Consider the following 55,640-nt stretch of genomic DNA (forward strand, 5'->3'; position numbering starts at 1 on the left):
CCCGGCGGAGAAGAACGCGATCTCCCACCGCGGCCAGGCCTTCCGCGCCCTGATCCCGGTGGTCCGAGAGCTCCTGGGCTGACGCCGCCCGAACGGCCGACGGCCCCGTACGCAGCAGGTGCGTACGGGGCCGTCGGCGTGCACGTGCGGTTGGGGGGACTCGAACCCCCACGGGTTTTACCCCACTGGGACCTAAACCCAGCGTGACTGCCAATTCCACCACAACCGCGACATTGAGCCCCATTCAGACATTGAGCCTGTCTGGGCTGCGCTCAGTCTACGGGGGCAGGGGTCGAGGGGGCGACAGGGTCGGGGCGGCTCTTGCGGCACCAGGTCTCCGTCAGGGAGTGGCAGTTGGGGCAGAGGTAGCGGAGGTTCTCGGGACGGTTGTCCAGCCAGTTTCCGCTGATGTGGTCGATCTGGAGAGTGATCGGTTGGCCAAGCCATGCGCCGTCGTTCCCGCACATGACGCAGTGGTACGGGCGGCCGGTCTCCTGCAAGGCCCGATGCAGTCGAGTCCTGTTCGTGCGGGGCGACCCCTCGGGGAGGACGACGAGGGTGCTCGGTGCGGTGGACCTGGGTGGGCGAGCGGGCGTCTTGCTCCAGGGGCGCCGCGTGAAGTGCGAGGTGTCGAGGCCGAGTCGCGCCACGTGGCGTCGAACGCGACGGTGGTTCGTGTCGTTCACTTCCAGCTCCAGGGTCCGCATGACGTCCGCATAGCTCGTTGCCTCCGACACGGCTGAGCGCAGGGCCTCATCGGCGAGGACCGGTCGGGCGTTGCGGAAGTGCGTCGTGTCGATGCCGTGCTCGCGCAGCATGCGGCCGAGCGCCTGTCGAGAGCGGCTGTCGTCCGGCACCCCCAGTGCGCGGGCCGCACCTCTGATGCTGTCTGCGGACATGGCTGCCGCGCGGAGTTCCGCCGTGCCGAAAGGCAGGTCGACCGCGGCCCGGTTCATCCCGGGGAAGTGCCTGACGTCGATACCCAGCGCGGTGATGCGCCTGGCCAGATGGGACAGGGTTCCCGTGGCCGGTGGTGCCCCGAGTTTCTCCGCGACTTCCCGGAGGGTGGTCGACGTGGCGGCCGCTGCGGTGATGGCCTCGTCGGAGTACCTGCGCCAGGGGCTGCGCTGCTTGAAGTGACCGGTGTCGATGGCGCATGCGGCGACCTTCTGCTGGAGCACCCGTCGCTGGCCGCCGCTCTCCCGCAGTCCGAGCCGTCTCATCAGATCCGCCCAGCCGCGAGCCTCGGACGTGGCCGCGGCCAGCGTCGCCCGGTCGTACGGGTCGCCCATGTGCCCCACCCCTCTCGGCCGCGCGTGCGGCTCTCGAATGGAGTAACGGGGCGGCGGCCGCTCGGTTACGGACGGTTTCGTCCGATAAGCGGAGTGACCCGCACCGGGTGGGGTGCGGGTCACGGGGAAGGTGGGGCGGGGTCAGATGCCCAGGTCTTTGATGATCTTGGCTACGTGGCCCGTGGCCTTGACGTTGTAGAAGGCGCGCTCGACCTTGCCCTCCTCGTTGACGACCACCGTGGAGCGGATGACGCCGGTCACCGTCTTGCCGTACAGCTTCTTCTCGCCGTACGCGCCGTAGGCGGTCAGCGTCTCCTTCTCCGGGTCGCTGACCAGCGTGACCTTCAGGTGCTCCTGCTCACGGAACTTCGCCAGCTTCTCCGGCTTGTCCGGCGACACGCCGATGACGTCGTATCCGGCCGTGGCCAGGACGTCCAGGTTGTCCGTGAAATCGCAGGCCTGCTTCGTGCAGCCCGGCGTCAGCGCGGTGGGGTAGAAGTACACGATCACCTTGCGGCCCTTGTGGTCGGCGAGCGAGACCTCGTTGCCGTCCGCGTCGGGCAGGGTGAAGGCGGGGGCGGTGTCGCCCGGCTGAAGTCGCTCGCTCATCTGGACAGTCTCCTCAAGAGGGGATCGGTACGGGTCGAGACTAAGCTGACAGCTGTTCACGGGGGACATCCCCCACCGGACCACGACGACGGAGGCAGCGCGGTGCCCGAAGCCAGGACCCCCGAACAGATCGAAGCGGACATCGTCCGCCGCCGCGAGCAGCTCGCCGAGACGCTCGACGAGATCGGCGTGCGCATGCACCCGAAGACGGTCATGGGGGACGCGAAGGCCAGGGTCGTCTCGACGGTCGACCACACCGCCGGCCGGGCCTTCGCCACGGTGAACCGTCTCGTCACGGACGTGTCGGACGGCCTGCGCCACGAGGACGGGACCCCGCGTCCCGAGCGGATCGTGCCGGTCGTGCTGCTCGCGGTCGGCGTGATCGGCGTGCTCGTCCTGTCGGCGCGGCGCAAGCGCGGGTGACCCTCCGCGAGGCGGGGCGGGCGCGGGCAGGTAGGTTTCTGGCGTGAGCGAGAACACCACCCACGACAAGCTGCCCATCCGCATGCTGCACGACCGCGTGCTCGTGAAGTCCGATCTGCCGGAGGGCGAGCGCCGCTCGGGCGGCGGCATCCTGATTCCGGCGACGGCGGCGGTGGGCAAGCGGCTCGCCTGGGCCGAGGTGGTCGCGGTCGGGCAGAACGTACGGAGCGTCGAGCCCGGTGACCGGGTGCTGTACGACCCCGAGGACCGGGCGGAGGTCGAGGTGCGCGGGGCGACGTACGTGCTGATGCGCGAGCGCGACCTGCACGCCGTGGCCGCCGAGCGGCTGGAGGGGTCGAAGGACTCCACCGGGCTGTACCTGTGACCCTCGGGGGTCGAAGAGCTGAGGGCTGAGAGCGGACGGCGAGGGCTGGTGGCGGAGGTCACCGGCCCTTTTCGCTGCCCTTCGGCCCTCTTCGTCCGCCCCTTGCTACGGTGGAGGCGAACCCCGACGAGACGCGCCGTACCGGGTGAACGACAAGACGACGCACCCCGTACCGCTCGACGTCTCGGAGGTGCCGTCATGGCTTGGGTTCTGCTTCTTCTCGCCGGTCTGCTGGAGATCGGCTGGTCCGTCGGCATGAAGTTCACCGAGGGCTTCACCCGGCTGTGGCCCAGCGTGTTCACGGGCGCCGGGATCGTGGCGAGCATGGTGCTGCTGTCCTACGCCGCGAAGACCCTGCCCATCGGCACGGCGTACGGGGTGTGGGTGGGCATCGGCGCCGCCGGCGCGGCCGTGTTCGGTATGGCGGTGCTGGGGGAGCCCGTCACCGCCGCCCGGATCTTCTTCATCTGCCTGCTGCTGGTCGCCGTGGTGGGGCTGAAGGCGACCTCCGGTCACCGACCCGGTTCAGGGGACGGTCCCACCGGTACCACCCGTCACTCCAGGAACGCGGACGGCGGGCGCGGCCCGTCGGCGGTCCCGCCGTCCGTGCCCCGGGTGCCCGTCGTGCCACCCGTGCCCGTCGTACCGGTGGTCCCCGTCGTGCCCTGCCTGCCCGAGGTGACACCGCCCTGGTCGCCTTCGGTGGTGCCGCCGTTGTCCTGGCCCCCGTTGTCCTGGCCCCCGTTGTCCTGGCCGCCGTTGCCCTGACCGCCGTTCTGCTGGCCGCCGTTGTCCTGCCCGCCCTGGTTCTGGCCGCCGTTGTCCTGTCCCCCTTGGTTCTGGCCGCCCGTCGGCGTCGGCCGCCCGGGCCGGTTCGGTCGTCCCGTCGGCGGGCCGGTGCGCTCGCCGGGGGTTTCCTCGGGGAAGCTGAACTGCGGGGAGGGCGGCGGCGGCGGGGGCTGCCCCGCGCCGGGCTGGAGTTCCAGTTCGAAGTCGACGGGGTCGGTGCCCTCCAGGGCGGTCTTGGTGTAGGCGGCCCAGATCCGGGCCGGGTAGCCGCCCCCGCTGATGCGGCGCTCGCCGAGGGCGCCGTAGAGCGACTGGAGGGTGCCGGTGTCCGGGTCCTGGCCCATCATCGCGACCACGGTGACCAGGTCCGGGGTGTACGCGGCGAACCAGGCCGAGCGGTCCAGTTCCCCGGTGCCGGTCTTGCCCGCCGCCGGGTGGCCGGCGGCGAGCGCCGCCGTACCGGTGCCGTTGTCCACGACGCTGACCAGCATGGACGTGGTGGTGTCGGCGGCCTCGCGGCTGACGGCCTGGGTGGGGGTGCGTTGGGGCAGGCCGATGGTGTCGTCCTCCTTGGTGATCTTCTCCAGGAAGGTGTAGGGGGTGAGGCGGCCGTGGTCGGCGAGGGTCGCGTACGCCTGGGTCATGTCCAGGACGCTGGCCTGCAGGGTGCCGAGCGCCATGGCGGGGACCGGTTCGAAGTTCGGGGTGTTCTCGGGGATGCCGAGGGCGATGGCGGTCTGCTTGACCTTCGCCGTGCCGACGTCGACCGCCATCTGGGCGTAGACGGCGTTGACGGAGAGGTCGGTGGCGGTGTTGACGGTGATGTTCCCGTACGAGACCTGGCCCTCGTTCTCAGGGTTGAAGCGGATCCGGCCGCCGACGACGGGGCGCCTGTTGTCGCCGTTGTAGACCGTGTACGGGGTGATCCGGCGGCCGTCCTGGGTGCGCGCGTCGTTCTCGACGGCGGCCGTGAAGACGAACGGCTTGAAGGTGGAGGCGACCTGGTAGTCGTGGCGGGTGGCGTTGTTGACGTACTGCTTGGTGTAGTCGATGCCGCCGTACATCGCGACGACCTTGCCGGTGAGCGGGTCGATGGAGACGCCGCCGGCGCGTACGAGCCGGTCCGCCGGGCGCGCTTCCGGGTCGAGTTTGCCGACCATCTGGTCGTCGACGGCGCTGACGAGGGCGTTCTGGCGGCGCCTGTCGATGGTGGTGGTGATGCGGTAGCCGCCTTCGGCGAGGGTCTTGTCGTCGAGGATCTCGCGGTCGACGATGTAGTCCTTGATCGCTTCTACGAGGTAACCGCGCTGGCCGGAGAGGCCGGCGGCGGCGCGCACCTTGCCCGGCTCGGGGAAGCGGGTCGTGGCGCGTTCGGCGGCGGGCAGCCAGTCCTTCTTGACCATGCCGTCGAGGACGTAGTTCCAGCGGGCGAGGGCGCGGGCGCGGCTCTGGGGGTGGGAGACGACGTCGAAGGCGCTGGGGGAGTTGAGGAGGGTGGCGAGGTAGGCGCCCTCGGCGGTGGTGAGTTTGCCGACGTCCTTGCCGTAGTAGGCCTGGGAGGCGGCCTGGATGCCGTAGGCGTTGCGGCCGAAGTAGCTGGTGTTGAGGTAGCCCTCGAGGATGTAGTTCTTCGACTTCTCGCGACCGAGTTTGATCGCGATGAAGAACTCCTTGACCTTGCGTTTGATCGTCTGTTCCTGGCCCAGGTAGTAGTTCTTGACGTACTGCTGGGTGATGGTCGAACCGGACTGGGTGCCCTTGCCGGTCGCCGTGTTCCAGGCGGCGCGGACCATCGCCTTGGGGTCCACCGCCCGTTCGGAGTAGAAGTCCCGGTCCTCCGCGGCCAGTACGGCCTCCTGCACGGTCCGGGGGACCTGCGAGAGCGGCACGTTGACGCGGTCGACCTCGCCGTCGCGGGCGAGCTGGGAGCCGTCGGCGTAGAGGTACACGTTGGACTGGGCGGTGGCGGCGGCGTTGGCGGGCGGGATGTCGACCAGCAGGTAGCCGGCGACGAGGCCGCCGCCGATCAGCAGGGCGAGGAGCAGCAGCGCGCCCAGGACCATGCGCCAGGTGGGGAGGGCGCGACGCCAGCCGGTCCGGCGGGGTCTGGGCTTGCGGCCGGCCTTGGCCGGGTCGCCCGGCCGGCCGCCTCGTACCGGCTGCGACGGGCCGGCCGGCGGTCTCGGCGGTTCGTCGGGCGTGTCGGGGTCGCGAGGGGTCCAGCCCGGGGGTGGTGACTGGTCGCTCATCTCCAGGGCTCCTCGGCGCCGTGCGAAATATCCACTTCTGTACCTCATGGTGTCTACCCGATGACCGGTCATTACGCTCTGGACGGGCGTAAATCGTTCGCGTGGCTCGCCCCTCCGCACTAAGCTCGCGCGCTTTGGCCGACGTAGGAACGACGTGGGAAACGGAGGGATACGGTGCGGCAGGAAGTGCGCAGCGGAGCGGGTCTCTACCTGGCGGTCGCGGCCGGGGGATTCCGGCGCTACGCCACCTACGGGACGGCGACCGCGGCCGGGGTGTTCACGAACACCGCGTTCGGATTCATCGTCGCGTACACGTACATCGCGCTGTGGGACGAGCGCCCCGGGCTCGGCGGGTACGACCAGGCGCAGGCCCTGACCTTCGTGTGGGTCAGTCAGTCGCTGCTCGCCGCAGGGGCGTTGATCGGGGGCGGCTTCCAGGAGGAGATGCAAGAGCGCGTCCGCACCGGCGACATCGCCGTCGACCTCTACCGTCCGGCGGACCTCCAGATGTGGTGGCTCGCCGCCGACCTGGGCCGGGCCGCCTTCCAGTTGCTCGGGCGCGGTCTGTTCCCGCTGGTGGCCGGGGCGCTGGCCTTCCGGCTGGCGCTGCCCGGGGATCCGCTGCGCTGGCTGCTGTTCCTGGTGTCCGTGACGCTCGGGCTGGTGGTGAGCTTCGCGGTGCGCTACCTGCTGGGGCTGGCCGCGTTCTGGCTGATGGACGGGGCCGGGATCAACATGATGGCCACCGTCGTCTCGATCTTCTTCTCGGGGATGCTGCTGCCGCTGACCGTCTTCCCGGGCGGCTTCGGTGAGTTCGTACGGGTCCTGCCGTGGGCCGCCATGCTCCAGATCCCGATGGACGTGCTGCTGGGCAAGCACGCGGGGGCCGGGAGCGCGGCCGGGGCGCTGGCGTTCCAGGCCGGGTGGGCGGGCGTACTGCTGGGCGCGGGACGGCTGTTGCAGTCGGCCGCGACGCGCAAGGTGGTGGTCCAGGGTGGCTGAGGTGACGGGGGCGGCTGAGGCCGCTGGGGCCGCTGAGGCGGTCGGGGTGCTGGGGGAGCGGGCCGAGGAGCGGGCCGGTGAGCGCGGTCCCCGGCCTGAGTTCGCGGCGCTGGACGTGCCCCGGCGGCATCGCGCCCGGGAGGGGCTGCGCGGCTACGGGCTCATCGTCGCGATGTGGATCCGGTCGACGATGACGTACCGGACGTCCTTCCTCCTCTCGACCTTCGGGAACGCGGCGATCACCCTCCTCGACTTCGTCGCGATCTCCCTCATGTTCTCCCACGTGGACGTCCTCGGCGGCTTCACGCTGCCCGAGATCGCCCTGCTGTACGGGTCCTGCTCGGCCTCCCTGGGCCTGGCCGACCTGACCCTCGGCAACACCGACAGGATCGGCGCCCGGATCCGCGACGGTTCGCTCGACACGATGCTGGTGCGCCCGGTCCCGGTGCTCGCGCAGGTCGCGGCGGACCGGTTCGCGCTGCGCCGACTGGGGCGGATCGCGCAGGGGCTCGGGGTGCTGGCCTGGGCGATCTCCCGGCTGGACCTTGAGTGGACGGCCGGGAAGGTGCTGCTGGTGCCCGTGATGGTCCTGGCCGGCGCGGGGATCTTCGGGGCGGTGATGGTGGCGGGGGCGGCCTTCCAGTTCCTGGCCGGTGACGCGGCCGAGGTGCAGAACTCCTTCACCTACGGCGGCTGCACGATGCTCCAGTACCCGCCGACCGTCTTCGCGAAGGACCTGCTGCGCGGGGTGACCTTCGTGGTCCCGCTGGCCTTCGTCAACTGGCTGCCCGCGCTGTACGTGCTGGGCCGGCCCGATCCGCTGGGGCTGCCGGGGTGGGCCGCGTTCCTGAGCCCGCTGGTGGCGCTCGCGGTGTTCGTACCCGCGTCGCTGGCGTGGCGCGCGGGAGTCCGTTCGTACCGGAGCACGGGGAGCTGAGGAAAGATGACCGAGCCGCTGATCTCGCTGGACGGGGTCGAGAAGGTCTTCGACGTACGGCGCCGGGTGAGCCTGATGCGCCGCGAGAAACGCCAGGTCAGGGCGGTGGACGGCATCAGCTTCGAGGTCGCGCGGGGCGAGATGGTCGGCTACATCGGGCCCAACGGCGCCGGGAAGTCGACCACGATCAAGATGCTGACCGGCATCCTGACGCCGAGTGGCGGCCGCCTGCGGGTCGCCGGCATCGACCCCGCGCGGGAGCGGATGCGTCTCGCGCACCGGATCGGGGTGGTGTTCGGGCAGCGCACCACGCTGTGGTGGGACCTGCCGCTGAAGGACTCCTACGGGCTGATGCGGCGGATGTACCGCATCCCGGCGGCGCGCTACGCGGAGAACCTGGAGCGGTGCGTGGACCGGCTGGACCTGGCCGAGCTGATGGACGTACCGGTACGGCAGCTGTCGCTGGGGCAGCGGATGCGCGGGGACATCGCGGCGGCGCTGCTGCACGATCCGGACGTGCTGTACCTGGACGAGCCGACGATCGGGCTCGACGTGGTGAGCAAGGCGAAGGTGCGGGGCTTCCTGCGGCAGCTGAACGAGGAGCTCGGCACGACGGTGCTGCTCACCACGCACGACCTCCAGGACATCGAGCAACTGTGCGAGCGGGTGATGGTGATCGACCACGGGCGGCTGATGTACGACGGGCCGCTGGGCGGGCTGCACGCGGCCGGGTCGGCCGGGGAGAGCGAGCGGACCCTGGTCATCGACCTGGAGCGGGAGCTGGCGCCGATCGAGGTGGCGGGCGCGCGGGTGGTGAAGGTGGAGGGGGCGCGCCAGTGGCTGGCGTTCCCGGCGGGGGCTTCGGCGGCGCCGCTGGTGGCCGCGGTGGCGGCGCAGTACCCGCTGCTGGACCTGTCGGTGCGGGAGCCGGACATCGAGGACGTGATCGCGCGGATGTACGCGGGCCGGGGCTGAGGCGGGGGCGGGGGAGGGGGCTGAGGCGGGGCTGAGCCTGGGCTTGGGCGGGGTCGGGCCTGGGCCGAGCCGGGGCTGAGGCACCCCATGGAGGCACCTGAACAGCCCCCCACACGGAGTGCTCCACGGCATGGCGGGAACTCCACGCGCCTCCCGGGAGTCGGATGCTATGCAGGCAGACACCATCAGCGCCCCCTCGGGGAAGGCAGAAGCACGTGGAGAACCCCACCAGCGCCGGAGGCACCGCCCCGCCGGCGCCACCGCCCGTCCGGGGCATGTTCGTGTTCAGCCCCGCGGACGAGGAACGACGCCGCGGCGTCCGCCGGATGAAGACCACCGCGACGGGCCTGCTCCTCCTGGTCGCGGTGGTCTACGTCCTGGCCAAGGTCGCCCAGCACGCGTGGGGCGCCGGCGGTTGGGCCGCGTACGTCGCGGCCGCCGCCGAGGCGGGCATGGTCGGCGCGCTCGCGGACTGGTTCGCCGTGACCGCCCTGTTCAAGCGGCCGCTCGGACTGCCCATCCCGCACACGGCGATCATCCCGACCAAGAAGGACCAGCTCGGCGTCACCCTCGGGGAGTTCGTCGGCGAGAACTTCCTCTCCTCCGACGTCGTCAAGGCCCGCCTCCACGCCCTCGGCATCGGCGGGCGCCTCGGCGCCTGGCTGGCCGAGCCCGCGCACGCCGACCGGGTCACGGCGGAGCTGGCCACCGCGCTGCGCGGAGCCCTGACCGTCCTGCGGGACTCCGATGTGCAGGCCGTCGTAGGGGAGGCCATCACTCGGCGCGCCGAGAGCGCCGAGATCGCGCCGGGCATCGGCAAGACCCTGGAGCGGGTCGTCACGGACGGCGGGCACCACCGGGCCGTCGACCTCGTGCTGGCCAAGGCCCACGACTGGCTGGTCACGCACGAGGAGTCGATCTCGGACGCCGTCCAGGGCGGCGCCCCGGGCTGGACCCCGCGGTTCGTGGACCGCAAGGTGGGCCACCGCGTCTACAAGGAGCTGCTGCGCTTCCTCACGGAGATGCGGGACATGCCGGCGCACCCGGCGCGCGGGGCGGTGGACCGTTTCCTGACGGACTTCGCGGCCGACCTCCAGTCGGACACGCAGACCCGGGCGAAGGTGGAGCGCCTGAAGTCCGAACTGCTCGCGCGGGGCGAGATCCAGGACGTCATCGCCTCGGCCTGGACGGCGATCCGTGCGCTGATCCTCTCGGCGGCGGAGGACGAGCAGAGCGAGCTGCGCCTGCGGGTGCGCGCCTCGCTGGTGTCCCTGGGCGCGCGCCTGGCCGGCGACGGCCGCCTCCAGCAGAAGGTGGAGGGCTGGATCGAGGGCGCCGTCGTCTACGTGGTCACCACCTACCGCACCGAGATCACCTCGCTGATCACGGACACGGTGGCGAGCTGGGACGCCGAGCACACCTCCCGCAAGATCGAGGCACACATCGGCCGCGACCTGCAGTTCATCCGGATCAACGGCACGGTGGTCGGCGCCCTCGCGGGCCTGCTGATCTTCACGGTCTCCCGCGCCCTGGGGGCTTAGAGGGTCGGCGTCGGCAGCTCCAGCTGGGCGTGTCCGCGGGCGATGACGCCCGGCGGGCTGGAGCGCCCCGCGCCCAGCGCGAGCAGTGCACGCAGCGCGCCGATCACGTCGGCCGGCCTGTCCCGCAGGATCGCGGGGGTCGTACTGGCGACCAGGACGCCGTGGGACTCCAGGCGCAGGCGCCGGTGGAGGGTGGCCTGCCAGGAGTCGCGCGTGTAGTGGTACTCCGCCGAGTCGACCTCCAGCGCCACGCCCTCGTCCGGCCAGTACGCGTCCGGGCTGGCCAGGAAGGCGCCGTCCGGGGCGTGGAGGCGCGCGTTCCACAGCGGGGCGGGCAGGTCGGTGAGGGCCAGCGCGTCGCGTGCGCGGCCCTCGGCGATGGAGCGGACCCCGGCGGTCAGCTCGGCGGCCGCCGCCCGGACGGCGGGGCGGGTCACGATCCGGCCGGCCCGCAGTTCGGCGTGCAGGTCGTGCGGGTGGCACCAGCCGCCCTGGACGACGTTCGCCAGGACGGACCGCACCAGGTCCGGATCGTCCGTACGCGCCGCGAAGTCGGCGGCGGCCCGCACCGGCCGCGTACTGGGGACGCCGCAGATGCTGAGGGTGGCGGGCCAGCGGGCGGTCGAGCAGGGCCGGACCGCGCCGACGGCGCGCACCGAGCGCGGGGCGCGCACGAGGACGTCCAGCGGCTCGGGCGGGGCGTCGCGGACGCCCAGGAGCGCGAGGGCCGCGCCGCCCGTGAGCGCGGCGGTGGCGCCGCGGAGCGGGTCGACCGAGGGCTGGGCGGCGTACAGGACGGCGGACAGCGCGCGCTGGCGGTGGTCCGGCGGCCCGGTCTGGAGCAGGTAGACCCGGGGCAGGAGCCGCTGCCAGGGACCTCCCCGGCGACTGCGGCCGCCGATGGTGCCGGACGGGATCCCGGCCTCGCGCAGTTGGTGGTAGGTGGCCAGGTTCTGCTGGCGCCGAGCGATGTGAGTGATCATGCCCGGGGTATGCCCCGGAGGGCCGGGCGGCGACCCTCAGGCCGCGGGACGCGCCGGCGCCGCGGGATGTTCCGGGGCGAGGAAGACGACGACGCCGTTCGCGGTGCCGGGCAGCGGGGTGACCTCGTGCCAGCCGAGCCGGCGGTAGGTGGCGACGGTGTCGGTGGCCATGCGGGCGGTGAGCAGCCAGGCCCGGGCGTCCGGGGCGTCGGCGGTGATCTCGGCGAGCAGGGCGCGCCCGGTGCCGTGCCCGCGCGCGTGCGGGCGTACGGCGAGCTCGTCGATCTCCAGGGCGCCGACGAGGAGTTCGCGTACGCGCGGACGGCCGAGCTGCGCGGCGACCTGACCGTAGCCGCGGTCGCTGGGGAAGGTCTTGGGCGTCAGCCAGCCGGTGGCGAAGCCGTCGATGCCGACGGCCGACTGGGCGAAGGCGGTACGGAAGCCGGCGCGGCGACTGTCGGCCTGGAGCCGGGCCTGGAACTGGCGAATGGTTTCTTCGTCTTCGTTCCACGGCGGAGCGGAGAAGACCTCGCTGTACGCGTCGGCCAGTTCGTCCGACAGGTCCAGGACGGCCGGTCCATAACAGATCACGTTTGCAGCTCCTTGGGCCGGCTTGGGCGGCTTCGGTCGTATCGCCCCTCTCGAAGAGTGAATCTACGCCGGTGGGGTTCCCGTACCGGCATGTCCACGGATCCGGAGGGTGTGCGACAAATCCGACTTCCGTACGCCGCCGGGCGCGACCCGTACCCGCCCCGCCCGCCCCGCCGTTGAACCACTGCACCCCGTGCCCCAGTGCACCCGGTCGCCACCGCATCCCCGTACGACCACCGGAGCCCCGCGTGCCCACCCACCTCCTGAGCAGAGCGTTCACCGCCCTCGGCGGCTGCGCGGTGGCGTTCTTCATCGTCCTCGGGATCATGGCCGCGCTCCCGCCGGCCGTCCAGGAGGCCGTCCCGGACGGCGTGCTCGGCGGGATCGTCATCACCCTGGGCCTGACGGGCGCCCGCCGCCTCACCCGCCGCTCGCGTTAGCCTCGGGGAAAACGCGAACGGCTGAAGGAGTCGACGATGGCGATGGCGCAGATCCCCACCTCGCTGGTGACCGCGGGCGGCCTGGTCGGCGGCTACGCGGCCGCCCGCTGGACCGGCCTGCGCCCCCTGGGCGGCGTGGTCCTCGCGGCCGCCGGCACCGTGGCGGCCCGCGAATGGCACCGCCGCACCTCCCCGACCACCACGGCCGCCCTCACCACGGCCTACCTCGCCGCCTTCGCGGGCTCCCACCCCCTGGCCAAGAAGATCGGCCCCTGGCCTGCGGTCTTCACGGCGGCGGCCACGATGGCCCTGACCGCGTACGCCGCGGCGGACCGGCCTTCCTAGCCCTCGCTCAACTCCCGTGGCACTCCGCGTACGGCTTGCCCGACTGGCACCAGCAGGAGGACGTGGGGGTGGGGGGCCAGGGGGTGGCCTTGCCGCGGGCGGCGAGGGTCGTGGCGTATTCGGCCAGGAGGCTGGGGGAGGCCGGGGAGGTCTTCTCGGAGGCGGCGAAGGCCTCGTACGACGGGACGCTCGCCGTGACGATGCCCAGGTTCGTGGTGCCCGAGGCGGCCAGGGCGCGGAGGGAGGTCTCGATCTCGCGCAGGTGGGCCTCGTGCGAGGGGTATTCCGCGGCCAGGGTCGGGTACGACGTGAGGAGCTCCGAGAGTTCGCGCGCCGGCCAGTGCAGGATCGCCACCGGGAAGGGGCGGGAGAGGGCGGCGCGGCGGTCGCCCAGTTCGGCGCGCAGGCGGGCGATCTCGGCGCGCAGTTCGGCCGGGTCGTCGGAGCCCAGGGCCCAGATGCGCTTCGGGTCGTGGAGCTCGTCGAGGGGGATCGGGCCGACGTGGCGGGTGTCGGCGACCATGTCCCATTCGTCGTGGGGCAGGCCGAGCAGGCGGCGTACCCGGTGGCGGCCCGTCAGGAGGGCGGTGGTGGACCGGGTCAGCGGGGCGTCCTCCGCGATGAGGAGGGTCGCCGCTTCCGTGAAGCAGTCGTGCGCCGCTTCCAACTCGTCGTGTGCTTCGAGGGCTTCCGCGATGACCTCCCAGGGCGCCGGGTCCTTCGGGGACGCGGCGCGGATGCCGGAGATCAGGGCGCGGGCCTCGGGCTCGTGGCCGTACTCCCACAGGTTCGCCGCCTGCAGGGCCTTGATCAGGTGGGGGTCGGCGGGCGAGGAGGAGAGGAGTTGGTCGTACAGCGCGCTGGCGCGGTCCCGGGCGTCGGCGAGTTCGAGGTGGGCCGCTGCCTGGAGCAGCAGCGGTTCCTGGTCCTCGGGGTAACGGGTCGCCGTGCGGATGAGGCGCTCGGCTTCGGCGATGTGCTCAGCAGGCGTGTCAGGGCGCATGGTTCACACCGTACTGCCGCTGGTCAGTTGGCGGGGGAGGACTTAAGGTGCCGCCCGTGCGAGATCGCGTACCCGTGGTGGTGCAGGGGAGCGGCCGGCGGGCGCGCCGGGCCGGTTTCGCGGGGGTGCTGTGGGCTGCCGCAGAGCTGACCGTCACCGTGGGCGTGGTGGTCCTGTTGCTGGTGGTGCACCAGGGGTGGTGGACGAACCGGCAGGCCGCGGCGTCGGCGCAGGACCAGGTCCACGCCCTGGAGAGGGAGTGGGGGGCGGCCGAGCCCGCGGGGGTTCCGGAACCCGGGCCCGTCGTCTCCGGTGCTGCTCCGGCTACGGATCCGGCCGGGGTGGGGGCCGGGGACGGGGACGGGGCCGGTTCCGGAGCGGGTGGCGGGGCCGCGCCTTCCCGGTCCGCCCGGCCCGCCGCCGAGCCGCCGGGCCGGGACCGGGCGTACGCCGTCCTGCGCATCCCGCGCCTCGGGCTCGTCGTGCCCGTCGCGCAGGGGACCGACAAGCGGACCGTGCTCGACAGGGGGTACGTCGGCCAGTACCCGGGGACCGCCGCGCCGGGGGCGGAGGGGAACTTCGCGCTGGCCGGGCACCGCAACACCCACGGCGAGCCGTTCCGGTACATCAACCGGCTGCGGGCGGGCGACGAGCTGATCGTGGACGTGCGGGGGCGGCGCCACGTGTATGTGGTGAGCAAGGTCCTGAACGAGACGACCGAGCGGGACACCGGGGTGATCGCGCCCGTGCCGCGGAGCCTGGTGAAGCCGGACTACGGGTACCGCGAGCCCGGTGCGTACATCACGCTCACGACGTGCACGCCCGAGTACAGCTCCAAGTACCGGTTGGTGGTGTGGGGGACCCTGAGGTCTTGACCCCGATCCCGATCCCCATCCCCGTTGTCGGTGGGCCCCGTTAGTATCGATCGAAGGAACGAACGGTGGGGATGGAGAGGGGGGTCCGCATGGCTCGGCAACGACGTGGTGGGCGCTCGCTGTCCCTTGCCGTACTGCTCTCGCTCCTGCTGCTCGGGGGAGTCCTCGGGCTGCTCCTCGGGGAGGGCGGGCTGGGCGCCGTCGTGGTGGCCCTCGCCGCGACCGCGGCCACCGTCGCCATGGGCGCCGCCGCCCTGGCCGTGTGCCTCGTACGGCCCGTGCCACCCCATCGCATACGCACCGCGATCCGCGATCGCGAGCAGCGCACGGCGTTCCTGCCGCAGCGCGATCCCGACGCCTCCGGCCGTTCGCGGCCCAGGGCGCCCGGCCGTCCGGTCCTGACGGCCGCGTAGGGGCGCGCAGTTCTCGCCCGCTGATCTGCCGATCTGCTGATCTGCTGATCTGCTGGCTCGATGGTCTGCCGGTTCGCTCATCGCTGATCACTGTTGTCGCCCCCTCGTGGGTCGTCACGCCGAAATGCACGTCTGTGCACCTTTTCGACGTTCGACGAGACCCTTCGGAGGGCCCGCGTGTCTGTCTTTTTCACCCGTCTTGTCGTGGAGCTGGGCCGGCTTCTGGAGCCGGTGCTGGCCGAGTCCGCGACCGCTGCCGCGATCGTGCTGTTCACCGTCCTCGTACGGCTCGCGCTGCACCCGCTCAGCCGGGCCGCCTTCCGGGGCGCGACCCCGGTGGCCGGGTGCCTGCCGGTGCTGTTGCAGCTGCCGGTGTTCTTCCTGATGTACCAGGCCTTCTCCTCGGCGCAGGAGCTGCTCGGACACCGGCTGTTCGGCGCTCCGCTGGGGGCCCGGTGGTTCGACGCGCTGGGGGAAGGCGGCCCGTTCGGCGCGCAGGGGCTGGTGTTCCTCGGGCTGTTCGCCGCGATCGCGGTGGTGGCCGCCTGGAGCGCGGTGCGGGGGCGCCGGGCCGCTGCGAGCTCGGCGGCCGCGCCGTCGGCCGTGCCCGCGACCGCCGGGGCGGCGGCCGCGATGAGCGCCGAGCAGCAGGAGGTCATGCGCAAGCTGGGCGGCGTACTGCCCCTGCTGTCGTTCGGGACGCTGATCACCGCCGCCGTGGTGCCGCTGGCCGCGGGGCTGTACCTGCTGACCACCACCGCGTGGTCCGTCGGGGAGCGGGCCTGGCTCCAGCAGCGCGGAGGGCAGCGTTCCACCCTGTGAACAGGGTCTTGCGGATGGGACCGGTTTCTTGGAGGATCAGCCAATCCTCCGATGGCCGCAACCCATCGGCCGGCCCATGGGCACGCCCATGGGCCGACCACCCACGACCACGGGAGAAAGCCCATGAAGCTGCTGCGTGTCGGACCCGTAGGGTCGGAGCGCCCCGCGCTGCTCGACCAGGACGGCACCCTGCGTGACCTGTCCGGCCTGATCACGGATGTGGACGGCGCGCTGCTCGCCGAGGACTCCGTACTCTCCCGGGTGCGGGAAGCGGCACGATCCGGCGAGCTCCCCGTGCTGGACGCCGAGGGGCTGCGGATCGGTGCGCCCGTCGGCCGCATCGGCAAGGTCGTGGGCATCGGGCTGAACTACTTCGGCCACGCGGCGGAGATCGGCGCGGAGCCGCCGGCCGAGCCGATCATGTTCCTGAAGGCCGCGGACACCGTGGGCGGCCCGGACGACACGGTGCTGATCCCGCGCGGCAGCGTGAAGACCGACTGGGAGGCCGAGCTCGGCGTCGTCATCGGCGCCACCGCCCGCTACCTGGCCTCCGCCGAGGAGGGCCTCGCGCACGTCGGCGGTTATGTGCTGGTCAACGACGTCTCGGAGCGCGAGTTCCAGATCGAGCGCGGCGGCACCTGGGACAAGGGCAAGAACTGCGAGACCTTCACTCCGCTCGGCCCCTGGCTCGTCACCGCCGACGAGGTCCCGGACCCGCAGGTCCTGGACGTGAAGCTGTGGGTGAACGGCGAGCTCAAGCAGGACGGCAACACCTCGGACCAGATCTTCCCGGTCGGCGAGGTCGTCCGGTACCTGAGCCAGTTCATGACCCTGTACCCGGGCGACGTCATCGTGACGGGGACACCGGGCGGCGTGGCCATGGGCCAGCCGGACCCGAAGCCGTACCTGCGGGCCGGTGACGTCGTGGAGCTGGAGATCGAGGGGCTCGGCCGTCAGCGCCAAGAGTTCAAGGGCGCGTAGACGAGTCGATGGCTGGAGGGAGGGGGCGGGCTGCCGGTGGGCGGCCCGCCCCCTTTCCTGAGTCGACGACCCCCGCGGGTCGGTTCGCCTGGAGCGTCGGACGTCCTGTCGCCTAGGGCTTCGCGGCGGGGAGCTCCACCACCACGCCGTCGCGCGAGGACGTGCGGGCCGCCTCCAGGACGTCCAGGCAGTGCGCGGCCTCGTACGCCGTGACCGGCGCGGGTCCGCCCTCGCGCAGGGCGGCGGCCACCGCCGCGTAGTACGCCGGGTAGTCGCCCGGCGCGGTCGGGACCGGGGTTCCGCCGCCGGTCAGCGGGGATTCGCCGGAGCCCAGCCGCCCCCACAGGTGCTCGGGCTCCTCGCCCCACGGCGCGTCCGCCGTCGGCCGAAGCCCTTCGCGCAGGGCGCCCTCCTGGGGGTCGAGGCCGTACTTGACGTAGCCGGCCCGGGAGCCCAGGACGCGGAAGCGCGGGCCGAGCTGGGCGGTGGTCGCGCTGACGTACAGGTGCGAGCGGATCCCGTTCGCGTGGGTGAGCGCGATGAAGGTGTCGTCGTCGGTCTGGGCGCCCTGGCGCCGCACGTCGGCCTCGGCGTAGACCCGTACGGCCGGACCGAACAGGACGAGCGCCTGGTCCACCACGTGGCTGCCGAGGTCGTAGAGCAGGCCGCCGATCTCCTCCGGGGCGCCGGACTCGCGCCAGCCGCCCTTGAGCTGGGGGCGCCAGCGCTCGAAGCGGGACTCGAAGCGCTGGACCTCGCCGAGTTCGCCGTCGGCGAGGAGGCGGCGCAGCGTGAGGAAGTCGTTGTCCCAGCGGCGGTTCTGGAAGACGGAGAGGAAGGTTCCGCGACGGTCCGCGAGGTCGGCGAGCGCGCGGGCCTCGGCGGCGGTCGCGGCGAGCGGCTTGTCGACGACCACCGGGATGCCGGCTTCGAGGGCGGCGGTGGCGAGCGGGACGTGCGTCCGGTTGGGGGAGGCGATCACGACGAGGTCGAGCTCCCGGCCCCGGTCCCACAGCTCGGCGGGGGTGGCGGCGATGCGGATGTCGGGGAACTCCGCGCGGGCCTGGGCCTGCCGGGCCGGGTCGGAGGTGACGACCGTGTCGAGGACGAGGCCGGGGGTGGCGGCCACGAGGGGGGCGTGGAAGACGGAGCCGGCGAGTCCGTAGCCGATGACGCCGACGCGCAGGGGGGTGCCGGTGGTGGAGGGCGTGGAGGGGGCGGGGGTGCTCATGCCTTCTACTTTGGCAACAGTGTTGCCGAAGTGCAAGGAGCATGGACAATGGGCAGGTGAACAGGGGTAGCGGGGACAGGATGGGCGGGGCGAACCTGCCGGCGCTGCGCGGGCACAACGAGGCGTTGCTGCTGGATCTTCTGCGCGGCGCCGGCCCGGCGGGTCTGGGCCGCAGCGAGCTCGCGGCCCGTACGGGGCTCACCCCGCAGGCCGTCAGCAAGATCACCGCACGGCTCGGTGCGGAGGGGCTGGTCGCGGAGGCCGGCCGCGCGGCGTCCACCGGCGGCAAGCCGCGCACCCTGCTGCGGCTGGTGCCGGAGGCGCGGTACGCGGTCGGGGTGCACCTGGACCGCGACGAACTGCGCGCGGTACGGGTCGACCTCACGGGCCGGGTCGTCGCCGAGGTCGGCGGTCCGCTGGACTTCGGGGCCGGGCCGGAGGTGGCGGTGCAGGTGGTGGAGGCGGCCGTACGGGAGGTCGCGCGGGGGGCGGGTGCCGGCGCCGGGCCGGTGGCGTTGGTGGGGGTGGGGGTGGCTGCGCCGGGGCCGCTCGATCACTGGGCCGGGGTGATGGGGCGGGTGACGGGGTTCCCGGAGTGGGAGGGGTTCGCGCTGCGGGAGGTGCTGGAGGGGCGGGTGGGGGTGCCGGTGGTGCTGGACAAGGACACGAATGCGGGGGCGGCTGCCGCCGCGGCGGGGTTCGGGGCCGGTGGGTTCGGGGCCGGTTTTGGGAGTGGGTCCGGTGCGGCGGTGTACGTGCACGTGGGTACGGGGCTCGGGGCGGGGCTGTGGCTGGGCGGTGGGGTGTACCGGGGGGCGCGGTCGGCGGCGGGGGAGTTCGGCCACCAGGTGCTGCGACTGGACGGCCCGGCGTGCCGGTGCGGGGGGCGGGGCTGCGCGGAGGTGCTGTGCCTGGGGGCGGTGGCGCGGGGGGATCTGCACGAGGCGGCGCGGATCCTGGGTGAGGGCGTCGCGAACCTGGTCGCGCTGCTGGATGTGGACCGGGTGTGGCTGGGCGGGCGGGTGGTGGCGGCGGCGCCGGATGTGTTCGTGGCGGGGGTTCGGGGGGTGTTGGGCGGGCGCTTGGCTCCGGGGGTGGCTCCGCGGGTGGCTCCGCGGGTGGCTCCGCCGGTCGGGCCGGTGGTTGAGCTGGCGGAGGTCGGGGTGGCGGAGGGGGCGGCGGAGTTGGCGCTGGCGTCGTTGTTCGGGCGAGCGGGCTAGCGGGCCGGTCCCGTGCCGGGTGCTGCGCCGTGCGGTGTCGGGTGAGGCGCCGTTGCCTGGGGCGCTGCCCCCGGGCCCCCGCGCCTCAAACGCCGGCGGGGCTGAGGTAGTGCCGGGCGGGGCTGAGACAGTGCCGACAGGCTGGAACAGTGCCGGCAGGGCTGAAGGGTGCGGGTGCGGCGCCGTTGCCGGGGGCGCTGCCCCCGGGCCCCCGCGCCTCAAACGCCGGCGAGGCTGAGATAGGGCTGAGATGGTGCCGGGCAGAGCGCGAGCGGGCCGGGGGAGTGCGCCAGCGGCGCCGAAAGCGTGCCAGCGGCGCTGAAGGTGGTGCAGCGGGGCTGAAGGTGGGCGCACGGGGCTGGAAAGATGGAAGCCGCCGACCGTTGGCCCTCTGCGCTGTTCGGGCGTAAAGCGGGGCGGGGCGAGGCGTGGTGTTCCGTGTGGGAGGAGGGTGGCGTGGCAGGGTGCGGGCAGGGCCGGGGTGATGGTCACCTGGTCCGACTATCGTCCCCGTCCGGCGAGCAGCGAAGGTCTTCCATGCGACTGCGCAAAGCCCTTGCCCTCACCGCCGTACTGGCCGCCGCCCTGGTCGCGACCGCCCCCACCGCCCTCGCGGACGTCGGCGCGGGCGGCGGCGCACGTCCCGCTCCCGCGTTGCCGTCCCGCGCGCTGGCCACCTGCGGCGACGGGAAGAGCACCGCCTTCCCCATCGGCGCGCGCATCCGGGGCGGCCCGGCCGTGTACCGCACCGGCGCCGACGCGCAGACCTGGTACCTGGACCTGACCAACACCACCGGTTCCCGGTGCACGGCCATCCACCCCGTCGTCGTCTTCACCGACAAGGCGCGCGCCCTGCGCCCCGCGCACCTGCGCATGGAGTTCGACGCCCCCGGCGGCACCTTCCCCGCCAGCCTGGAGCACACCGACCGCGACGAGATCATCGCCGTCTTCGACGGCGGCGACGCCTTCGCCGGATTCACCGTCGGCGCCGGCGCCTCCCTGACCGTCAAGGTCGCCCTCGCCTTCGCCCCCGACGCCCCCACCGGCGAGGTCCTCGCCGACGCCGCCCTCGTCCAGCGCAAGAGCGACGACGGCGACTGGGTCGGGGAGGCGGGCGGCTACCGCTTCACCGTCGAGGGCCCGGAGGATTCCGGCGAAGCGGGCTCCCTCGCCCACACCGGCCGCCGCGCGTGGGGATACGGAGCCGGAGCCGGCGCCGTGGCCGCCGTCGCCGCCGGTGGCGGGCTGCTGCTGGGGGCCCGGCGCCTGCGGACCAGCCCCCGCTGATCCGGACCCCCTCCCCCCCCGCGGTCATCCCCTCCGCCGGGCCCCCACCGCGGCCGGTCATGTCGCGGGCCGTTCATTTCGCCCGCATAGAGTCCCTCCGTGGAAGAACAGATCCCGAGCCACCGCCCCGGCTCACCCGTCCGCTCCGGCATCCCCGAGCACGGCCGCATCCCCAAGTACTACGCCGTCAAGGCCCGCATCGCCGGCCTCCTCGACGAGCTCGGCGAGGGCGGCCTGCTGCCCACCGAGCGGGATCTCGCCGAGCGGTACGAGGTGTCCCGCGAGACCGTCCGCCAGGCGCTGCGCGAACTGCTGCTGGAGGGCCGGCTTCGCCGGTCCGGGCGCGGGACCGTCGTCGCCGGGCCGAAGCTGGAGCAGCCGCTCTCCCTCGCGAGCTACACCGAGGGCGTGCGCCGCCAGGGCCGTACGCCGGGCCGCAACCTGATCGGGCTGGAGCGGTTCCCCTGCCCGCCCGACCTCGCCGCCGGCATCGGCGCCGAGCCCGGCGAGCCCGTCTGGCACCTGGAGCGGGTCCTGCTGGCCGACGACGAGCGCGTGGGGCTGGAGAGCACCTACCTCCGCGTGGCCCTCGCCCCCCGCCTGGACGACGATTTCCAGCCGGACTCCTCCTTCTACGGGTACCTCCGCGACCGCCTCGGCATCTCGTTCGGCGAAGCCGACGAGAAGCTGGAAACGGTTCTCGCGACACCCCGCGAAGCCCTGCTGATCGGCACCCCGCCCGCGCTCCCCATGCTGCTGATCCACCGCTTCTCGCGGGACCAGGAGGGCCGGCCCCTGGAGCGGGTGCGTTCGCTCTACCGTGGTGACCGGTTCAGCTTCACGACCCGCCTGCGCGCCGAATAGGCCCCGCGCAGTCTCCGCGAAAGGGACTTCGCGCGCTGAAAGGGACGTCTCTCCATCACGGTAAGGTAACGGGTCTAGTCCAAGCGTCGAGGGCTGTTCACCGCCGCGTTGCCGCGCGGCTCCTCCCGGGTCACGGGCCGCGCCCACCGTGGAGCGCGTGAGAGTCATAGTCGTCGGAGGCGGCGTGGTCGGCACCATGCACGCCTGGCAAGCAGTAGAACGCGGCCACGAGGTCGTCCAGATCGAGCGAGAAGCGGAGGCCCGCGGCGCGTCACTGCGTAATTTCGGCCAGATCTGGGTCAGCGGGCGGGCCGGAGGCGAGGAACTCGACACCGCCCTGCGGGCCCGCGCGCTCTGGGAGCGCATCGGCGCGCAGGTGCCCGGCCTGGGCTTCCGGGCCATCGGCTCCCTGACCCCCCTGCGCAACCCTCGCGAGTACGCCGTCGCGGAGGCGGCCGTGGCCCGCGAGGACGCCGCCGCCCGCGGCTACCAGCTGGTCACGACCGCGCAGGCCCGCCGGATCAACCCGGCCCTGCGTGGCGCCTTCGAGGCCGCCCTGTGGTGCGAGCGGGACGCGGCCGTCGAGCCGCGCACCGCGCAGCCGCACCTGCGCGAGGCCCTGCGTGCCACCGGCCGCTACACCTTCCTCGCCGGCCGCGAGGTCCGCGAGGTCGTCGGTGCGGCCGCCGTCCGCGACGACCACGGCGACGTCCACCGCGGCGACGCGGTCGTCCTCGCCACCGGCGCGTGGCTGTCCGGCCTGGTCCGCGAACTGGTTCCCGACCTGCCCGTGCGCCGCGTCCGGCTCCAGATGATGCAGACCGCCCCCCTCGGGGAGCGGCTGACCACCTCGGTCGCGGACGCCGACAGCTTCCGCTACTACCCCGCGTACCGGAGCGAAGCCCTCGACGCCCTCAACGCCGGGCAGGAGCAGGCGCCGGTCGCCGCCGCGCACAAGATGCAGCTGCTGATGGTCCAGCGGCAGGACGGTGGCCTGACCATCGGCGACACCCACGAGTACGAGCACCCCTTCGCGTTCGACACCCTCGAAGACCCCTACGAGCACCTCACCGGGGTCGTCGAGGCCTTCCTGGGCCGCCCGCTGCCGAAGGTCCGCCGCCGGTGGGCGGGCGTGTACGCGCAGTGCACCGACACCACCCGCGTCGTCCACCGCCAGCAGGTGGCCGACGGCGTCTGGCTGGTGACCGGGCCCGGCGGGCGCGGCATGACCTGCTCGCCCGCCATAGCCGAGACCACCGCGAACGAACTGGGCTGGTAAGTCAGATGACTGACACGAACGACGTCAAGAAGCTCATCGTCCTCGACATGGCCGGCACCACCGTCGCGGACGGCGGCCTCGTCGAGCGCGCCTTCGAACGCGCCGCCCTGCACCTCGGCGTCGAGCCGGGCACCCCCGACCACGCCGACAAGCTCCGCTACGTCCTCGACACCATGGGCGAATCCAAGATCTCCGTCTTCCGCCACCTCTTCGGTACGGAGGAGCTCGCCCGGCGCGCCAACTCCGCCTTCGAGCAGGCCTACGGGGAACTGGTCGACGGCGGCCTCGTCACCCCGCTCCCGGGAGCCCGCGCCGCCATCGAGAAGCTCCGCGCCGACGGCCGCACCGTCGTCCTGACCACCGGGTTCGCCCGGGTCACCCAGGACGCCATCCTCGACGCCCTCGGCTGGCAGGACCTCGCCGACCTCACCCTGTGCCCCGCCGACGCGGGCGGCCGCGGCCGGCCGTACCCGGACATGGTGCTGACCGCGTTCCTGCGCACCGGCGCCGTGGCCGACGTGCGCGACGTCGTGGTCGCGGGCGACACCGCGTACGACATGCTCAGCGGCCGGCGCGCCGGCGCCGGGATCGTGGCCGGCGTCCTGACCGGCGCCCACGACCGGGCCGTCCTCACCGGACACGGCGCGACGCACGTCCTCGACTCCGTCGCCCACCTCCCCGGCCTGCTGGACGGTCCGGCGTGAGCGGCATCCGCTTCGACGGGGTCAGCGTCGCCTACGGAGGCACCACCGTCCTGGACCGCCTCGACCTCACCGTCGAACCCGGCGAGGTGATGGCCCTGCTCGGCCCCTCCGGCTCGGGCAAGACCACGGCGCTGCGCGCGGTCGCCGGCTTCGTACGGCCCCTCGCGGGCCGGGTACTGATCGGCGGGCGCGACGTCACCGCGCTTCCGCCGCACAAGCGCGGCATCGGCATGGTCGTCCAGCAGTACGCGCTCTTCCCGCACATGCGGGTCCAGGACAACGTGGCCTTCGGCCTCAAGGCCCAGAAGGCGCCCAGGGCGGAGATCCCCGGCCGGGTCACCGAGGCGCTGGAGATGACGGGCATGGCCGCCTACGCACGGCGCTACCCCCGCGAGCTCTCCGGCGGCCAGCAGCAGCGCGTGGCCATCGCGCGGGCGCTGGCGATCCGCCCCGGGGTGCTGCTGCTGGACGAGCCCCTGTCGGCCCTCGACGCGCAGCTGCGCTCCGGGATGCTGACGGAACTGGCCCGGCTGCACCGGGACTTGCCGCAGGTATCGATCCTGTACGTGACGCACGACCAGGTGGAGGCGCTGACCCTGGCCGACCGGATCGCCGTCATGGACAAGGCCCGGCTCCAGGACTGCGGTACCCCGCAGGAGCTGTACCGGGCCCCGCGCACCGAGTTCACCGCGTCCTTCGTCGGCAACGCGAACCTGCTGCCGGTGACGGTGGCCGAGGACGGCGCCGTCTTCGAGGGCCGCGAGCTGACCCTGGACCGCGGCCGGGCGGCGCCCGGCTCCGCGGCGACGCTGTGCGTACGGCCGCACCTGCTCGGCCTCGGGGACGGCCCGAACGCGCTGAGCGGCACGATCTCCGAGGTCCAGTGGCGCGGTTCGACGCACCGGCTGTGCGTCGACGTCGGCGGCCACCGCGTCACGGCGGACCTCCCCGAGCTGCGGGAGACTCCGGCGCTGGGGGACCGGGTCACGCTGCACTTCGCACCGCGCGACGCGGTGCTGCTGGCCGCGGGGGTGTCGGATGGCTGAGCTCTCGCGGCGAGCGGTCGCCGTCCCGGCGGCCGGCCGACCCCCCTCCGGGGAGGCCCGGGGCTCGTGGGAGGGCCGGGGCTCCGGCCCGGACCCCGCGTCGGACCGTGGTCCCGCCCCCGGACCTGATCCCCGACCCGATCCCGGACCTGATGCCCATCCCGCGCCTCAAGCACAGGCCGGGCCGAGGCTGCCGCGCAGCCTGTGGGCGCTGCCGCCCGTGGTCGTGCTCGGGCTGGTGTTCCTCTACCCGCTCGGGCTCGTCGTCCAGCAGTCCCTCACCCCCGAGAACGGCGGCGGGGCCTTCGACGCCTACGCCTCCGTCTTCGCCTCCACCGCCTTCCGCGAGGCCCTCGGGACCACCGTCTGGCTGGCCGGCGGCGCCACCGCCGGCTGTCTCGTCCTCGGCTTCACGCTCGCGCTGATCATCGCCTTCGTGCCCTTCCCCGGGGCCCGCGCCGTCGCCAAGTTCATCGACGTCTTCCTCTCCTTCCCCTCCTTCCTCATCACCCTCGCGCTGCTGTTCATCTACGGCACCGTGGGGATGGCGAACGGCGCCTGGACCGACCTCACCGGCGCCGCCGAGGGGCCCTTCCACTTCCTCACCACCCCCTGGGGCGTCCTCCTCGCGGAGATCACGTACTTCACCCCCTTCGTGATGCGTCCCCTGCTCGCCGCCTTCTCCCAGCTCGACACCGCCCAGCTGGAGGTCGCCGCCGGGCTCGGCGCCCGGCCCGCGCGGATCATCCGGCGGGTGATCCTGCCCGAGGCGCTCCCGGCGCTCGCCGCCGGAGGCAGCCTCGTGCTGGTGATGTGCCTGAACGAGTTCGGCATCGTCCTGTTCACCGGGGCCAAGGACGTCACGACCCTGCCGATGCTCATCTACGGCAAGGCCATCCTCGAATCCGACTACGCGGCCGCCTGCGTGGTCGCCGTCGTCAACATCGCGATCTCCGTCGGCCTGTTCGGCCTCTACCGGGTGGTGAGCAAGCGTGCTGGTGCATAGCAAGTCCGTGCGCTGGGGCGCCTGGGGCCTCTTCGGCCTGCTCTTCCTGCCGCTCTTCGCGTTGCCCCTGCTCGTCGTGGTCGCGGCCTCCTTCTCCACCCACTGGTCCGGAGCCTTCCCCTCCGGTCCCACGACGGAGCACTACGCGTCCGCGGTACGCGGCGAATCCCTGCGGGCCCTGACGACCTCCCTGGTCACCGCCCTCGCCGCCAGCCTGCTGGCCCTCACCGTCGGCACCTGGGCCGCGCTGGCCGCCGCCGGGCTCAAGGAGCGCGGGAGGCGGCTGCTGGACGCGCTGTTCATGCTGCCCGTCGCCGTGCCGTCCGTGGTGGTCGGCCTCGCCGTGCTCGTCGCCTTCAGCCGGCCGCCCGTCCTGCTCAACGGCACCGGATCGATCGTCGTCCTGGCGCACACGATCCTCGTCACGGCCTTCGCCCACCAGTCGGTCTCGGCCGCGATCGTACGGCTCGACCCCGCCTACGAGCAGGCGGCGGCCTCCCTGGGCGCCCGCCCGGCGTACGTCCTGTGGCGGGTCAGGCTGCCCCTCCTGTTGCCGTCGCTCACCGCGGCGGCCGGGCTCTGCTTCGCCCTGTCCATGGGCGAGTTGAGCGCCACGATGATGCTCTACCCGCCGGACTGGATGCCCCTGCCGGTCCGCGTCTTCACCGCCACCGACCGCGGTTCGCTCTTCAGCGGCTCCGCCGTCGCCGTGGTCCTGATGGCCGCCACCCTGCTGGTCCTCCTGGCGGTCTCCCGCATCCGGACCAGGGCTTCGTACCGCTGACAACCCGTACTGCTGACAGCCGTACGCCCTGCTCGCACCCCGACTCCCTTTCCCCGTAAGGAAGTTCCATGCCCAGAAGACCGCTGCTCCGCGCCACCGCCGCCGTCACCGGCTGCCTCGCCCTCGCCGCCTCCCTCACCGCCTGCGGCGGCTCGACCGCCGCCGACTCCGGCGGCGGCGAGAAGGTCGTCACCGTCTACAGCGCCGACGGCCTCAAGAGCGAGAAGGGCGACGGCTGGTACGACAAGGTGTTCGCCGACTTCACCCGCAAGACGGGCATCGAGGTCAAGTACGTCGAGGGCGGTTCGGGCGAGATGGTGCAGCGCGCCGTCCGCGAGAAGACCAACACCCAGGCCGACGTACTGATCACCCTGCCGCCCTTCATCCAGCAGGCCGACGGCAAGGGCCTGCTCCAGGCCTACGCGCCGCAGGGCTCCGACAAGGTCAACGGCGGGGACAAGGCCGCCGACGGCACGTGGACCTCGGTCGTGAACAACTACTTCGGCTTCGTCTACAACAAGAAGGAGCTCGGCCAGGCCCCCAAGACCTGGGAGGAGCTGCTCGACGCCCGGTACAAGGGCAAGCTCCAGTACTCCACCCCCGGTGTCGCGGGCGACGGCACCGCCGTCCTCATCAAGTCGATGCACGACTTCGGCGGCAAGGAACCGGCGATGGAGTACCTCAAGAAGCTCCAGGCCAACAACGTCGGCCCGTCCTCCTCCACCAGCAAGCTCGCGCCGAAGACGGACAAGGGCGAGCTGCTCGTGGCCAACGGCGACGTCCAGATGAACTTCGCGCAGTCCAAGTCCATGCCGAACCTGGGCATCTGGTTCCCGGCGAAGGACGGCGGCAAGCCCACCACCTTCGCCCTGCCGTACGCGGCCGGCCTGGTCGCCAAGGCCCCGCACAGCGAGAACGGCAAGAAGCTCCTCGACCACCTGCTCAGCGAGGACGCCCAGAAGCTGGTCAGCGAGGTCGGCGGCGGATTCCCGGCGCGCACCGACGTCAAGGCGACCGACGCCAACGCCGTCGAACTCACCAAGCTCATGACCGGTGTCGAGGTCTTCGAACCGGACTGGGCCGACATCGACAAGAACCTCACGGCCTACGTCGACGCGTGGAAGTCGGCGACCGGAAGCTGACCGGTTACTTCCTGGCCACCCACGACCAGGAGCATGACGCTTGCATAACGGGTCTGGACCGAAGACGGCACCGCGCGCCTCCGGTCCGGCCCTCCCCGTCCCCGCACCTCCCGCCGCTCACTTGCTCCCAGGAGGAGTACGTGTCCCCTGTCCTGCCCGGACGCCGCGTCATCGCCGTGACCGCCACCGCCACCGCCCTGATCGCCGCGACCCTCGCGGCGGCCGCCCCCACCCCCGCCGGCGCCGCCGACGCGCCCGCCGTCGCCGCCACGCTCGCCAACACCGACAAGGTGCTCGTCATCGGCCTCGACGGCGCGGTCCTCGACCGCGTCAAGGCCGCCAACGCGCCGCACCTGAACGGCCTGATGGCCCAGGGCCTGACCGCCCGCAGCACCCTGTACGCCAACCCGATGGCCGCCACCTCCTCCGGCCCCGGCTGGTCCACCATCGCCACCGGTGTCTGGCCCGACCGGCACGGGGTGAAGGACAACTCCTTCACCGGCAAGAACTACACGGCCTACCCCGACTTCCTCACCCGCATCGAGAACGCCAAGCCGACGCTCAACACGTACGCGGCCGCCGACTGGGAGCCGATCACCTCCACCGACCAGAACGGCCCGATCTTCTCGGCCAAGGTCGACAAGCGCCTGTCCCTCAAGGGCGACCGCGACGGCTACCGCAACGAGGACCCGAAGATCGCCGCCGCGGCCGCCGCCGAACTCCAGGACCAGAACCCGGACGCAGCCTTCGTCTACTTCGGCGAGATCGACGCGGCCGGCCACTCCTACGGCGCCGCCAGTCAGCAGTACCTCGACACCATCGCCCGCGTCGACGTCCTGGTCGGCCGGCTGCTCACCGCCGTCCAGAACCGCCCGACGTACGGCCAGGAAAACTGGAAGGTCCTGGTCACCACCGACCACGGCCACACCGACGCCGGCGGCCACGGCGGCTCGACCATCCAGGAGCGCGGCACCTTCGTCATCGCCCGGGGGCCGGGCATCCCCGCCGGTTCGGTGCGCGACGACGTGAAGCTGGTCGACGTGGCCGCCGTCGCGCTGGCCCAGGTCGGCGTCGCCACCACCGGGCTGGACGGCCTCCCGCTGAACGCCCCGGACGACGACCCCTTCGACAGCCTGCGCCCGGACCTGCGGGAGCGCGTGGACGAGACGGGCATCCCCTCCGGGGTGAAGGGCTTCACGCACACCCCGCCCGCGGGCTGGTCCGTCGACAACTCCCGGATGGGCACGGGCGGTGTGGCGGAGTGGGCCGGCTGGGCCTTCGCGACCGACGAGTTCTGGAGCCGGTCGCAGCGCGACCAGTGGCGCGAGCTGAACGTGCGCTCCCGTGACGTCTTCGCCGTCGCCGACTCCGACGAGTGGGACGACAAGAGCCACACGGGTGCCTTCGACTCCACCTTGATCACCCCCAAGTGGGCGGTCACCGGGGGCAGCACGCGGAATCTGACCTTCCAGACCCACTACCGCCACGAGGCCGGGCAGAGCGCCCAGGTCCTGGTCTCCTACGACGGCGCCGCGCCCACGGTGGTCAAGTCCTACACCGCCGACGCCGTCGCGAAGACCGAGTCACTGGCGCTCCAGGTCCCGGCCGGCGCCACCGACGTCCAGATCCGCTTCCGCTACACCGGAAGCAACAACTGGTACTGGACCGTCGACAACGTCCGGCTGGGCTGAGTCGGGCCGCTCTCCCGCTCTCCGGTGGTCCCGCAACCGCCCCCGGGTCCGGGCTGTGGACGGCCACGGCGTCCACGGCCCGGCCCCGATAGGGTGGTACAGACCACACGTCAAAGGTCAGAGGGTAAGGGCCACCGAGAGCGGAGAACAGTCCAGTGGCAGAGCGCAAGCCGATCGAATCCTGGCTCACCGACATGGACGGGGTCCTCATCCACGAGGGCATTCCGATCCCTGGCGCCGATGCCTTCATCAAGCGGCTGCGCGAGTCCGGCAAGCCCTTCCTGGTGCTGACCAACAACTCCATCTACACCCCGCGCGACCTCCAGGCCCGCCTGTTCCGCATGGGCCTGGACGTCCCGGTCGAGAACATCTGGACCTCCGCGCTGGCCACCGCGAAGTTCCTCGACGACCAGCGCCCCGGCGGCACCGCGTACGTCATCGGCGAGGCCGGCCTGACCACCGCCCTGCACGACATCGGCTACATCCTGACCGACCACGAGCCCGACTACGTGGTCCTGGGCGAGACCCGCACGTACAGCTTCGAGGCCATGACGAAGGCGGTCCGCCTGATCAACGCGGGCGCGCGCTTCATCTGCACCAACCCGGACGAGACCGGCCCCTCCGCCGAGGGCCCGCTCCCGGCCACCGGCGCGGTCGCCGCGCTGATCACCAAGGCGACCGGCAAGCGCCCGTACTTCGCCGGCAAGCCGAACCCGCTGATGATGCGTACCGGCCTGAACGCCATCGGCGCCCACTCGGAGACCAGCGCGATGATCGGCGACCGGATGGACACCGATGTCCTGGCCGGCCTGGAGGCGGGCATGCAGACCTTCCTCGTCCTGACCGGCCTGACGACCGAAAAGGACACCGAGCGGTTCCCGTACCGCCCGACCAGGACGGTCGACTCGATCGCGGATCTGGTCGACCTCATCTGAGCGCGACGCGTTCGGCCGACAGGCCGTACCCCGTTTGAGGCGTACGGCTGACACGTACGGCGCCGTTCCGGATGCGGAGCGGCGCGCCGCGCGTGAATCTCCTTGACGAGGAGGTTCACCATGCGCAGTGTTCCGATCGCTCTCCGCGCCGCCGGGGTGGCCGTCGCCCTGACGGCGCTCTCCGCGGTGGCCGCGCCCGTCGCCCTCGCCGGCGAGGAGGACCGCGGTGGCCACGGCGACCGCGGCAGCATCACCGTCGACCCGAACCCGGCCCACCCCGGAGCGCAGGTCAAGCTGCGCGTCCACGGGTGCGAGGGCACCAGGGGTTCGGCCAAGTCCTCCGTCTTCGTGGCGGACGCCGACCTGTACGGCCGTGACGGCGGCCGCAGCCCGCTCTACGGCGACGCGATGATCAGCTCGCACGCCTCGCCCGGCTGGCACTCCGTCCGGGTGATGTGCGACGGCCATGAAAAGGTCAGCGGCTCCGTCCAGATCTCCGAGTACAGCCCCCACCACCACCCCTCGCCGTTCTGGCCGGTCCACGCGGGCGGCGGCGGCATGTCCGCCGAACTGGCCGCGGCCGATCCGGCCGCCGCCGCTGCCACGGCCAAGAAGCAGCACGGCGACGACGGCCCGGGCCTGCCGCACACGGTGATCGGCGCCGTCCTCGCGGCGGCGGCCACCCTGGCGGTGGCGGGCCGCGCGCTGACGCTGCGCCGCCGCCGCAGCGGTGAGTGAGGGGGGCCGCATGAGTGAGGGGCGTACGGGTGCGGGCAGGTCCGCCGCCGGCGGCCGCCTGCTGACCTTCACCGCCTGGTCGGTGCTGGTGCTCGGCCTGTGGCTGTGGGGCCGCCAGCTCACGGGGGTGCCCGTCCCGCTCGCCGGTCAGGCGGGCGGGTCGGTGGGACGCGGGCTGCCGGCCGCGCACGCCCCTCTGGCCGGGGCCCTGCCGCAGCGGGTCGACGTGCCCTCCATAGGCATCCAGGCCCCGGTCGTCCCCCGGGGCCTGGACAAGGACGGCGGGATCGACCCGCCCCCGTACGACAGCCCGGGCACCGTGGGCTGGTGGGACAAGGGCACCCAGCCGGGGACCGCCGGCGCCGCGCTGATGGTGGGGCACGTGGACACCCGCTCCAAGCCGGCGGTGTTCTACGGCCTGAGCTCGGCGCAACCGGGTGACAAGATCCGGGTCGTGCGGGCGGACGGCTCGGTCGCCGAGTTCACGATCGAGGACGTACAGGTCTACGAGCGCTCGGCCTTCGACGCGCACAAGGTGTACGGCCAGCGGATCAAGGGCCGCGCCGAGCTGAGGCTGGTGACCTGCGGCGGCTCGTACGACAAGGTGGCCAAGCAGTACACGGCCAATGTGGTGGTCTCCGCCTACCTGACGGGCGTCGGCATCCGCCCGGGCGCGGAGGCCTAGGAGCCCGCGTTCCGGCGGCAGAACGAGGAAACCCCCCGCAGCTTTCGCTGCGGGGGGTTTCCTCCGTCTGTGCGCCGCCAGGGACTCGAACCCCGGACCCGCTGATTAAGAGTCAGCTGCTCTAACCAACTGAGCTAGCGGCGCTTGCTGACAGGGAAAACTCTACCCCACCTCCGCAGGTGCTCGTGACCAGCCACGCCCGCCTTGTCTGATTAACCCATGTTTGAGGGGGTTGTCGTGCACGATATGTCTGGCCGTGCCGCATCTGATGCTTTATCAGATGCGGCCCCGGTCGACCAGTGGACGAGCAGGGGACGAGCAGGGGAGTGGACGGAACCGCATGACGATGCAGCCTCCGACGCATGTGCAGATGCCGATGCCCGCCTTCGAGGAGTACGAGCCCGCGGGCGACTGCGTGTGCCGGGGATGCGCCCAGAGCCGCCGGGCCCTCGCCCGCGCGCGGACCGTACCGCTGCGCGACGGCGGTCATCCCGCGGCCCGCGGGGCCCGCCGGGCGCTGGTCCTGGCCACCGCCGCGGGAGTGGTCCTCACCGGGGGCGGCGCGCCCGCGGTGGCGGTGACGACCCCGCCTCCCGGTCCCGGCCCGGTGGCCCTGGACGACCCCGGTTCCCCGCAGGGCGACCGGACCCCCCTGCACGGCCCGAAGGGCAGCCCGGTCGGGAAACCGGGCGCCCCGGGGCGGCCCGCCGCCGTGAAGCGGATCGAGCGCGCGACGATCATCAACCGGGCGAAGCTGTGGCTGGACGCGAAGGTCCCGTACAGCATGTCCGAGTACTGGACGGACGGCTACCGGCAGGACTGCTCGGGCTTCGTCTCCATGGTCTGGAACCTTGGTACGAACGAGTGGACCGGCAGCCTCGACAAATTCGCCACCAAGATCACCAAGGAGGAGCTGCTGCCGGGGGACATGCTGCTCTTCCACAACCCGGCGGACCCCAACAACGGCTCGCACGTGGTGATCTTCGGCGGCTGGGTCGACGAGACGCGCACGCACTACGTCGCCTACGAGCAGACGCGTCCGACGACGCGGAAGCTGGCCACGCCGTACGGGTACTGGACCAACGCGGCGAAGTACGTCCCGTACAGGTTCAACGGGGTGACGGGCGGGATCGTCCCGCAGGTGCCGCAGGTGCCGCCGGTCCCTGTCCCCCAGCCGCCGGTTACGCAGCCCCCCGGGGCCGAGCCGCCGGCCTCGGGTCCGAAGCCCGGGGACGTGACGGTCTTCCCGGGGGCGGACAAGTTCGGCCCGGGCGCCACGAACGACCACGTGGCCCAGCTGGGCCGGATGCTGATCGAGCGCGGCGCGTACCGCTTCTACCCGAAGGGGCAGGCCGGCCGTACGTGGACGGACGCCCACCGCCTGTCGACCCAGGCGTTCCAGCTCGCGCAGGGCTGGCGGGGCGCCGACGCCGACGGCCTGCCCGGCGCGCACACCTGGCGGCTGCTGGTCGAGCACCAGGGCCGGGACATCCCGCCGACGGTGGACGCCGCGCCGGGCCCCGGCGGAGTACGGGCCTACCCCGGGGCGGCGGTGTTCCGCCCGGGCCGGTCCCACCCGGCCATCACGGCCCTGGGCCGCCAACTGATCAAGAAGGGCTTCGGCAAGCACTACACGTCCGGGCCGGGCCCGCGCTGGAGCGAGACCGACCGCCGCAACGTCGAGGCCTTCCAACGCGCGCAGGGCTGGCGCGGCACCTCGGCCAACGGCTACCCGGGCCCGGAAACCTGGCGCCGGCTGTTCGCATGACGGAGGCAACGATGTACCCCACGCACACCACCTCGACCACGGGCACCCTCCACGTCCCGCCTGCGGCGTGCTCAGCCCGGACGATGACCCCGACCGCTCCGCCTGCGGCGGGCTCGGCCCGGACCACGGCCCCCGCCGCTGCGCCTGCGGCGGGCTCGGCTGGGCCTGTCGACACCGCCACCGCCTCGCTCGCCCGCCCCGGCTGGGCCACGCCTGCGCCTGTGACTGCTGCGCCTGCGGCCATTGCGCCTGCGGGCTCGGCCGGGGCAACGACCGCCCCGCCTGCGGCGGGCTGGGCCGGGACCACGACCCCTGCGGCTGCACCTGCGGCGGGCGCGGCCCGGGCTGAGAATTCCGCTCCGGTGTCGGCCACCCGCGAAGGGTGGGGCGCGGCCGCGCCTGCGGCGGCCTCGACCCCGGGTGGGGAGGCGGGGTCGTCGCTTCCCCTGCCCTCGCCCGAAGGGGTTGCCGTCCCCGTGCCTGCGGCGGGTTCGGCGGGGGCTGCGGCTCCCGCCGCTGCTTCGCAGGCCCGCCCGGGGCGGGCCGCAGCGGCCCCGGCGGGGGATTCCGCTCCTGGGTCGGCCGCCCGCGCGGACTGGGGTACGGCCGCGCCTGCAAGGGGCTCGGCCGGCGACGCCGGGTCGCCAGCCGTCGCTTCGCCCGATCGGGTTGCTGTTTTTGCACCTGCGACAGGTGAGGATCCCGCTCCTGTGTCGGCCACCCGCCAGAGCTGGGGTGCTGCCGTCCACGCGGCGGGCTCGAACCCGGCGGAAGATGCCGGGTCGGTCGCCTTGGCCTCGCCCGACGGGGTTGCTGTTCCTGCGCCCGCGGCGGGCTCCGGCCGGGGTGCGGAGCCCGCTCCTGTGTCGGCCACCCGCCGGAGTTGGGGTACCGCCGTGCCTCCAACGGGCTCGACCCCGGCGGGGGATGCGGGGTCGGTGTCCCTGGCTTCGCCCGCGGAGATGGCTGCGGAGCAGGTAGCCGTGGCCGGGGTCGGCCTGGCTGCCGCTGTTCGGCCGGACGGGGTCGCAGAGGCCCGAGTAGCTGGGGCCACATCGCACGAAACGGGCGCGGCGCCCGGTGCCGGCCATGCCTCCGGGGCGGCGCGGCGGGAGGCCGTGGGGACCGCCGCCTCGGCGGAGCCGGTCGGCCCGTCGGGCAAGACCTCCTTCGGCTGGGCCGCCATGCCCGCGCATGCGGGTGTACTGCGGGCGGCATCGGAGTGCAGGCCCACCCCTGCTTCTTCGGCTCGCCCGCAGTGGCCCGGGATCCGCCCGGCAACGGAAGCGGGGCTTGCGCCCGCGCCCGTACCCGGGCCCGGGGGCCGGTCCGACGTGCAGGACCAGGACCGGTACCAGGGCCTTGGTGCTGCCCGCGCGGACCACTCGGCCGAAGGCCGTTCCGCCGGGGCTGCGGATGCCGCGCCCGGTTCCGTGCTCGTGGGTGCGCCCGCCGCGCAGGCTTCGCCCCCGGCCGGGCCGGAGGTCCCCGCCGCGCGCAGTCAGGCCGAACCCGAGCCGGTGCACACCTCGCCGCAGCCGGGCGTTCCGCATCCGCAGGGCCAGGCGGCCGACCCCGCACCGGCCACCCGCCGCACGCGGGCCGAAGGCGAGCCGGGCGAACCCGTGGATGCGTACCGCGTGCCCGGGCTCGGCGGGGGCGACCCCGACTCGGCCAGCCGCCGCACGCGGGGCGAGGGCCAGCTGGGCGAACCCGTGGATGCGCACCGCGTGCCCGGGCCTGGTGGGGCCGACTCCGGCCCGGCCGGCCGCCGCACGCCGGGCGTGGGCCAGGCGGATCACTCTGCACCGGCCGGCCGCCGCCCCCGGGGTGAGGACGTGCCCGCCGACCCCGGCCCGGCCGCCCGCCGCCCTCGGGGCGAGGATCTGCCGGGCGAGCCCGCGGACACATACCGTGTGCCCGGGCCCGGCGAGGCCGACCCCGGCCCGGCCACCCGCCGCCCCCGAGGCGAGGACCTGCCTGCCGACCCCGGCCCGGCCGGCCGCCGCACGCGGGGTGAGGGCCAGGCGGGCGACCCCGCACCGGCCGGCCGCCCCGCGCGGGGCGAGGGCACCACGGCCGGACCCGCGGATGCGCACCGCGTGCCCGGGCCCGGTGTTGCCGGGATCGTCGCTCAGGCGGTGGCGCGCGGCCTGGGCGAGGGTGAGGTGCCCGAGGTCGCCCGGCTGCGGCCGGTCCCGCGGGGGAGTGCCGTCACCGAGGTGCCGGTGCACCTGCCCTTCCGCGGCGCGCCGCAGCCCGGGCAGCAGCCCCCGCCGCAGCCCGCACCGAAGCAGGGGCCCGCACCGCGGCCGACGGCCGTCACCCGTCCCGCCCCCGGCCGCCGCGTACCCCGCGGGGACCACCGGCTCCGGGAGCACCGCGGCCCCGTACTGCCCGGCTGGGTCGGCGTCGCCGTCGGCGGGACCGCCCTCGCGGGGTGCGCGGCAGTGCTGTGGCGGGCCGGGGCCGTCCCCGACCCCTTCCTCGCCGCCTTCGGCGCGGCCCCCCGCGCCTACCGCGGCCTGCGCGCCACCCACTGGCCCCCGCTCGCCTTCCTCGGCATCGTCGCCCTCATCGCGCTCGGCGGCCTCGGCCGCGTCCGGGCCGGCCACGCCTGGGTGCTCACCCTCTTCGGCCGCTACCGCGGCACGGTCCGCCGTACCGGCCTGACCTGGGTCAGCCCCCTCCTCCTGCGCCGCCGCGTCGACGTACGCCTGCGCCACTGGCGCAGCGACCCCATGCCCGCCGTGGACTCCGGCGGCCTCGCCCTCCAGGTCGTCGTCCAGGTCGTCTGGCAGGTCAAGGACACCGCCAGGGCCACCCTGGCCGTCGCGGACCACACGGAGTACCTCGCCGAACAGGTCGAATCGGCCATGGCCCGCGTGCTGTCCCAACTCCCCGCCGACGCCTTCCACGAGGACGCCCCGACCCTGCGCGACGCCGAGGCCGTCGGCGACGCGCTGACCCGGATGCTGGCCGCCGAGACCGAGGCCGTCGGGATCGAGGTGTTCTCGGCCCAGCCGACCCGGATCGAGTACGCGGCCGAGGTCGCCGAGGCCATGCGCCGCCGCCGGGTCGCGGCGATCGACGCCAAGCACCGGGACACCGTGCTGACCTCGATCGTGGACGCCGTCGACGACACCGTCCACCGCCTGACCTCACGCGGGCTCGTCGAGCTCGACGACTACGAGCGCAAGGCCCTGGTGAAGGACCTCACGGTCGCCTTCTACACCGGGCGCTGTGAATAGGGCACGTGAGGCCTGAGCCCTGAGGGGACGGAGCGCGCACGTACGGAACGGGTGGCCGGAACCGACCGGACCACCCGTTCCCGCGTTGGTCTGGACATGGCCAACTCCCGTCCATAGTCTGGAACTTGGTCTAGACCTAAATCCCCCCGCGCGCGCTCACCGAACTCCCCCCACGTTCAAGGAGCATCATGCGTCACCTCCGCATGCCCAAACGGTCCGGCGCCACCGCGCTCGGACTCGGCCTCGTCGCCGGAATCACCCTCCTCGGCGCCCCCAGCGCCAGCAGCCACGGCTACACCGACACCCCCATCAGCCGCCAGAAGCTCTGCGCCAACAAGACGGTCTCCGACTGCGGCGCGATCCAGTGGGAGCCGCAGAGCGTCGAGGGCTACAAGGGCTTCCCGGCCGCCGGCCCCGCCGACGGCAAGATATGTTCCGCCGGCCTCCCGCAGTTCGCCGAGCTGGACAACCCCCGCGGCGGCGCCTGGCCCACCACCAAGGTGACCAGCGGCCAGAGCTACGGCTTCCGGTGGCAGTTCACCGCCAACCACTCCACCACCGACTTCAAGTACTACGTCACCAAGAACGGCTGGACCGGCACCAAGGCCCTCACCCGCGCCGATCTCGACCCCCAGCCCTTCCTCACCGTCACCTACAACGGGGCCCGGCCCGCCATGACCACCGTCCACCAGGGAGCCATGCCGAGCGGCAAGACCGGCCGGCACCTGATCCTGGCCGTCTGGACCGTCAACGACACCCCGATGGCCTTCTACGCCTGCTCCGACGTCCAGTTCTGAACTTCCTCCCTGGGCAGTCAGTTCAGTTCTGACATCACGTCAGCTAACCTCGGGCGCCATGCGGACGACGACGACCGGCCCCGAGACCGTCGCGGAGCTCATAGCGCGCCAATGGGGCGACCACCGGCCCGGGCTGAGGCACGCCACCGGTGTCCTCAGCCACCACCGGACCGCCCAGGAGGCCGCCGCGCGCGCCGCGCTGCTCGTCGACCTCATGCCCGCGGGGGCCGAGCCGCACCTCGGGGTGCTGCTCGACAACACCCCCGAGTTCCCGTTCTGGCTCGGTGCGGCGGCCCTCGCCGGGGCCGCCGTCGCCGGGATCAACCCCACCCGGCGCGGCCCGGAGCTCGCCCGCGACATCCTGCACACCGACTGCCGGATCCTGGTCACCGAACGCGCCCACCTGCCCCTCCTGCGCGGCCTCGACCTGCCCGGCGTCCGCATCCTGATCACCGACACCGAGGAGTACGAGGCCCTCCTCGCCCCCTACGCGGCCGCCAAGCCCGGCGACGCCGCCCTGCGCCCGCCCGGCCCCGGCGACCGGCTGCTCCTCTACTTCACCTCCGGCTCCACCGGCGCCCCCAAAGCCGCCGTGTGCAGCCAGGGCCGGCTCGCTGCGGCCGGCTCCGCGCTGGCCCGCCGCTTCCAGGTCACCCCGGACGACGTCCACTACATCTGCATGCCGCTCTTCCACGGCAACGCCGTCATCGCCGACTGGCTCCCGGCCCTGGCCGGCGGCGCCGCGGTGGCGCTGCGCCGGCGCTTCTCCGCCTCCGCGTTCCTGGACGACGTACGGGCCTACGGGGCCACCTACTTCACCTACGTCGGGCGGGCGGTCCAGTACATCCTGGCCACGCCCCCGACCCCGAACGACCGCACGCACTCGCTGCGCCTCGGCTTCGGCACCGAGGCCGGGGCGGTGGACGCGGAACGCTTCGCGGAGCGGTTCGGGGTCCGGCTGGTGGAGGGCTACGGGGCCACCGAGGGCGGCGCCTCCGTCCAGCACACCCCGGACACCCCGCCGGGCGCCCTGGGCCGCGCGGCGGACGGGGACGACCTGGCGGTGATCGACCCCGGCACGGGCCTGGAATGCCCGCCGGCGGTCCTGGACCCGGCGGGCCGCCTGCTCAACGGCTCCGCCGCCATCGGCGAACTCGTCAACCGGGGCCGCAGCCTCTTCGAGGGCTACTGGCGCAACCCGGACGCCCAGGCCGAACGCACCCGGGACGGCTGGTACTGGACGGGGGACCTCTTCTTCCGCGACGCGGCCGGCTTCCTCTACTTCGCCGGCCGCACGGACGACCGCCTGCGCGTCGACAGCGAGAACCTCGCCGCCGCGGTGATCGAGAACATCCTGGCCCGCTGGCCGGCCGCGGCGGCCGTCGCGGTCTACGCCGTCCCGGACGAGGTCGCGGGCGACCAGGTGATGGCCGCGATCACCCTGCGGGACGGCGCGGACTTCGACCCGTCGGCCTTCGCCGCCTTCCTGGCCGCGCAGCCGGACCTGGGCACGAAGATGTCCCCGCGCTACGTCCGCGTGCTCCCCGCGATGCCGGTCACGGCGACGAACAAGGTCCACCGCGTCGCCCTGCGCCGAGCCGCCTTCCGCTGCCCCGACCCGGTCTGGACCCGCACCCCCTCCGGCACCTACGAGCTCCTGGACGCCGAGTCCCTGTCCGCCCTCCTGGCGACGTACGAGACCCACGGCCGCACCGACCTCCTGGACCGCTAGGCCCCGGCGCCCCGGCTCAGGAGTCCTCTCCGCCGCGGCCCCGATCAGGGTGCTGCCGGGGGCGAGCGGCGGTTTTCAGCCGTCCGGCGCGTGGGGGGAGCCCAGACGATCATGGGCCCACCCAGGGGGCGGCCACCCCCGCGTAATGGTTTTGAGCACCCCGGAGGACCAGGTAGTATTTTCTCTGTCAGGCGCCGCTAGCTCAGTTGGTTAGAGCAGCTGACTCTTAATCAGCGGGTCCGGGGTTCGAGTCCCTGGCGGCGCACCTGTACTTCGGGCGGTTTCCGGTTCACCGGAAACCGCCCGAAGTGTTTTGCGGTCCGCTCAGCAGGTCAGCAGGTCAGCAGCCTCTAGAGGGTGAGCGAGAGCAGGAGCGGCGCCGCCTTCCGGTTCAGGGTGTCCGCCGCGGCGCGCAGCCGGTGCGCGTGCTCGACCGGCATCGACAGGGCCAGGCAGCCCACCGAGGCCCCGGCCGTGATCGGGACCGCCGCGCAGACCGTGCCCACGGCGTACTCCTGGAGGTCCAGCACCGGCACGGTGGCCGGCTGCGAGTCCAGCTTGGAGAAAACAGGATCCGCTCGTTCACGATCGTCTTCGACGTCAGCCGGGCGATCTTGTGACGGGCCAGGTGGTCACGCCGCCCGTTCAGATCGAGCTGGGTCAGCAGGCACTTGCCGACCGCGCTGGCGTGCGCCGCCGAGCGGAAATCGACCCACTCGTGCACCTTCGGGGTGCGCGGGCTGTCCGCGAACTGCGTGATCCTGACCTCGCCGTCCACGTACCGGCTGATGTAGACGGCCGCGCCGACCGAGTCGCGCAGCCGGTCCAGCGTCTCCTGGAGCTTGTCCGTCAGCGCCTGCTGGCGGTCGATGCCTGAACCGAGCAGGACCAGGGAATCCCCTATGGCGTAGGCACCGTCGGACACCTGCAGGACGTACCCCTCCCGCCGCAGCATGAGCAGCATCGGGGCGAGATGCACTGCGGGCAGGCCGGTCTCACGCGCGATCTGCACATCGGTGACACCACCGGTGTGCCGGGCGATCGTTTCGAGTACGCGTAGTGCGTACTGCACCGAGTGGAACGGCGCGGTCGGCTCGGGCTTCAGCGCCACGGTTTCCCCCCTAGCAGGTTGTTACCGCTTGCCCTACCACGATAGCCATCAAGCGGCCCATGTGGAGCGCCTGTTGAGGAGATTGATGGCTCAATTACATCTCCTCGCCTGGATCTATTTGTTTGGCATATGCCAGAGTCACACGCACGGTCCCACTCTGCCCGGGAATGCCCGGCGGCCGCTCACGGTTCGAGTTCTTCGTACGGACGTAACGGGGCGGCACAGTGAGACGGGAGCGACGATGAGTGACATCGGGGACGCCGGGGATGCCCGGGCCGCGCATCGACAGCAGGGCGGGAACGGGACCGGGACCGAGGTCGGGAACGGCGACGGGAACGGGATCCGCGGCGCCGCACGGGGCCGGGCGCCCGTCCCGCTGTCCGTCCTCGACCTCGTCAGCGTCGGCGCCGGCAGCACCGCCCACCACTCCCTGCGCACAAGCGTCGCCCTGGCCCGGCTCGCCGAATCCCGCGGCTACCACCGCCACTGGGTCGCCGAGCACCACTCCATCCCCGGCGTCGCCAGCTCCTCGCCCGCCGTGATCCTGGCCCACCTCGCCGCGCACACCTCCCGCATCCGGCTCGGGTCGGGCGGGGTCATGCTGCCCAACCACGCCCCGCTCGCCGTCGCCGAGCAGTTCGGCACCCTGGAGGCGCTCGCCCCCGGGCGGATCGACCTCGGGCTCGGCCGCGCGCCGGGCACCGACGGCCGCACCGCCGCCGCGCTGCGCGGGCCCGGGCGGCTGGACGAGGCGGCGGAGGAGTTCCCCCGGCGGCTCGCGGAGCTCACCCGCTTCCTCGACGACGACTTCCCCGACGGGCACCCGTACGCCCGCGTGCACGCCGTACCGGGCCCGGTGCAGGGGGCCACCGGGAGGCCGCCGCTGTGGCTGCTCGGCTCCTCCGGCTTCAGCGCCCGGCTCGCCGGGGAGCTCGGCCTGCCCTTCGCCTACGCGCACCACTTCTCGGCCGCCGGCACCCTGCCCGCCCTCGACCTCTACCGCAGCAGCTTCAGGCCCTCGGCCGTACTGGACGCCCCGTACGCCGTCATCGGGGTCTCGGCGCTGGCCGCCGACACCGACGGGGAGGCCCGCGCCCAGGTCCTCACCGGCGCCCTGTCGATGCTGCGGCTGCGCAGCGGGCGGCCCGGACTGATCCCGACGCCCGAGGAGGCGGCGGCGTACCCCTTCTCCCCGCTGGAGCGGGAGTTCGTGGACGGCTGGCTCGCGAACGTCGTCCACGGCACCGCCGACGAGGTGCGCGCCGGGCTCGACGAGCTGGCCGCGCGGACGGGCGCGGACGAGCTGATGCTCACCGCCAACGCCCACAGCGGGGCGGCCCGGCTGCGCTCGTACGAACTCGTCGCGGACGCGTACGGGATGCCGGTGGAGGCGCCCGCCGCCGACTGACCCCGTACGAACGGGGTGTGGCTGGTTCATTGCCGCACCTTTGCCGGGGGATGGCTCAAGGGAGCCTTAAACCGCTCGTCACCCGGGGTGGCGAGCGGTTTCTGATGTGCGCTCAGGTCTCTGACGAGGGGTTTTGCGGCGCGAGTGGTCTAGTCCTTCTTTGGTCCGAACCATTGACGCGGCCCTGAAGTGATCGCTATCACTGCTCTCACCCGATCGTCTCGCTCCCCCCTCCCACCCCCACCGGAGGCAGTTCATGCACATCCGTAGACCCCTCGTCGCCGCCGCCGCCACGGCAGCGCTGGCAGCCGGAGCGCTCGCCTCCTTCGCCGGACTCGGCACCGCCGCCCAGGCGGCCGACGCCGGAACCACCGCCCCGGCGGGCGGCGTCCGCATCGCCTACTACGACCAGTGGAGCGTGTACGGCAACGCCTTCTACCCCAAGCACCTCGACACCCGGGGCATAGCGGGCAAGCTGGACGTCATCAATTACTCGTTCGGCAACATCCACCCCACCAACCTCACCTGTTTCGAGGCGAACAAGGCGGCGGGCGACGACAACAACCCCAACGCCGGTGACGGCGCGGGCGACTCGTACGCCGATTACCAGAAGTCCTTCAGCGCGGCGGACAGCGTCAGCGGGGTCGCCGACAAGTGGGACCAGCCGATCGTGGGCGTCTTCAACCAGTTCAAGCAACTGAAGGCCAAATACCCCCACCTGAAGATCAACATCTCGCTCGGCGGCTGGACCTACTCGAAGTACTTCAGCGACGCGGCGAAGACCGACGCCTCCCGCAAGAAGCTCGTGTCCTCCTGCATCGACCAGTACATCAAGGGCAACCTGCCGGTCGAGGGCGGCTTCGGCGGCCAGGGCGCGGCGGCCGGGATCTTCGACGGCATCGACATCGACTGGGAGTACCCGGGCTCGGCGGGCGGCCACCTCGGCAACCACTACGCCCCCGAGGACAAGCAGAACTTCACGCTCCTGCTCAAGGAGTTCCGCGAGCAGCTCGACGCCTACGGCACGGCCAACGGCGGCAAGAAGTACCTGCTCACCTCGGCGCTCCCGGCCGGTCAGGACAAGATCAAGTACATCGAGACGGACAAGATCGGCGCGTACCTCGACTACGCGAACATCATGACGTACGACATGCACGGCGCCTGGGACGGCGACGGGCCCACGTACCACCAGTCCCCCCTGCTGAACTCGGCGGCCGACCCGACCGACCCGATCGCCCCGGGCACCCAGAAGTACGGCATCAAGAACGCCATCGACTCCTGGATCGACGGCAACCCGGCCTACGGCATCGCGGGCGGCTTCCCCGCCAACAAGCTGACACTGGGCTACGAGTTCTACTACCGCGGCTGGAAGGGCGTCCCCGCCGGGACCACCAACGGCCTCGCCCAGAGCGCCACCGGCCCCTCCGCCGCCCGGCCCACCAGCCAGCAGGCCGGCATCGCCAACTACAAGGAGCTCGGCGGGATCGTCGACAACCCGGCGACCACCTTCTGGGACGACCAGGCCAAGGCCTCGTACTTCTATAAGGACGGCGAGTTCTTCACCGGCCTGAACCAGAAGTCCATCCAGGCCCGGGTCGACTACGGCAAGCAGCGCGGCCTGGCCGGCGCGATGATGTACTCCCTGCTCGGCCTGGACAACAACACCACGCTGCTGAACCAGATCTCGGACGCCCTCGGCTCCGCGACCCAGCCGCCGGTCACCACGCCGCCGACGGCCACGCCGCCGACGACGACCCCGCCGACGACGACTCCGCCCACCACGACTCCGCCGAGCGGCTGCGGCTCGACCCCGGCGTACGTCGCGGGCACCGTCTACACCGCCGGCAACGAGGTCTCCCACAACGGCCGCAAGTACAGGGCCCAGTGGTGGACGCAGAACGAGACGCCGGGCACCACCGGTGAATGGGGTGTCTGGAAGGACCTCGGCGCCTGCTGATCCCCCCACCCCGCGCCGAGCGACACCCCGCCCCGCCCCGGATTCCGGGTGCGGGGCGGAGGTGTGTCACATGGTTGTGGGATTCCCCACACCCGACGTGTCGGAGTCGTTACGCTCGGCAACAGGCAGCTGCCGCGCCTACGACTGACGTCTCCATGGGGGTGACCGTCCATGGTCCAGGTCCGCGACCTCGACCCCAGCGCCTCGCCGCTGGACTACTACGCCTACGAACTCCGTCGGCTGAGAGAGGCCGCCGGGCTGAAACTCGGGCAGTTGGGCGACATCATCTACTGCACCGGCTCGCTGATCGGCATGATCGAGCACACGAAACGGGTGCCGACGCGGGACTTCTCGGAGCGGGTGGACGCGGCGCTCGGCACGGACGGGCACTTCTCCCGCCTGGTGGGCCTGGTCCTGCGGAGCGTGCTGCCGAGCTGGTTCCAGGCGTATGCGGAGATGGAGGCCCGGGCGAACTTTCTCTCCACCTTCCAGTGCCAGCTGGTGCATGGGCTCCTCCAGACGGAGGACTATGCGCGTGCCCTGATCGCCGTCGACCGACCGGACCAGGTCGATGAGTTGGTGGCGGCCCGCATGGAGCTGCAACGCCTCCTGGAACGCGAGCACCCTCCCGCCTTGTGGGTGGTGCTCAGCGAGGCCGTGTTGCATCAGGAGGTCGGCGGTCGCGAGGTCATGAGCGGTCAACTCGCTCACCTCCTCGGCTTTCTGGACCAGCCATGGGTGCAGATTCAGGTGCTGCCCTTCGCTGCCGGACAGCACACTGGAATGCTGGGGTCGTTCACCCTTCTCCGCTTTACAGACGAACCGGATTTGATCTATGAGGAGGGCTACGCCCGAGGCCATATGACGGCCAACCCGCCAGTGATCAAGGAACGTTCGGTCGGCTACGCTCGGCTTCAAGCCGCCGCGCTCTCCCCGGAGCACTCGGCCACGCTGATCGCTCGCGTAATGGAGGAACGTTATGGAGAACGGCCTGAAGCTGACGAGCGTGCAATGGCGTAAGTCGTCCTACAGTGGAACTACCGGCGGCGAGTGCGTCGAGTGTGCCCCGCTCGGCGCCGCCGCTTGGCGCAAGGCTTCGTACAGCGGCTCCAGCGGCGGGGAGTGCGTCGAGGTAGCCGCCCAGCCCTGCCTCGTCGCCGTTCGGGACTCGAAGAACCCCGGCGGGCCGACGTTCACGGTGGCCCCGGAGGCGTTCGGGGTGTTCGTGCGGAGCCTCTGACCGGCTGTCAGACCGGAGGGTGCGGCGCGGGTCCGTCCAGTTGGCCGGGGCCCGCCGCCACCTGCCGGTCGATCATGCCGGCGATCACGTCCGGGGCCACCGCGCGGGAGTACAGCCAGCCCTGCCCCGTGTCGCAGCCCACGCGCCGCAGCCGCGCCGCCTGGCCCGCCGTTTCCACGCACTCCGCCGTCACCGTCAGGCCCAGCCGGTGCGCGAGCTGGACCATGGCCTCGACGATGGTCTCGTCGGCCGGGTTCGGGTGCGTGCCCTCGTCGTAGCGGAAGCCCCGTACGAAGGAGCCGTCCAGCTTCAGGACCGAGACCGGCAGGCGGCTCAGGTAGGCCAGGTTCGAGTACCCGGTGCCGAAGTCGTCGATCGCGATCCGCACGCCCATGTCGCTGAGCGCCTGCAAGGCCTGGAGCGGACGGCCGGCCGAGCCCATCACGGCCGACTCGGTCAGCTCCAGCTGCAACAGCTGCGGCGCCAGGCCCGTCTCCGCCAGGATCTCCGCGACGTCGCCCACCAGGTCCGAGTCCCACACCTGCCGTACGGCGACGTTGACCGACACGAAGACCGGGGTGTCGCTGGGCTGTTCGATCTGCCAGCGGCGGGCCTGCCGGCAGGCGGTGCGCAGGACCCACTGGCCCAGCTGGACGATGGAGCCGTCTTCTTCCGCAATTCCGATGAACCGATTCGGCGTGAGCTTGCCGAACTGCGTGTGGTTCCAGCGCACCAGGGCCTCGACCCCGCGCAGGGCCCCGCTCTCCAGGTCCACCAGCGGCTGGTACTCCAGCTCGAACTCCCCACGCTCCACGGCCGGGCGGAGCGTGGAGGAGAGCGCCTGCCGGGTCATGCGGTGCGCGTTGCGCTCCGGGTCGAAGAGCGTCCAGCGGGCCTTGCCGTCGGCCTTGGCCCAGTACAGCGTCGTGTCGGCGGCCTGCATCAGACCGGTCGCGGAGGTTCCGGCCGTGGTCCGCTCCACCACCCCGATGGAGGCGGAGACCGACAGCCGCTGACCGGCCAGGTCGAAGGGCTCTTGTACGGCGGCCAGCACGCTCTTCGCCAGGTCGGCGAGCTGGTCGGTGCCGCTGGAGTCCTCCACGAGCAGGGCGAACTCGTCGCCGCCGAGCCGTGCGACCAGGTGCCCGCCGGTGCGCCCGTAGCCGGACTGGTCGGCGCACTGGGTCAGCCGGGCGGCGACGGCGGCCAGCAGCCGGTCGCCGACCCGGTGGCCGAGGGTGTCGTTGACGGCCTTGAAGCCGTCGAGGTCCAGGTAGCACAGCCCGATCCGGCCGGTGCCGCCGCCGTGTTCGTACGAGGAGGCCTCCAGGGCGGCGGAGAGCCGCTCGAAGAACAGCGCCCGGTTCGGCAGCCGGGTGACCGGGTCGTGCATCTGGAGGTGGCGCAGGCGGGCCTGGAGGTCGCGCCGGTCGCTGATGTCGGCCACGGACAGCAGGACGTCCCCGGTCCCGGGGACGGGCCCGAGGGTGACCTCGGTCCACAGCGAATGCCCGTCGGGGTGCTTGAGGCGGCGGGTGCAGCGCAGCCGGGCCTGGCGGCCGCGGAGCACTTCCTGGTACGCGGACCAGGTGCGGGCCTCCGCGGCCAGGTCCACCAGGTCGGCGGCGCACCGGTGGACCAGGGCGTGGGGCTCGCTGCCCAGCAGTCCGGCGAAGGCCTGGTTCGCGGCGACCACGTAACCGTCGCGGTCCACGACGGCCATGGCGAGGTGGGCCGCGTTGAAGGCGGCCCGGTAGTCGCGCAGCTCGGACTCGGTGGCGCGATAGGGCGCCGCCGAGCCGACCGGCATGGGGGAGGCCGACGGCACGGCCGGCACGGCCTGGTGACGCTCCGTAATGGCCGATCGGATGCTGTCGGCCGCCGAACCGGTTCCCTCTGAGGTTCCGCTCACCGTGGCTCCCGCAGTGTTCGTGAGTGTCCGTGCAGGAAAGTGTGCCGATCATAGAGGCTGCCGGAGGGCCCTATCCAGCGGCGTCGCCGCGCGGGACGCGGCAGTTCGGCGTGCTGACGCTTCGTCGGACCAAGATCGCTTGATCGTTTCTGCGCGGCTGTGAGCGCGCGAGGGCTTCCGCTGTCCTCGGGTGATCGGTCGTGACGATCTGTAGGCAGGTGCGTGAAGGCCGGGGGTCACCGGCTTGCCCTATTGCTCACTCGTGTGGGGCAGCGGAACAGGGCATTAGTAAGACAATCGCCTCAAGGTGGCTAAACAGGGCAAAATCCACCACCGGAGGTCGATGTGACGCGTCAGCAGCCACCCGGGGGAGTGGACCGCTCCCGCATCCGAAGTACCGGCGCGGCACTCACCTCCCTGACGGCGCTCGCCGCCATGTCGCTCGTCGCGGGGCCCGCGGTGGCCGATTCGGGAGCCGGACCCTGCGCGCTCTCCCGTACGGCGGCGCACCACTCGCTGGGGCTGGACAGCTGGAACGGCGCCTACCCCAAGCCCGAGCGGACCCTCGATGCGGTCATGGTCTTCCTCTCGTTCCCCGACCACCGCACCACCCTCACGACCGGGGAGATCGCCGGCGACTACTTCCCCGCCACCAGCGAGTTCTTCGAGCAGGCCTCCTACGGCCGGTTCCGCCTGGCCGCCCACCCGCAGAAGCGGTGGATCGCGATGCCCAAGCCGTCCACCGCCTACGGGATAAGGCGCGACTGGGCACCCGAGGACCGGGCGGCCTACCTGCGGGACGCGGTCGCGGCCGCCGACGCCGAGGTGGACTTCGGCAAGTACGACGTCGTCTACTTCGTCGCCGACCCGGATGCGCCCGGGGTGGACTCCGACGCCACGAAGGTCGTGAACTTCGACCGCCCGATCGTCGCCGACGGCACGGAACTGCGTCGCATCGTGACCGTTTTCGAGCGCCACCCCCCGGACCGCAACGTGCTGGCCCATGAGACCGGGCACGTCTTCGACCTGCCCGACCTCTATCACCGGCCCACGGACGGAAAGGGCGACTGGGACACCTACGTCGGGGACTGGGACGTCATGGGCAGCCAGTTCGGCATGGCCCCGGACCTCTTCGCCTGGCACAAGTGGAAGCTGGGCTGGCTGGACGCCTCCCAGGTGGACTGCGTGCAGTCGGGCTCCTCGCTGCACACCCTCCAGCCCCTGGCACAGGCCCCCGTGGCGGGCGGCACCGGAGGGACCCGGCTCGCGGTGATCCGTACGGGACCCGGCAGCGCGATCGCCATCGAGGCGCGGGGCTCCGCCGGCAACGACGGGGACACCTGCACGGAGGGGATCCTCGTCTACCGCGTGCGCAACGAGGCGGCGTCGGGCGGCGGCCCGATCGAGGTCCTGGACGCCCATCCGGAGACGGAGGCCTGCTGGGACCGCTCGGTGTACCCGCCGCTGGCGGACGCCCCGCTGGAGGTGGGCGAGACCTACAAGGTGCCCGGCGAGCGGATCAGGATCGAGGTGGCGGACCGCACCCGGTCCGGCGCCTACACAGTGAAGATCACCACGTAGGGGGCGGCGGCCGGGAAACGAAGAAGGCCCCCACTCGCGTGGAGGCCTTCTTCCGTCTGTGCGCCGCCAGGGACTCGAACCCCGGACCCGCTGATTAAGAGTCAGCTGCTCTAACCAACTGAGCTAGCGGCGCTTGCTGACGAGGTAGACATTAGCAGGAGGATCCGCGGAACGAAAAATCGATATCCCCAGGTCCGGTCGGTGCGGGGCTGCGGGCCGCCCGCACGAAGGCCCAGAGCAGCGCCTCCGGCCCCGGAAGCCAGGGCGTGCGCGCGTCGGGGGCCACCAGCCACCGGGAAGGGCCGGGGGCGGCGGCCAGCGGGGGCACGGTGACGGCGTCGCCGCGGCCGTGGCACAGCGGCGCCGGGGCCGTACGGGAACCACCCCACTCCTCCCACGCCAGCAGGGCGGGGAGCCGGTGGGCGGTGCCCGGTGAGGCGAAGAGGAGCATCCGGCCGCGGTGCACCGCGACCGGGCCGGAGCCGGGGCCCTCGGACCAGAGCAGGTCCAGGACGCGGCGGCCGAGGACGAGCGGGACGTTGACGACGTCGAAGGCGCTCCCGCAGGGCAGCGTGGCGAGCGCGGTGGGCCGGGCCTGCCACAGCGCGAGGGTGCGCTCGGGGTCGGCGGCGGCCGAGGCCAGCCAGGCGGCGCCCTGCGGGGTGACATGGGTGGCGGGGCGCACGCAGCGCGTGTCGAGGGCGGGAGAGGTCATTGCCGTCGTCAGCGTCGTCATATGCCAGATGTACCGGGCGTAGCGAACCGGTTTCCAGGAGTTACCGAAAACCGGGACGCGACGGGTGGTGATGGGATATCTTGCGCGCCGTCGCCGGGAGCTCCGCCCCCGGCCCGCGCTACGGCGTACCGGCCCCGCGCTGGAGGGACTCGCCGAATTCGATCATCTTGCGGGCGTAGTCCTCGGTCCACTCCGCCTGCTCGGCGATCACCGCCGGCGAGAGCCGGTCGAACCGGCGCGGATCCGCGAGCTGGGCGGCTGCCAGCGCCTGGAACTCCACCGCCCGGTCCTGCGCGGCCCGGAACGCCAGGGTCAGCTCGGTCGCACGCGCCAGGAGCTCCGCCGGGTCCTCTATCGACTCCAGGTCGAAGAAGTGTTCCGGATCCGCCGCCGCCTCCGAGGGTTCGAAGAGCAGCGGCGCAGGCCGCAGCCTCCGCTGGGTCCGCTCCGGCTCTGCCATGCGTGTCCTCCTGCTGCGCGTGCGAAATGCTTCCGGGCCACCGTCCATTGTCCAACGCCGCGCAAGGGGCCGTCAGCTCATACGGCGGCGGGCTCCGCGGTGCGCTGCGCGGCCAGCGCGGCCACGTCGTCGAGAACGCCCGTCAGCTCGCCCGCGAGTCCCTCGGGCGCGCGGAAGCCCTCGGGGCCGATCATCCCGGGCAGGCCCGGGATGGCGACGGAGCGCTCGGCGGGCAGCAGGCCGACCCGGTGGAGCACGGGCTTGAGCATCTCGGCCGCCGGGGCGCCGCCGCTGGGGCCGCCGCTGTAGCTGACGATGCCGACCGGCTTGCCCGCCCACTCGCGGTAGAGGAAGTCGATGGCGTTCTTGAAGGGGGCGGTGAAGCCGGCGTTGTACATCGGCAGGACGAAGAGGAAGGCGTCGGCCGAGTCGACCAGGGCGCTCCAGTCGCGGGTGTGCTGGTGGGCGTAGTTGCCGGTGGAGGCGTATTCGGGCTCGTCGAGGAAGGGCAGCGCGATCTCGGCGAGGTCGACCGGGGTGACCTCGAAGCCGCCGTGTGCGCGGGCCTGCTCGGTGACCCACTGCGCGAGGGGGCGGCCGGAGGAGGTGGGGCGGGTGGCGGCGGAGATGACGTGGAGGCGGGTCACGGAGTGGACTCCCAAGGGGTGCGAGCGGTTGTTGATGTGTCACCTATAAAACCCGGAGGTGGGTGACGTGTCAACCAGGTAGATGATGTGTCATCGATCTGGTTAGAGTGCGGATATGACCCCCGCACCCGAGCCCCGGTGGCTCACGGCACGTGAACAGGACGCCTGGTACGCCTGGCGGCGGATGTTCCCCCTGGTCAACGCGGGGATCGCCCGCGACCTCAGCCAGGACAGCGGGCTCTCCGAGGCCGACTACGACGTCCTGTCGGTCCTCGGCTCCACGGACGGCCACCGCACGCGCATCAGCGCCCTGGCCGAGCTGATGCAGTGGTCGCGCAGCAGGCTGTCCCACCAGCTCACCCGCATGGAACAGCGCGGCCTCGTCCGCCGCGAGGAGGTGGCCGCCGACGCCCGCGGCGCGGAGGTGGTCCTCACCGCCATGGGCGTGAGCACGATCATGACGGCGGCCCCGCTCCACGTGGAGTCCGTACGCCGCCACCTGATCGACGTCCTGACCCCCGAGCAGCTGCGCGTCCTGGCCGAGCTGGGCGAGGTGCTGGCCGCCCGGATGGGCGTCACCCGCAAGGCGTAGCGCCACCGCGCCCGGCGGGGCTCACGGCCGCCAGGCCACCCGGTGCTCCGCCAGGTGCGCGAGCACCGCGTGGTTGGCCTCCCAGCCGTCGGGGAACTTCACCGTCACCCCCAGCTGGACCGGTTCCGTCGAGGGGTGTTCGTCCAGGAGCTCCGCTATGCCCGCCCGGGCCACCACCACGCAGGCGTGCCGGTGGCGGGAGGCCAGGACGCACAGGCGGCCCGTCTCCAGGTGGAAGGCCGTCGCGTCCGGGCGGCCCGACAGCGGGTGCAGGACCACCGTGAGGTCGTACTCGCGGCCCTGGAGCCGGTTCGCCGTGTCCACCGTGACCCCCGTGACCCCGAGCGCGGCCAGCGCCGCACGGACCGCCGCCGCCTGGTCGCGGTGCGCGGTGCCGACCGCGATCCGGTCGGGCGTGAGCGGGACCGGGCCCGGGGACTGCTCGTCGGAGGTGACCGCCCCGCGGTCCAGCGCGCGGCGCACCACCAGGGCCACCGCCCGCACCGCCTCCGGGTCGGTGCGCGGGGTGTGCCGGGCGGGCAGCTCCAGCAGGCCCCAGCCCGCCTCGGCCGCCTCGTCCAGCACCCGGTCGGGACCCGACCCGTCCGAGGGGACCCCGTACGAGAGCCGGCGCTCGCCCGGTCCCGTACCGCTGCGGAACTGCGTGTACGGGTAGAACGCGCGGGAGACCAGCGGCGCCGCCGTCGCCGGGAGCCGCCAGGACACCGGCAGCCGGTGCTGCGGCAGCTGCGGGTTGTGGGCGAGCAGGGTGCTCACCGCCGCGGCGGAGGGGTCGTAGGACAGGCCCGCCCACTGCTCGGCGCCGACCACGCTGAAGGGGTCCAGCTGCCCCGGGTCGCCCACGAACAGCGCCCGGTCGAACAGCCCGGCCACCGCCAGCAGCGCGTCCGAGCGCATCTGGTACGCCTCGTCGACGATGGCGTGCTCCCAGGGCTCCACGTCCTGGACGAAGGCCCACTTCGCCGCCGTGGAGATCGTGACGGGCAGGCCCGCGAGGTCGCCGGGCTTGGCGGAGAGCGTGACCGAGGTCAGCTCGCGCAGGGCCGGATCGTAGGCCTCGCCGTCGCTGCTGTGCAGCCGGCCGACCTTGAGCTCCGGGTCCTTCTCGGCGAGGCGCAGCACCAGGTCGTCGACCTGCGCGTTCGTCTGCGCCACCACCATCAGCCGGCGTCCGGCCGCGGCCAGTTCGCGGGCCGCCCGCACCACGAGCGTGGACTTGCCGGCACCGGGCGGGGAGTCGACGACCACGCCCCGCTCGGTCCCGTGCAGCGTGTCGTGCAGGATCGCGGCGGTCGCGTCGGCGGCCGCGGCCCCCGGGTCGAAGGAGTTCACAGCAGGTCCTCGTCGGTCACGGCGTCGGTCGCCACGGGGCCGGTCAGGTGTCCCGGCGGGCCGCCGTGCGTCCACGGGGTCCGCTCGGGGTCCGGGAGCCGGGGGCCGCCGCGCGCGTCGTGCTCGAAGAGCGTCCAGCACACGAGGTCGCCCTTCTCCGGGACCGATCCCGGCTCGGGTTCCCGGCCGCGGCCCATCTTGTCGAGCAGCCGCAGCACGATCCGGTCCTCGGCCTCGTACCGTACGAACTGCGCCGACTGCGGCCGTCCGGCCAGCGAGCGGAACACCTTCCCCCCGCCCCCGTCCGCGAGCTGCGGCCGGTCCTCGGTCGCCACCGTCACCAGGGGGCGCGGGCTCGGCCGCTTCGAATCCGTCCACTCCATCACCACCTCGGTGACCTCACCGGCGAAGGCCTCACCCGCCAGCCGCCGGCCCGCCATCACCAGCGGGTCGTCCAGCGCCTCCTGGGCGTCGAGCCGCACCTGCTCGGTCTCCCGCGTGGCCAGCTTCTGGGCGGCCGTCACCGCGTCGTCGCGGCGCGGCTGGGGCGGCTCGCCCGCCCGTACGCGGTCCCGGTGGCCCGTGTAGGACCAGCGGTCGCGCGTCCAGCGCTCGGCGGTCCGCTCCCCGGCGGGCAGGGCGCGCAGCAGCTCCAGGGAGCGCCACACCGCGTCCCAGGTGGGCGTCATCTGGGAGGCGACCAGGTCCCGTACCTCCTGCTCGGCGCGGGCCCGCGCCCGCTCGTCCTGCGGCTGCGCCGCGCGCGCCGCGTCGTAGCGGGCCATCGCCGGGGCGAGCAGCTTGTTGTCGAAGGCCGGGTCCGTGGCGGGACCGGCGGGCGGGAGCAGCAACCGGCCTTCGCCGTCGCGGGCCAGCTCGGCGCGCAGCGCGGCCTCGGCGCCCGACTCGCCCTCCGGGGGCGCTATCCAGGCCAGCAGGGCGCCCAGGTGCTGGTCCTCCAGATGACTCTGGCCGGTCGCCCAGTGCCGCCCCAGCAGCTCGGAGGCCGACAGCAGCATCGAGGACCCCGGGACCCGGGAGCGCTCGGCGAGGTGCGTGAACCAGCGCCCCAGCAGCGGCACCCGGGCGGGCGCCGGGAAGGGGTTGTCCGGGTCCTCCTCGGCGGTGCGGCGAAAGCGCATCGACCGCCCCAGCAGCCGCACGTACTCGATGCCCGCCCGGCTCGGCACGATCAGCTGCGGTGCGTCCAGGCACAGCTCGGCCTGGACCTTGGACCTCTTGCCCGTCTCCGGGTCGGTCTCGCTGCGCTCGACGAGCTCGACCTCGTCGGCGTAGGCGTCCACATACGGCAGCACCTCGGCGGCCAGGTCGGCGAGGAAGGCCCACCGCAGGTCCCGGTCGCGCGGCTGCGGCACCACCAGCAGCCGCGGCGCGGCCGGATCGGTGCCGACCAGGGCGCCGAGCGGAGCCCCCGCCTCACCGGCCGTCGTCAGCGGTACGAGGACCAGCGGGCGCTCGCTCAGATGGCGGTGGCGTACGGTCGCCAGCGGCTGGGCGCGGCCCGCCCGGACGGCCTCCAGCCGCGCCAGGGTGTTCAGGAGGGGCATGACGCGCCCTCCCCGGCCGAGCGCAGCGCCTCGGCGCGCAGCCGGGCCGCCCGGTGCAGTGCGGCCGCGGTCGGGTCCTCGGCGCAACCGGACCCGCCGGCCGCCGCGAGGGCCTGCTCGACGGTGGTCAGCGCGCCCAGCTCACCCCGTACGGAACGGCCCAGGGCGCTCACCTGGTCCTCGGCGCGGGCCTGGCCCCGGCAGTGGAAGGCCAGCTCGCAGGCGGCCAGGCACTCGGGGGCGTAGGCGGCGTCCACGGCGGCGACCGCCTCGGTCAGTTCCTCGGGGGTCAGCGCCGGGTCGAAGCTGAGCCCGTCGGGCAGCGCGGCGGCCAGCTCCTCGACGCGGGTCAGCCGCTCCAGCTGGCGCCGGGTGACCGAGCGCTCGCGGCGGATGTCGACGGGAGAGGCGGTGGGCAGGTTGGAGAAGTCCTTGGGGCAGACCAGCAGGGCGGTGTGGCCGACCTCGGCGCCGGTCAGCTTCCCGGCGGTCTTCTCCAGGGCCAGCACGTAGACGGCGGCCTGCCGGGCGGCGGCGCCCACCTTCGCGGCGTCGGCGGCGCCGTCGATCATCGGGAAGGACTTGATCTCCACGACGCTCCAGCGGCCGTCGGGGTGCACGACGACCGCGTCCGGCTCCAGGTAGGCGGGGGAGCCCGCCACTTCCAGGGCCAGCATCGGGTGGTCGAGCAGGGTCCACGCCCCGGTGTCCCGGCCGGCGGCGGTGGCCTCGCGCAGGGCGAGCGCGGTGCGGGCGGCGCGGCCCTCGGGCCCGGCGGCGGTCAGGTCGGGGACCCGGGCGTCCGGTCCGGGGGGTTCGGCGGCGGGGTCGAGGTGGGCGTGGGCCAGCCGCAGCAGCTCGGCCCCGCCGTCGCCCTTGACCTTGGCCTCGAAGGAGTTCCCGCGGATGATGGCGAACTGCGACTGGCCGAAGGCCGCCGGGGAGCCGAGGGCCGAGGCGAGCGCGGTCTTGTCGACCCCGGCGCCGTCGAGCAGGGCGCGTCTTCCGCAGCCGGGATTGGCGGCGAGCGCCGCCAGCGCCCGGGCGTCGAGCGGTCGGGGCGGCACGGCCGGACCGCGCAGGCCGGCGAGCCGCCGGCGCAGCGTGGTCGGCTGCGCGGGGCTGCTGGGCGGGTAGGAGCTCACCCGCGGAAGTGTCCCATCCGCCACTGACAATCGGGGACGGAGCCGGAAACCTGCGATGGGATGATGTACGGACGGCAGAATCACCGTAAAACCGAATGAACACATCCGTACCGGGAGAACTCATATGGCCCCCCGCATCCTGCTGGCCCGACACGGCCAGACGGCGTGGTCCAAACTCGGCAAGCACACCGGACGCACGGACGTGCCGATGCTGGAGGAGGGCAAGCGGGGCGCCAAGCTGCTCGGCGAGCGGCTGGCCCGCGACCCGTGGCGCGGCCTGCCCGGCCTGGAGGTCCGCACCAGCCCGCTGGTGCGTGCCAGCGAGAGCTGCGAGCTGGCGGGCTTCGGGGTGCAGGCGGAGCCGTGGGACGCCCTGATGGAGTGGGACTACGGCGACTACGAGGGCATGACCCCGGCCGAGATCCAGGCGGTCCGGCCGGGCTGGCTGATCTGGCGCGACGGGGTCCCGGGCGGCGAGTCCGTCGCGGACATAGCGGCGCGCGCGGACGAGGTGGTGGCCTGGGCCCGCTCGGCGGAGCGCGACGTCCTGGTCTTCGCCCACGGCCACATCCTGCGCACCCTGGCCGCCCGCTGGCTGGGCTTCGACGCCTCCTTCGGCGCCCGCATCCGCCTGGAGCCCACGTCCCTCTCGGTCCTCGGCTGGGCGTACGGCGCGCCCGCGCTGGAACGCTGGAACGACACGGGGCACCTGGACGGCTAGGCACTTGGACGGCTGATCGAGCGTGTCAGGCCGACGCGTGCCGGGTCAGGAAGGCGCCCACGCGCGGGGAGCGCTGGTGCGGGACCAGGGCCTCGGCCGTCTGCGACAGCTTCGACCGGATCCGGGTCGACTGCACCTGCTCCAGCAGGTCCAGCACCCGGCCCCCCGCCCACGCGGCCTCGTCGGGCGCACCCGCCCGCGCCAGGTCGTCCGCCAGCTCCCCCGTGTAGAGGGCCACGTTGCGGGCGAAGTGCGGATCCTGGAGGTCGGCGGCCCGGCGCGCGTGCCGGGCCGCGCGGGCGTGCTCCCCGAGCGTCGCCCAGCACCGCGCCTCCAGGTACTCCAGCTCCGCCTCGCCGAAGAAGGACATCCACTCGGGGTCGGCGTCCGCCTC

At 73.0% G+C, this 55,640-nt stretch carries 51 protein-coding genes, 4 tRNA genes, 3 pseudogenes and 1 riboswitch (2 of these 59 running past the window's edge); of the genes and pseudogenes, 39 read left to right on the plus strand and 19 right to left on the minus strand.

Annotation, left to right across the window (positions count from 1 at the left end):
• Positions 1-82: the end of an RdgB/HAM1 family non-canonical purine NTP pyrophosphatase gene (gene rdgB, locus ACF059_RS15630; RefSeq protein ID WP_392056913.1), read on the plus strand. It extends 545 nt beyond the left edge of the window; the window shows 82 of its 627 coding nt (coding positions 546-627); the start codon falls outside the window, past its left edge; it ends in the stop codon at positions 80-82.
• 63 nt (positions 83-145) lie between these two features.
• Here rdgB and ACF059_RS15635 read toward each other — a convergent pair.
• From ACF059_RS15635 to bcp, 3 genes are all read right to left on the minus strand, one after another.
• Positions 146-229: transfer RNA gene (locus ACF059_RS15635), tRNA-Leu, on the minus strand.
• A 43-nt stretch (positions 230-272) separates the two neighbouring features.
• Positions 273-1,292 (minus strand): HNH endonuclease signature motif containing protein, encoded by a 1,020-nt coding sequence (locus ACF059_RS15640; protein WP_392056916.1) that lies wholly within the window; start codon positions 1,290-1,292, stop codon positions 273-275.
• 141 nt (positions 1,293-1,433) lie between these two features.
• A complete protein-coding gene (gene bcp / locus ACF059_RS15645; RefSeq protein ID WP_392056919.1) occupies positions 1,434-1,901 on the minus strand; it encodes a thioredoxin-dependent thiol peroxidase in 468 nt (155 codons plus the stop codon).
• A 102-nt stretch (positions 1,902-2,003) separates the two neighbouring features.
• Here bcp and ACF059_RS15650 point away from each other — a divergent pair, with 102 nt between their 5' ends.
• The 3 genes and pseudogenes from ACF059_RS15650 to ACF059_RS15660 all read left to right on the plus strand — a co-directional run.
• A complete protein-coding gene (locus ACF059_RS15650; protein WP_361945795.1) occupies positions 2,004-2,324 on the plus strand; it encodes a DUF3618 domain-containing protein in 321 nt (106 codons plus the stop codon).
• 43 nt (positions 2,325-2,367) lie between these two features.
• Positions 2,368-2,709 (plus strand): co-chaperone GroES, encoded by a 342-nt coding sequence (locus tag ACF059_RS15655; protein ID WP_030239046.1) that lies wholly within the window; start codon positions 2,368-2,370, stop codon positions 2,707-2,709.
• A 99-nt stretch (positions 2,710-2,808) separates the two neighbouring features.
• A riboswitch (guanidine-III (ykkC-III) riboswitch) is annotated at positions 2,809-2,876 on the plus strand.
• A gap of 31 nt (positions 2,877-2,907) precedes the next feature.
• A pseudogene (locus ACF059_RS15660) lies at positions 2,908-3,225 on the plus strand (multidrug efflux SMR transporter); the annotation flags it as partial.
• Between the two features lie 38 nt (positions 3,226-3,263).
• On the opposite strand, the gene ACF059_RS15665 reads toward ACF059_RS15660, so the two are convergent.
• On the minus strand, positions 3,264-5,747 hold the full coding sequence (locus ACF059_RS15665; RefSeq protein WP_392056923.1) for a transglycosylase domain-containing protein: 2,484 nt from the start codon (positions 5,745-5,747) through the stop codon (positions 3,264-3,266).
• A gap of 174 nt (positions 5,748-5,921) precedes the next feature.
• On the opposite strand from ACF059_RS15665, the gene ACF059_RS15670 reads away from it, so the two are divergent.
• The 4 genes from ACF059_RS15670 (at position 5,922) to ACF059_RS15685 (ending at position 10,202) form a co-directional block, all read left to right on the plus strand.
• The gene (locus tag ACF059_RS15670; protein ID WP_392056926.1) at positions 5,922-6,749 is read left to right on the plus strand and encodes an ABC transporter permease; all 828 of its coding nucleotides are present in this window, start codon (positions 5,922-5,924) and stop codon (positions 6,747-6,749) included.
• Positions 6,742-7,686, plus strand: coding sequence for an ABC transporter permease (locus ACF059_RS15675; RefSeq protein ID WP_392056929.1), 945 nt, complete (start codon positions 6,742-6,744; stop codon positions 7,684-7,686). The genes ACF059_RS15670 and ACF059_RS15675 overlap by 8 nt, the downstream gene beginning before the upstream one ends.
• A 6-nt stretch (positions 7,687-7,692) precedes the next feature.
• Positions 7,693-8,661, plus strand: a complete 969-nt coding sequence (locus ACF059_RS15680) for an ATP-binding cassette domain-containing protein (protein ID WP_392056932.1) — start codon at positions 7,693-7,695, stop codon at positions 8,659-8,661.
• Positions 8,662-8,936: 275 nt separating this feature from the next.
• The gene (locus ACF059_RS15685) at positions 8,937-10,202 is read left to right on the plus strand and encodes a DUF445 domain-containing protein (protein ID WP_392058105.1); all 1,266 of its coding nucleotides are present in this window, start codon (positions 8,937-8,939) and stop codon (positions 10,200-10,202) included.
• On the opposite strand, the gene ACF059_RS15690 is transcribed toward ACF059_RS15685, so the two are convergent.
• Complete coding sequence (locus tag ACF059_RS15690) at positions 10,199-11,185, minus strand: hypothetical protein (RefSeq protein ID WP_392056935.1); 987 nt, start codon at positions 11,183-11,185, stop codon at positions 10,199-10,201. The two genes, ACF059_RS15685 and ACF059_RS15690, sit on opposite strands and share 4 nt — an antisense overlap.
• 36 nt (positions 11,186-11,221) lie before the next feature.
• Positions 11,222-11,776 carry a GNAT family N-acetyltransferase gene (locus ACF059_RS15695; RefSeq protein WP_392056938.1) on the minus strand — a complete coding sequence of 185 codons (555 nt, stop codon included), beginning with the start codon at positions 11,774-11,776 and terminating at the stop codon, positions 11,222-11,224.
• A 248-nt stretch (positions 11,777-12,024) separates the two neighbouring features.
• Here ACF059_RS15695 and ACF059_RS15700 point away from each other — a divergent pair, with 248 nt between their 5' ends.
• Both ACF059_RS15700 and ACF059_RS15705 read left to right on the plus strand, forming a co-directional pair.
• On the plus strand, positions 12,025-12,216 hold the full coding sequence (locus ACF059_RS15700) for a hypothetical protein (RefSeq protein WP_361945691.1): 192 nt from the start codon (positions 12,025-12,027) through the stop codon (positions 12,214-12,216).
• A gap of 42 nt (positions 12,217-12,258) precedes the next feature.
• Positions 12,259-12,561, plus strand: coding sequence for a hypothetical protein (locus ACF059_RS15705; protein ID WP_392058107.1), 303 nt, complete (start codon positions 12,259-12,261; stop codon positions 12,559-12,561).
• A 7-nt stretch (positions 12,562-12,568) separates the two neighbouring features.
• Here the strand turns inward: ACF059_RS15705 and ACF059_RS15710 are convergent, their stop codons facing one another.
• Positions 12,569-13,564 carry an SEC-C domain-containing protein gene (locus ACF059_RS15710; protein ID WP_366867446.1) on the minus strand — a complete coding sequence of 332 codons (996 nt, stop codon included), beginning with the start codon at positions 13,562-13,564 and terminating at the stop codon, positions 12,569-12,571.
• 56 nt (positions 13,565-13,620) lie between these two features.
• Between ACF059_RS15710 and ACF059_RS15715 the strand changes: the two genes are divergently transcribed.
• From ACF059_RS15715 to ACF059_RS15730, 4 genes are all read left to right on the plus strand, one after another.
• Entirely contained in the window at positions 13,621-14,439 is an 819-nt protein-coding gene (locus ACF059_RS15715) for a class E sortase (protein ID WP_392056941.1), read from the plus strand.
• Positions 14,440-14,528: 89 nt separating this feature from the next.
• A complete protein-coding gene (locus tag ACF059_RS15720; RefSeq protein ID WP_392056944.1) occupies positions 14,529-14,852 on the plus strand; it encodes a DUF6412 domain-containing protein in 324 nt (107 codons plus the stop codon).
• A gap of 177 nt (positions 14,853-15,029) precedes the next feature.
• Complete coding sequence (locus ACF059_RS15725; RefSeq protein WP_392056947.1) at positions 15,030-15,674, plus strand: YidC/Oxa1 family membrane protein insertase; 645 nt, start codon at positions 15,030-15,032, stop codon at positions 15,672-15,674.
• A gap of 123 nt (positions 15,675-15,797) precedes the next feature.
• Positions 15,798-16,655, plus strand: coding sequence for a fumarylacetoacetate hydrolase family protein (locus tag ACF059_RS15730; RefSeq protein ID WP_392056951.1), 858 nt, complete (start codon positions 15,798-15,800; stop codon positions 16,653-16,655).
• A 112-nt stretch (positions 16,656-16,767) separates the two neighbouring features.
• Here the strand turns inward: ACF059_RS15730 and ACF059_RS15735 are convergent, their stop codons facing one another.
• Complete coding sequence (locus ACF059_RS15735) at positions 16,768-17,886, minus strand: Gfo/Idh/MocA family oxidoreductase (protein WP_392056954.1); 1,119 nt, start codon at positions 17,884-17,886, stop codon at positions 16,768-16,770.
• A gap of 41 nt (positions 17,887-17,927) precedes the next feature.
• On the opposite strand from ACF059_RS15735, the gene ACF059_RS15740 reads away from it, so the two are divergent.
• The 13 genes from ACF059_RS15740 to ACF059_RS15800 all read left to right on the plus strand — a co-directional run bounded on the left by ACF059_RS15740 (position 17,928) and on the right by ACF059_RS15800 (position 31,267).
• Complete coding sequence (locus ACF059_RS15740) at positions 17,928-19,106, plus strand: ROK family protein (RefSeq protein ID WP_392056957.1); 1,179 nt, start codon at positions 17,928-17,930, stop codon at positions 19,104-19,106.
• 537 nt (positions 19,107-19,643) lie between these two features.
• Positions 19,644-20,393, plus strand: coding sequence for a hypothetical protein (locus ACF059_RS15745; RefSeq protein ID WP_392056960.1), 750 nt, complete (start codon positions 19,644-19,646; stop codon positions 20,391-20,393).
• A gap of 99 nt (positions 20,394-20,492) precedes the next feature.
• Positions 20,493-21,257, plus strand: coding sequence for a GntR family transcriptional regulator (locus ACF059_RS15750; RefSeq protein WP_392056963.1), 765 nt, complete (start codon positions 20,493-20,495; stop codon positions 21,255-21,257).
• A gap of 157 nt (positions 21,258-21,414) precedes the next feature.
• On the plus strand, positions 21,415-22,536 hold the full coding sequence (locus ACF059_RS15755; RefSeq protein ID WP_392056966.1) for a TIGR03364 family FAD-dependent oxidoreductase: 1,122 nt from the start codon (positions 21,415-21,417) through the stop codon (positions 22,534-22,536).
• 5 nt (positions 22,537-22,541) lie between these two features.
• Positions 22,542-23,240, plus strand: a complete 699-nt coding sequence (locus tag ACF059_RS15760; RefSeq protein ID WP_392056969.1) for a phosphonatase-like hydrolase — start codon at positions 22,542-22,544, stop codon at positions 23,238-23,240.
• Entirely contained in the window at positions 23,237-24,286 is a 1,050-nt protein-coding gene (locus tag ACF059_RS15765) for an ABC transporter ATP-binding protein (RefSeq protein WP_392056973.1), read from the plus strand. Before ACF059_RS15760 ends, ACF059_RS15765 begins: the two co-directional genes overlap by 4 nt.
• A 190-nt stretch (positions 24,287-24,476) precedes the next feature.
• Positions 24,477-25,292, plus strand: coding sequence for a 2-aminoethylphosphonate ABC transporter permease subunit (locus ACF059_RS15770; RefSeq protein WP_392058110.1), 816 nt, complete (start codon positions 24,477-24,479; stop codon positions 25,290-25,292).
• Positions 25,279-26,076, plus strand: a complete 798-nt coding sequence (locus tag ACF059_RS15775) for an ABC transporter permease (protein WP_392056977.1) — start codon at positions 25,279-25,281, stop codon at positions 26,074-26,076. The genes ACF059_RS15770 and ACF059_RS15775 overlap by 14 nt, the downstream gene beginning before the upstream one ends.
• 68 nt (positions 26,077-26,144) lie before the next feature.
• Positions 26,145-27,218 (plus strand): 2-aminoethylphosphonate ABC transporter substrate-binding protein, encoded by a 1,074-nt coding sequence (locus ACF059_RS15780; RefSeq protein ID WP_392056980.1) that lies wholly within the window; start codon positions 26,145-26,147, stop codon positions 27,216-27,218.
• Between the two features lie 140 nt (positions 27,219-27,358).
• The gene (locus ACF059_RS15785; RefSeq protein ID WP_392056983.1) at positions 27,359-28,909 is read left to right on the plus strand and encodes an alkaline phosphatase family protein; all 1,551 of its coding nucleotides are present in this window, start codon (positions 27,359-27,361) and stop codon (positions 28,907-28,909) included.
• Between the two features lie 155 nt (positions 28,910-29,064).
• A complete protein-coding gene (locus tag ACF059_RS15790; RefSeq protein WP_361945664.1) occupies positions 29,065-29,844 on the plus strand; it encodes an HAD-IIA family hydrolase in 780 nt (259 codons plus the stop codon).
• 120 nt (positions 29,845-29,964) lie between these two features.
• On the plus strand, positions 29,965-30,582 hold the full coding sequence (locus ACF059_RS15795; RefSeq protein ID WP_392056985.1) for a hypothetical protein: 618 nt from the start codon (positions 29,965-29,967) through the stop codon (positions 30,580-30,582).
• A 10-nt stretch (positions 30,583-30,592) separates the two neighbouring features.
• On the plus strand, positions 30,593-31,267 hold the full coding sequence (locus ACF059_RS15800) for a class F sortase (protein ID WP_392056988.1): 675 nt from the start codon (positions 30,593-30,595) through the stop codon (positions 31,265-31,267).
• Positions 31,268-31,337: 70 nt separating this feature from the next.
• Here ACF059_RS15800 and ACF059_RS15805 read toward each other — a convergent pair.
• Positions 31,338-31,411 (minus strand) — tRNA-Lys (locus tag ACF059_RS15805).
• 226 nt (positions 31,412-31,637) lie between these two features.
• Between ACF059_RS15805 and ACF059_RS15810 the strand changes: the two genes are divergently transcribed.
• The 5 genes from ACF059_RS15810 (at position 31,638) to ACF059_RS15830 (ending at position 39,080) form a co-directional block, all read left to right on the plus strand.
• A complete protein-coding gene (locus tag ACF059_RS15810; RefSeq protein WP_392058113.1) occupies positions 31,638-33,035 on the plus strand; it encodes a peptidoglycan-binding protein in 1,398 nt (465 codons plus the stop codon).
• A 1,334-nt stretch (positions 33,036-34,369) separates the two neighbouring features.
• Positions 34,370-36,286, plus strand: coding sequence for an SPFH domain-containing protein (locus ACF059_RS15815; protein ID WP_392056991.1), 1,917 nt, complete (start codon positions 34,370-34,372; stop codon positions 36,284-36,286).
• A 203-nt stretch (positions 36,287-36,489) separates the two neighbouring features.
• The gene (locus ACF059_RS15820) at positions 36,490-37,083 is read left to right on the plus strand and encodes a lytic polysaccharide monooxygenase (RefSeq protein WP_392058116.1); all 594 of its coding nucleotides are present in this window, start codon (positions 36,490-36,492) and stop codon (positions 37,081-37,083) included.
• A 58-nt stretch (positions 37,084-37,141) separates the two neighbouring features.
• The gene (locus ACF059_RS15825; RefSeq protein ID WP_392056994.1) at positions 37,142-38,815 is read left to right on the plus strand and encodes an AMP-binding protein; all 1,674 of its coding nucleotides are present in this window, start codon (positions 37,142-37,144) and stop codon (positions 38,813-38,815) included.
• Between the two features lie 191 nt (positions 38,816-39,006).
• Positions 39,007-39,080: transfer RNA gene (locus tag ACF059_RS15830), tRNA-Lys, on the plus strand.
• 85 nt (positions 39,081-39,165) lie between these two features.
• On the opposite strand, the pseudogene ACF059_RS15835 reads toward ACF059_RS15830, so the two are convergent.
• Positions 39,166-39,926 (minus strand): annotated as a pseudogene (locus tag ACF059_RS15835) (IclR family transcriptional regulator).
• A 241-nt stretch (positions 39,927-40,167) separates the two neighbouring features.
• Here ACF059_RS15835 and ACF059_RS15840 point away from each other — a divergent pair.
• The 4 genes from ACF059_RS15840 to ACF059_RS15855 all read left to right on the plus strand — a co-directional run bounded on the left by ACF059_RS15840 (position 40,168) and on the right by ACF059_RS15855 (position 44,531).
• On the plus strand, positions 40,168-41,334 hold the full coding sequence (locus ACF059_RS15840) for an LLM class flavin-dependent oxidoreductase (RefSeq protein WP_392056997.1): 1,167 nt from the start codon (positions 40,168-40,170) through the stop codon (positions 41,332-41,334).
• Positions 41,335-41,590: 256 nt separating this feature from the next.
• Positions 41,591-43,291: a glycosyl hydrolase family 18 protein gene (locus tag ACF059_RS15845; RefSeq protein WP_392057000.1), complete on the plus strand. Its 1,701-nt coding sequence runs from the start codon at positions 41,591-41,593 to the stop codon at positions 43,289-43,291.
• Between the two features lie 171 nt (positions 43,292-43,462).
• Complete coding sequence (locus ACF059_RS15850; RefSeq protein WP_392057003.1) at positions 43,463-44,311, plus strand: helix-turn-helix transcriptional regulator; 849 nt, start codon at positions 43,463-43,465, stop codon at positions 44,309-44,311.
• Complete coding sequence (locus tag ACF059_RS15855) at positions 44,271-44,531, plus strand: DUF397 domain-containing protein (RefSeq protein WP_392057006.1); 261 nt, start codon at positions 44,271-44,273, stop codon at positions 44,529-44,531. The genes ACF059_RS15850 and ACF059_RS15855 overlap by 41 nt, the downstream gene beginning before the upstream one ends.
• Before the next feature lie 7 nt (positions 44,532-44,538).
• On the opposite strand, the gene ACF059_RS15860 is transcribed toward ACF059_RS15855, so the two are convergent.
• Positions 44,539-46,443, minus strand: coding sequence for a putative bifunctional diguanylate cyclase/phosphodiesterase (locus ACF059_RS15860; protein WP_392057009.1), 1,905 nt, complete (start codon positions 46,441-46,443; stop codon positions 44,539-44,541).
• 345 nt (positions 46,444-46,788) lie between these two features.
• Here ACF059_RS15860 and ACF059_RS15865 point away from each other — a divergent pair, with 345 nt between their 5' ends.
• Positions 46,789-48,024 (plus strand): M6 family metalloprotease domain-containing protein, encoded by a 1,236-nt coding sequence (locus tag ACF059_RS15865; RefSeq protein ID WP_392057012.1) that lies wholly within the window; start codon positions 46,789-46,791, stop codon positions 48,022-48,024.
• A 59-nt stretch (positions 48,025-48,083) separates the two neighbouring features.
• On the opposite strand, the gene ACF059_RS15870 is transcribed toward ACF059_RS15865, so the two are convergent.
• The 4 genes and pseudogenes from ACF059_RS15870 to ACF059_RS15885 form a co-directional block, all read right to left on the minus strand.
• Positions 48,084-48,157, minus strand: a tRNA-Lys gene (locus ACF059_RS15870).
• A pseudogene (locus tag ACF059_RS15875) lies at positions 48,148-48,739 on the minus strand (bifunctional DNA primase/polymerase). Before ACF059_RS15875 ends, ACF059_RS15870 begins: the two are co-directional and overlap by 10 nt.
• Positions 48,740-48,878: 139 nt before the next feature.
• The gene (locus ACF059_RS15880; RefSeq protein WP_361953582.1) at positions 48,879-49,220 is read right to left on the minus strand and encodes a hypothetical protein; all 342 of its coding nucleotides are present in this window, start codon (positions 49,218-49,220) and stop codon (positions 48,879-48,881) included.
• A 77-nt stretch (positions 49,221-49,297) separates the two neighbouring features.
• Positions 49,298-49,867, minus strand: coding sequence for an NADPH-dependent FMN reductase (locus ACF059_RS15885; RefSeq protein ID WP_392057016.1), 570 nt, complete (start codon positions 49,865-49,867; stop codon positions 49,298-49,300).
• A 115-nt stretch (positions 49,868-49,982) separates the two neighbouring features.
• Between ACF059_RS15885 and ACF059_RS15890 the strand changes: the two genes are divergently transcribed.
• On the plus strand, positions 49,983-50,459 hold the full coding sequence (locus ACF059_RS15890) for a MarR family winged helix-turn-helix transcriptional regulator (protein WP_392057019.1): 477 nt from the start codon (positions 49,983-49,985) through the stop codon (positions 50,457-50,459).
• 21 nt (positions 50,460-50,480) lie between these two features.
• Here ACF059_RS15890 and ACF059_RS15895 read toward each other — a convergent pair whose 3' ends face one another.
• From ACF059_RS15895 to ACF059_RS15905, 3 genes are read right to left on the minus strand one after another with little or no spacing between them, the layout of a single operon-like run.
• Positions 50,481-51,812 (minus strand): AAA domain-containing protein, encoded by a 1,332-nt coding sequence (locus ACF059_RS15895; protein ID WP_392057022.1) that lies wholly within the window; start codon positions 51,810-51,812, stop codon positions 50,481-50,483.
• Positions 51,809-53,380 carry a hypothetical protein gene (locus tag ACF059_RS15900; RefSeq protein WP_392057026.1) on the minus strand — a complete coding sequence of 524 codons (1,572 nt, stop codon included), beginning with the start codon at positions 53,378-53,380 and terminating at the stop codon, positions 51,809-51,811. Before ACF059_RS15900 ends, ACF059_RS15895 begins: the two co-directional genes overlap by 4 nt.
• Positions 53,368-54,525, minus strand: coding sequence for a hypothetical protein (locus tag ACF059_RS15905; protein WP_392057029.1), 1,158 nt, complete (start codon positions 54,523-54,525; stop codon positions 53,368-53,370). The genes ACF059_RS15900 and ACF059_RS15905 overlap by 13 nt, the downstream gene beginning before the upstream one ends.
• A 124-nt stretch (positions 54,526-54,649) precedes the next feature.
• On the opposite strand from ACF059_RS15905, the gene ACF059_RS15910 reads away from it, so the two are divergent.
• The gene (locus ACF059_RS15910; protein WP_366867081.1) at positions 54,650-55,246 is read left to right on the plus strand and encodes a histidine phosphatase family protein; all 597 of its coding nucleotides are present in this window, start codon (positions 54,650-54,652) and stop codon (positions 55,244-55,246) included.
• A gap of 25 nt (positions 55,247-55,271) precedes the next feature.
• On the opposite strand, the gene ACF059_RS15915 is transcribed toward ACF059_RS15910, so the two are convergent.
• Positions 55,272-55,640, minus strand: partial view of a tetratricopeptide repeat protein gene (locus ACF059_RS15915; RefSeq protein WP_392057032.1) — the 3' end only. The gene runs 1,011 nt beyond the window's last position; only the last 369 of its 1,380 coding nucleotides appear in the window; the start codon falls outside the window, past its right edge; it ends in the stop codon at positions 55,272-55,274.

The organism is Streptomyces sp. NPDC016562 (assembly GCF_043076955.1).
GTDB lineage: Bacteria > Actinomycetota > Actinomycetes > Streptomycetales > Streptomycetaceae > Streptomyces.

Excerpts from the sequence above, each read along its gene's own strand:
- ACF059_RS15640 (WP_392056916.1), bottom strand. The coding sequence starts at position 1,292 with ATGGGCGACCCGTACGACCGGGCGACGCTGGCCGCGGCCACGTCCGAG.
- bcp (WP_392056919.1), bottom strand. The coding sequence starts at position 1,901 with ATGAGCGAGCGACTTCAGCCGGGCGACACCGCCCCCGCCTTCACCCTG.
- ACF059_RS15665 (WP_392056923.1), bottom strand. The coding sequence starts at position 5,747 with ATGAGCGACCAGTCACCACCCCCGGGCTGGACCCCTCGCGACCCCGAC.
- ACF059_RS15680 (WP_392056932.1), top strand. The coding sequence starts at position 7,693 with ATGACCGAGCCGCTGATCTCGCTGGACGGGGTCGAGAAGGTCTTCGAC.
- ACF059_RS15685 (WP_392058105.1), top strand. The coding sequence starts at position 8,937 with ATGTTCGTGTTCAGCCCCGCGGACGAGGAACGACGCCGCGGCGTCCGC.
- ACF059_RS15690 (WP_392056935.1), bottom strand. The coding sequence starts at position 11,185 with ATGATCACTCACATCGCTCGGCGCCAGCAGAACCTGGCCACCTACCAC.
- ACF059_RS15705 (WP_392058107.1), top strand. The coding sequence starts at position 12,259 with ATGGCGCAGATCCCCACCTCGCTGGTGACCGCGGGCGGCCTGGTCGGC.
- ACF059_RS15710 (WP_366867446.1), bottom strand. The coding sequence starts at position 13,564 with ATGCGCCCTGACACGCCTGCTGAGCACATCGCCGAAGCCGAGCGCCTC.
- ACF059_RS15720 (WP_392056944.1), top strand. The coding sequence starts at position 14,529 with ATGGCTCGGCAACGACGTGGTGGGCGCTCGCTGTCCCTTGCCGTACTG.
- ACF059_RS15730 (WP_392056951.1), top strand. The coding sequence starts at position 15,798 with ATGAAGCTGCTGCGTGTCGGACCCGTAGGGTCGGAGCGCCCCGCGCTG.
- ACF059_RS15735 (WP_392056954.1), bottom strand. The coding sequence starts at position 17,886 with ATGAGCACCCCCGCCCCCTCCACGCCCTCCACCACCGGCACCCCCCTG.
- ACF059_RS15740 (WP_392056957.1), top strand. The coding sequence starts at position 17,928 with ATGGACAATGGGCAGGTGAACAGGGGTAGCGGGGACAGGATGGGCGGG.
- ACF059_RS15745 (WP_392056960.1), top strand. The coding sequence starts at position 19,644 with ATGCGACTGCGCAAAGCCCTTGCCCTCACCGCCGTACTGGCCGCCGCC.
- ACF059_RS15760 (WP_392056969.1), top strand. The coding sequence starts at position 22,542 with ATGACTGACACGAACGACGTCAAGAAGCTCATCGTCCTCGACATGGCC.
- ACF059_RS15780 (WP_392056980.1), top strand. The coding sequence starts at position 26,145 with ATGCCCAGAAGACCGCTGCTCCGCGCCACCGCCGCCGTCACCGGCTGC.
- ACF059_RS15795 (WP_392056985.1), top strand. The coding sequence starts at position 29,965 with ATGCGCAGTGTTCCGATCGCTCTCCGCGCCGCCGGGGTGGCCGTCGCC.
- ACF059_RS15800 (WP_392056988.1), top strand. The coding sequence starts at position 30,593 with ATGAGTGAGGGGCGTACGGGTGCGGGCAGGTCCGCCGCCGGCGGCCGC.
- ACF059_RS15810 (WP_392058113.1), top strand. The coding sequence starts at position 31,638 with ATGCCGATGCCCGCCTTCGAGGAGTACGAGCCCGCGGGCGACTGCGTG.
- ACF059_RS15820 (WP_392058116.1), top strand. The coding sequence starts at position 36,490 with ATGCCCAAACGGTCCGGCGCCACCGCGCTCGGACTCGGCCTCGTCGCC.
- ACF059_RS15825 (WP_392056994.1), top strand. The coding sequence starts at position 37,142 with ATGCGGACGACGACGACCGGCCCCGAGACCGTCGCGGAGCTCATAGCG.
- ACF059_RS15840 (WP_392056997.1), top strand. The coding sequence starts at position 40,168 with ATGAGTGACATCGGGGACGCCGGGGATGCCCGGGCCGCGCATCGACAG.
- ACF059_RS15845 (WP_392057000.1), top strand. The coding sequence starts at position 41,591 with ATGCACATCCGTAGACCCCTCGTCGCCGCCGCCGCCACGGCAGCGCTG.
- ACF059_RS15850 (WP_392057003.1), top strand. The coding sequence starts at position 43,463 with ATGGTCCAGGTCCGCGACCTCGACCCCAGCGCCTCGCCGCTGGACTAC.
- ACF059_RS15855 (WP_392057006.1), top strand. The coding sequence starts at position 44,271 with ATGGAGAACGGCCTGAAGCTGACGAGCGTGCAATGGCGTAAGTCGTCC.
- ACF059_RS15880 (WP_361953582.1), bottom strand. The coding sequence starts at position 49,220 with ATGGCAGAGCCGGAGCGGACCCAGCGGAGGCTGCGGCCTGCGCCGCTG.
- ACF059_RS15890 (WP_392057019.1), top strand. The coding sequence starts at position 49,983 with ATGACCCCCGCACCCGAGCCCCGGTGGCTCACGGCACGTGAACAGGAC.
- ACF059_RS15900 (WP_392057026.1), bottom strand. The coding sequence starts at position 53,380 with ATGCCCCTCCTGAACACCCTGGCGCGGCTGGAGGCCGTCCGGGCGGGC.
- ACF059_RS15910 (WP_366867081.1), top strand. The coding sequence starts at position 54,650 with ATGGCCCCCCGCATCCTGCTGGCCCGACACGGCCAGACGGCGTGGTCC.